The 57,671-nt window shown below is 56.7% G+C and carries 56 protein-coding genes and 1 tRNA gene (2 of these 57 only partly in view); 35 read left to right on the forward strand and 22 right to left on the reverse strand.

What is annotated here, in order from left to right; genetic code table 11:
• The 11 genes from D3871_RS06700 to D3871_RS06750 form a co-directional block, all read left to right on the forward strand.
• Positions 1-277 carry the 3' end of a branched-chain amino acid ABC transporter permease gene (locus D3871_RS06700; RefSeq protein ID WP_119768187.1) on the forward strand. It extends 629 nt beyond the left edge of the window, so only the last 277 of its 906 coding nucleotides appear in the window; the start codon falls outside the window, past its left edge; its stop codon occupies positions 275-277.
• Positions 277-1,302: a branched-chain amino acid ABC transporter permease gene (locus tag D3871_RS06705; RefSeq protein ID WP_119768188.1), complete on the forward strand. Its 1,026-nt coding sequence runs from the start codon at positions 277-279 to the stop codon at positions 1,300-1,302. The genes D3871_RS06700 and D3871_RS06705 overlap by 1 nt, the downstream gene beginning before the upstream one ends.
• Positions 1,299-2,042, forward strand: coding sequence for an ABC transporter ATP-binding protein (locus D3871_RS06710; RefSeq protein WP_119768189.1), 744 nt, complete (start codon positions 1,299-1,301; stop codon positions 2,040-2,042). The genes D3871_RS06705 and D3871_RS06710 overlap by 4 nt, the downstream gene beginning before the upstream one ends.
• 1 nt (position 2,043) lies before the next feature.
• Positions 2,044-2,742 carry an ABC transporter ATP-binding protein gene (locus tag D3871_RS06715; protein WP_119768190.1) on the forward strand — a complete coding sequence of 233 codons (699 nt, stop codon included), beginning with the start codon at positions 2,044-2,046 and terminating at the stop codon, positions 2,740-2,742.
• On the forward strand, positions 2,739-4,172 hold the full coding sequence (locus D3871_RS06720) for an aldehyde dehydrogenase family protein (RefSeq protein ID WP_119768191.1): 1,434 nt from the start codon (positions 2,739-2,741) through the stop codon (positions 4,170-4,172). Before D3871_RS06715 ends, D3871_RS06720 begins: the two co-directional genes overlap by 4 nt.
• Positions 4,173-4,182: 10 nt before the next feature.
• On the forward strand, positions 4,183-4,935 hold the full coding sequence (locus D3871_RS06725; protein ID WP_119768192.1) for an SDR family oxidoreductase: 753 nt from the start codon (positions 4,183-4,185) through the stop codon (positions 4,933-4,935).
• Positions 4,936-4,975: 40 nt separating this feature from the next.
• On the forward strand, positions 4,976-6,100 hold the full coding sequence (locus tag D3871_RS06730) for a zinc-dependent alcohol dehydrogenase family protein (protein WP_119768193.1): 1,125 nt from the start codon (positions 4,976-4,978) through the stop codon (positions 6,098-6,100).
• A gap of 53 nt (positions 6,101-6,153) precedes the next feature.
• Positions 6,154-7,683, forward strand: a complete 1,530-nt coding sequence (gene citF, locus D3871_RS06735) for a citrate lyase subunit alpha (protein WP_119769943.1) — start codon at positions 6,154-6,156, stop codon at positions 7,681-7,683.
• A gap of 150 nt (positions 7,684-7,833) precedes the next feature.
• Complete coding sequence (locus D3871_RS06740) at positions 7,834-8,211, forward strand: hypothetical protein (protein ID WP_119768194.1); 378 nt, start codon at positions 7,834-7,836, stop codon at positions 8,209-8,211.
• Positions 8,212-8,407: 196 nt separating this feature from the next.
• Complete coding sequence (locus D3871_RS06745; RefSeq protein WP_119768195.1) at positions 8,408-9,823, forward strand: MBOAT family O-acyltransferase; 1,416 nt, start codon at positions 8,408-8,410, stop codon at positions 9,821-9,823.
• 1 nt (position 9,824) lies between these two features.
• Complete coding sequence (locus tag D3871_RS06750; protein ID WP_119768196.1) at positions 9,825-11,018, forward strand: alginate O-acetyltransferase AlgX-related protein; 1,194 nt, start codon at positions 9,825-9,827, stop codon at positions 11,016-11,018.
• A 171-nt stretch (positions 11,019-11,189) separates the two neighbouring features.
• Here the strand turns inward: D3871_RS06750 and D3871_RS30165 are convergent, their stop codons facing one another.
• From D3871_RS30165 to D3871_RS06765, 4 genes are all read right to left on the reverse strand, one after another.
• Positions 11,190-11,333 (reverse strand): hypothetical protein, encoded by a 144-nt coding sequence (locus D3871_RS30165; protein ID WP_158597878.1) that lies wholly within the window; start codon positions 11,331-11,333, stop codon positions 11,190-11,192.
• Positions 11,334-11,709: 376 nt separating this feature from the next.
• Positions 11,710-13,917 carry a YgiQ family radical SAM protein gene (locus D3871_RS06755; protein WP_119768197.1) on the reverse strand — a complete coding sequence of 736 codons (2,208 nt, stop codon included), beginning with the start codon at positions 13,915-13,917 and terminating at the stop codon, positions 11,710-11,712.
• Positions 13,918-14,062: 145 nt separating this feature from the next.
• A complete protein-coding gene (locus D3871_RS06760; protein WP_233575537.1) occupies positions 14,063-14,518 on the reverse strand; it encodes a hypothetical protein in 456 nt (151 codons plus the stop codon).
• A 74-nt stretch (positions 14,519-14,592) separates the two neighbouring features.
• Positions 14,593-14,958: a hypothetical protein gene (locus D3871_RS06765; protein WP_119768199.1), complete on the reverse strand. Its 366-nt coding sequence runs from the start codon at positions 14,956-14,958 to the stop codon at positions 14,593-14,595.
• A gap of 244 nt (positions 14,959-15,202) precedes the next feature.
• Here D3871_RS06765 and D3871_RS06770 point away from each other — a divergent pair, with 244 nt between their 5' ends.
• A complete protein-coding gene (locus D3871_RS06770; protein ID WP_119768200.1) occupies positions 15,203-15,529 on the forward strand; it encodes a hypothetical protein in 327 nt (108 codons plus the stop codon).
• A 134-nt stretch (positions 15,530-15,663) separates the two neighbouring features.
• Here D3871_RS06770 and minE read toward each other — a convergent pair whose 3' ends face one another.
• From minE to kynB, 6 genes are all read right to left on the reverse strand, one after another.
• Positions 15,664-15,927 carry a cell division topological specificity factor MinE gene (minE, locus tag D3871_RS06775; RefSeq protein WP_119768201.1) on the reverse strand — a complete coding sequence of 88 codons (264 nt, stop codon included), beginning with the start codon at positions 15,925-15,927 and terminating at the stop codon, positions 15,664-15,666.
• 1 nt (position 15,928) lies between these two features.
• Complete coding sequence (gene minD, locus D3871_RS06780) at positions 15,929-16,744, reverse strand: septum site-determining protein MinD (protein WP_119768202.1); 816 nt, start codon at positions 16,742-16,744, stop codon at positions 15,929-15,931.
• A 25-nt stretch (positions 16,745-16,769) separates the two neighbouring features.
• A complete protein-coding gene (gene minC / locus D3871_RS06785; RefSeq protein WP_119768203.1) occupies positions 16,770-17,537 on the reverse strand; it encodes a septum site-determining protein MinC in 768 nt (255 codons plus the stop codon).
• 350 nt (positions 17,538-17,887) lie between these two features.
• The gene (kynA, locus tag D3871_RS06790; protein ID WP_119768204.1) at positions 17,888-18,727 is read right to left on the reverse strand and encodes a tryptophan 2,3-dioxygenase; all 840 of its coding nucleotides are present in this window, start codon (positions 18,725-18,727) and stop codon (positions 17,888-17,890) included.
• A 10-nt stretch (positions 18,728-18,737) separates the two neighbouring features.
• The gene (kynU, locus tag D3871_RS06795) at positions 18,738-19,988 is read right to left on the reverse strand and encodes a kynureninase (RefSeq protein WP_119768205.1); all 1,251 of its coding nucleotides are present in this window, start codon (positions 19,986-19,988) and stop codon (positions 18,738-18,740) included.
• Entirely contained in the window at positions 19,985-20,632 is a 648-nt protein-coding gene (gene kynB, locus D3871_RS06800) for an arylformamidase (RefSeq protein ID WP_119768206.1), read from the reverse strand. Before kynB ends, kynU begins: the two co-directional genes overlap by 4 nt.
• A gap of 130 nt (positions 20,633-20,762) precedes the next feature.
• Between kynB and D3871_RS06805 the strand changes: the two genes are divergently transcribed.
• From D3871_RS06805 to D3871_RS06815, 3 genes are all read left to right on the forward strand, one after another.
• Positions 20,763-21,236 carry an Lrp/AsnC family transcriptional regulator gene (locus D3871_RS06805; RefSeq protein ID WP_119768207.1) on the forward strand — a complete coding sequence of 158 codons (474 nt, stop codon included), beginning with the start codon at positions 20,763-20,765 and terminating at the stop codon, positions 21,234-21,236.
• A 221-nt stretch (positions 21,237-21,457) separates the two neighbouring features.
• Positions 21,458-22,204, forward strand: coding sequence for an acetoacetyl-CoA reductase (gene phbB, locus D3871_RS06810; protein ID WP_119768208.1), 747 nt, complete (start codon positions 21,458-21,460; stop codon positions 22,202-22,204).
• Between the two features lie 61 nt (positions 22,205-22,265).
• A complete protein-coding gene (locus tag D3871_RS06815; protein WP_119768209.1) occupies positions 22,266-23,060 on the forward strand; it encodes a phasin family protein in 795 nt (264 codons plus the stop codon).
• A 330-nt stretch (positions 23,061-23,390) separates the two neighbouring features.
• On the opposite strand, the gene D3871_RS06820 is transcribed toward D3871_RS06815, so the two are convergent.
• From D3871_RS06820 to D3871_RS06830, 3 genes are all read right to left on the reverse strand, one after another.
• Complete coding sequence (locus D3871_RS06820; RefSeq protein ID WP_119768210.1) at positions 23,391-24,203, reverse strand: Crp/Fnr family transcriptional regulator; 813 nt, start codon at positions 24,201-24,203, stop codon at positions 23,391-23,393.
• Positions 24,204-24,874: 671 nt separating this feature from the next.
• Positions 24,875-25,519, reverse strand: a complete 645-nt coding sequence (locus D3871_RS06825; RefSeq protein WP_119768211.1) for a response regulator — start codon at positions 25,517-25,519, stop codon at positions 24,875-24,877.
• Complete coding sequence (locus D3871_RS06830) at positions 25,516-26,682, reverse strand: PAS domain-containing sensor histidine kinase (RefSeq protein WP_158597879.1); 1,167 nt, start codon at positions 26,680-26,682, stop codon at positions 25,516-25,518. Before D3871_RS06830 ends, D3871_RS06825 begins: the two co-directional genes overlap by 4 nt.
• 485 nt (positions 26,683-27,167) lie before the next feature.
• On the opposite strand from D3871_RS06830, the gene D3871_RS06835 reads away from it, so the two are divergent.
• Positions 27,168-27,629 (forward strand): DUF2721 domain-containing protein, encoded by a 462-nt coding sequence (locus D3871_RS06835; protein WP_119769944.1) that lies wholly within the window; start codon positions 27,168-27,170, stop codon positions 27,627-27,629.
• Positions 27,630-27,988: 359 nt separating this feature from the next.
• Here the strand turns inward: D3871_RS06835 and D3871_RS06840 are convergent, their stop codons facing one another.
• From D3871_RS06840 to D3871_RS06850, 3 genes are all read right to left on the reverse strand, one after another.
• Positions 27,989-28,594, reverse strand: a complete 606-nt coding sequence (locus tag D3871_RS06840) for a DUF938 domain-containing protein (RefSeq protein WP_119768213.1) — start codon at positions 28,592-28,594, stop codon at positions 27,989-27,991.
• 128 nt (positions 28,595-28,722) lie between these two features.
• Positions 28,723-28,798, reverse strand: a tRNA-Asn gene (locus D3871_RS06845).
• 116 nt (positions 28,799-28,914) lie between these two features.
• Positions 28,915-30,129, reverse strand: a complete 1,215-nt coding sequence (locus D3871_RS06850) for an amino acid aminotransferase (protein ID WP_119768214.1) — start codon at positions 30,127-30,129, stop codon at positions 28,915-28,917.
• Between the two features lie 119 nt (positions 30,130-30,248).
• Between D3871_RS06850 and uvrB the strand changes: the two genes are divergently transcribed.
• The 12 genes from uvrB (at position 30,249) to iscX (ending at position 41,246) form a co-directional block, all read left to right on the forward strand.
• Positions 30,249-32,342 (forward strand): excinuclease ABC subunit UvrB, encoded by a 2,094-nt coding sequence (gene uvrB / locus D3871_RS06855; RefSeq protein WP_119768215.1) that lies wholly within the window; start codon positions 30,249-30,251, stop codon positions 32,340-32,342.
• 126 nt (positions 32,343-32,468) lie between these two features.
• On the forward strand, positions 32,469-33,260 hold the full coding sequence (locus D3871_RS06860; protein WP_119768216.1) for a uracil-DNA glycosylase family protein: 792 nt from the start codon (positions 32,469-32,471) through the stop codon (positions 33,258-33,260).
• A 219-nt stretch (positions 33,261-33,479) separates the two neighbouring features.
• Complete coding sequence (locus D3871_RS06865) at positions 33,480-33,992, forward strand: low molecular weight protein-tyrosine-phosphatase (protein WP_119768217.1); 513 nt, start codon at positions 33,480-33,482, stop codon at positions 33,990-33,992.
• 355 nt (positions 33,993-34,347) lie between these two features.
• Positions 34,348-35,271, forward strand: a complete 924-nt coding sequence (locus tag D3871_RS06870; protein ID WP_147376755.1) for a hypothetical protein — start codon at positions 34,348-34,350, stop codon at positions 35,269-35,271.
• Between the two features lie 260 nt (positions 35,272-35,531).
• Positions 35,532-36,005 carry a Fe-S cluster assembly transcriptional regulator IscR gene (gene iscR, locus D3871_RS06875; RefSeq protein ID WP_119768219.1) on the forward strand — a complete coding sequence of 158 codons (474 nt, stop codon included), beginning with the start codon at positions 35,532-35,534 and terminating at the stop codon, positions 36,003-36,005.
• Positions 36,006-36,022: 17 nt separating this feature from the next.
• Positions 36,023-37,276 (forward strand): IscS subfamily cysteine desulfurase, encoded by a 1,254-nt coding sequence (locus tag D3871_RS06880; RefSeq protein ID WP_119768220.1) that lies wholly within the window; start codon positions 36,023-36,025, stop codon positions 37,274-37,276.
• A gap of 27 nt (positions 37,277-37,303) precedes the next feature.
• The gene (iscU, locus tag D3871_RS06885) at positions 37,304-37,705 is read left to right on the forward strand and encodes a Fe-S cluster assembly scaffold IscU (protein WP_119768221.1); all 402 of its coding nucleotides are present in this window, start codon (positions 37,304-37,306) and stop codon (positions 37,703-37,705) included.
• 49 nt (positions 37,706-37,754) lie between these two features.
• Positions 37,755-38,078, forward strand: a complete 324-nt coding sequence (gene iscA, locus D3871_RS06890) for an iron-sulfur cluster assembly protein IscA (RefSeq protein ID WP_119768222.1) — start codon at positions 37,755-37,757, stop codon at positions 38,076-38,078.
• A gap of 83 nt (positions 38,079-38,161) precedes the next feature.
• Positions 38,162-38,677, forward strand: a complete 516-nt coding sequence (hscB, locus tag D3871_RS06895) for a Fe-S protein assembly co-chaperone HscB (protein ID WP_119768223.1) — start codon at positions 38,162-38,164, stop codon at positions 38,675-38,677.
• A gap of 38 nt (positions 38,678-38,715) precedes the next feature.
• Positions 38,716-40,581 (forward strand): Fe-S protein assembly chaperone HscA, encoded by a 1,866-nt coding sequence (gene hscA / locus D3871_RS06900; RefSeq protein ID WP_119768224.1) that lies wholly within the window; start codon positions 38,716-38,718, stop codon positions 40,579-40,581.
• 55 nt (positions 40,582-40,636) lie between these two features.
• Positions 40,637-40,975, forward strand: a complete 339-nt coding sequence (fdx, locus tag D3871_RS06905) for an ISC system 2Fe-2S type ferredoxin (RefSeq protein ID WP_119768225.1) — start codon at positions 40,637-40,639, stop codon at positions 40,973-40,975.
• Positions 40,976-41,051: 76 nt separating this feature from the next.
• Positions 41,052-41,246, forward strand: a complete 195-nt coding sequence (gene iscX, locus D3871_RS06910; RefSeq protein WP_119768226.1) for a Fe-S cluster assembly protein IscX — start codon at positions 41,052-41,054, stop codon at positions 41,244-41,246.
• Between the two features lie 80 nt (positions 41,247-41,326).
• On the opposite strand, the gene D3871_RS06915 is transcribed toward iscX, so the two are convergent.
• The 6 genes from D3871_RS06915 to D3871_RS06940 form a co-directional block, all read right to left on the reverse strand.
• Positions 41,327-42,805: a PAS domain-containing sensor histidine kinase gene (locus tag D3871_RS06915; RefSeq protein ID WP_158597880.1), complete on the reverse strand. Its 1,479-nt coding sequence runs from the start codon at positions 42,803-42,805 to the stop codon at positions 41,327-41,329.
• A 375-nt stretch (positions 42,806-43,180) separates the two neighbouring features.
• The gene (locus D3871_RS06920; protein ID WP_119768228.1) at positions 43,181-43,885 is read right to left on the reverse strand and encodes an outer membrane lipoprotein; all 705 of its coding nucleotides are present in this window, start codon (positions 43,883-43,885) and stop codon (positions 43,181-43,183) included.
• Positions 43,886-44,117: 232 nt separating this feature from the next.
• Complete coding sequence (gene lysS, locus D3871_RS06925; RefSeq protein ID WP_119768229.1) at positions 44,118-45,644, reverse strand: lysine--tRNA ligase; 1,527 nt, start codon at positions 45,642-45,644, stop codon at positions 44,118-44,120.
• 123 nt (positions 45,645-45,767) lie between these two features.
• A protein-coding gene (gene prfB / locus D3871_RS06930) for a peptide chain release factor 2 (protein ID WP_119768230.1) occupies positions 45,768-46,872 on the reverse strand; the annotation gives its coding sequence in 2 pieces (ribosomal slippage) (positions 45,768-46,790 and positions 46,792-46,872; 1,104 coding nt in all).
• Positions 46,873-47,027: 155 nt separating this feature from the next.
• Complete coding sequence (gene recJ, locus D3871_RS06935; RefSeq protein ID WP_119769945.1) at positions 47,028-48,722, reverse strand: single-stranded-DNA-specific exonuclease RecJ; 1,695 nt, start codon at positions 48,720-48,722, stop codon at positions 47,028-47,030.
• The gene (locus tag D3871_RS06940) at positions 48,719-49,783 is read right to left on the reverse strand and encodes a hypothetical protein (RefSeq protein WP_119768231.1); all 1,065 of its coding nucleotides are present in this window, start codon (positions 49,781-49,783) and stop codon (positions 48,719-48,721) included. The genes recJ and D3871_RS06940 overlap by 4 nt, the downstream gene beginning before the upstream one ends.
• Positions 49,784-49,922: 139 nt before the next feature.
• On the opposite strand from D3871_RS06940, the gene D3871_RS06945 reads away from it, so the two are divergent.
• The 7 genes from D3871_RS06945 to D3871_RS06975 all read left to right on the forward strand — a co-directional run.
• Positions 49,923-51,188 (forward strand): lipoprotein-releasing ABC transporter permease subunit, encoded by a 1,266-nt coding sequence (locus tag D3871_RS06945; protein ID WP_119768232.1) that lies wholly within the window; start codon positions 49,923-49,925, stop codon positions 51,186-51,188.
• An 87-nt stretch (positions 51,189-51,275) separates the two neighbouring features.
• A complete protein-coding gene (gene lolD / locus D3871_RS06950) occupies positions 51,276-51,962 on the forward strand; it encodes a lipoprotein-releasing ABC transporter ATP-binding protein LolD (RefSeq protein ID WP_119768233.1) in 687 nt (228 codons plus the stop codon).
• Positions 51,952-52,749: a TatD family hydrolase gene (locus D3871_RS06955; RefSeq protein WP_119768234.1), complete on the forward strand. Its 798-nt coding sequence runs from the start codon at positions 51,952-51,954 to the stop codon at positions 52,747-52,749. The genes lolD and D3871_RS06955 overlap by 11 nt, the downstream gene beginning before the upstream one ends.
• Before the next feature lie 4 nt (positions 52,750-52,753).
• Positions 52,754-55,186, forward strand: a complete 2,433-nt coding sequence (locus tag D3871_RS06960; RefSeq protein ID WP_119768235.1) for a DNA internalization-related competence protein ComEC/Rec2 — start codon at positions 52,754-52,756, stop codon at positions 55,184-55,186.
• Positions 55,187-55,301: 115 nt separating this feature from the next.
• On the forward strand, positions 55,302-56,126 hold the full coding sequence (locus tag D3871_RS06965) for an alpha/beta fold hydrolase (protein WP_119768236.1): 825 nt from the start codon (positions 55,302-55,304) through the stop codon (positions 56,124-56,126).
• Positions 56,113-57,066, forward strand: coding sequence for a lipid A deacylase LpxR family protein (locus D3871_RS06970; protein ID WP_119768237.1), 954 nt, complete (start codon positions 56,113-56,115; stop codon positions 57,064-57,066). The genes D3871_RS06965 and D3871_RS06970 overlap by 14 nt, the downstream gene beginning before the upstream one ends.
• Positions 57,067-57,200: 134 nt before the next feature.
• Positions 57,201-57,671, forward strand: the 5' end (the start) of a protein-coding gene (locus D3871_RS06975) for a CTP synthase (RefSeq protein ID WP_119768238.1). 1,191 nt of this gene lie beyond the right edge of the window; only the first 471 of its 1,662 coding nucleotides appear in the window; the start codon lies at positions 57,201-57,203; the stop codon falls past the right edge of the window.

Consider the following 57,671-nt stretch of genomic DNA (forward strand, 5'->3'; position numbering starts at 1 on the left):
GGGTGCGCTTGGCGGTGCGCTGGCAGTGCAGACGACATCCTGGGTTGCGGGCATAGGCGCGGAAATGATCGTGCTGTCCTTCGCCGTCGTCGCAACGGCGGGGCTGGGACAAATCGAAGGTGCGCTGATTGCCGCGATCATGATCGGGCTGGCACGCGCGTTTTCCGTGTATCTGCTGCCGGAGCTGGAAGTGCTGGTGCCTTACCTGATCATGACCCTGGTGCTGCTGTTCCGTCCGCAGGGACTGTTCTCCGTCGCAAAAGCAAGGAGAGTGTGATGTCGAAACCAGAAACTTCAATCAGCCTGGCCGCGCCTGACATCAAGGTTCCCCGGATCGAACGCAAGACCGGCGTCCCGTATACGAAGATCGCTGCCGCCTTGCTGGTGGTGTCGGCTTTGCTGATGCCGGTCGTATTGCCCTGGCTGAAGACACCTGTCATTTTTGCAGCCTGCTTCGGCATCGCCGCGCTTGGCGTGTCGATTCTGATCCGTGCCGGACAAGTGTCCTTCGGCCATGCGATGTTTGCCTGCGCCGCCGGTTATGCGGTGGCGTTCGCGGCGCGCTGGTGGAGCCAGCTCGATAGCGTGGTCCTGCTTGTCATCGGCACCGCATTCGGCGCCTTTTTCGGCCTCGTCGTCGGCTTGTTCGTGGTGCGTTACCGCGCCATCTTTTTCGGCATGCTCAATCTTGCCTTGTCGATGGTGCTGTTTGCCGTCCTCGGGAAATTTTTTCATCTCACCGGCGGGACCGACGGCTTGCGGCTTGCGCGTTCGAGTTTTCTCGGGATGCAGCTCGAGCGTGACGATTTCGAAACGGCGTTACTGATCAGCGCCGTCGTGCTGGCAGTGACGGTAGGCGTCCTGGTGCAGCGTTATCTGAGTTCGGTTGCAGGGCAGGCGTTGACCGCGATCAAGACCAACGAAACACGGCTGGAATATGTGGGCTTGTCCACTTATCGCATCCTTCTCGTCGGTTACGTTCTGTCGGCCGCTCTGTGCGGACTGTCGGGAGCAATGTTTGTCATTGCCCAGGGACTGGTGACGCCTGAAATGGGATATTGGATACGATCCGGCGAATTCATCTTTATCGCCATTCTCGGCGGCATCGCTCATCCGGTAGGAGCATTTCTCGGCGCGGCCATCTTCGAGTTTGTCAAACTGTTCGCCGCTGCCTATCTGACCGGTGCATGGCAAATGGTCCTGGGCATCGTGCTGATCGCCATGGTGTTCTTCGCGCCGATGGGCATCTCGGGCCTGATGGTCCGGCTGCAGGCCAAGCAATCCAAAGGAGAGAACCGATGAGCCAGGCCTTGTTGCAAACGGTTGATCTCAAGCTGTCCTTCGGCGCCATCGTCGTTGCAGACAATATCAACTTTCAATTGCATGAAGGAGAGCGCCTTGCCGTCATCGGCCAGAACGGCGCGGGCAAGACTACCTTCATCAATATCTGTACCGGTCTTATCCGGCCGCATAGCGGCAAGGTCAGCTTTGCCGGACAGGACATCACCCGGCTGGAGCCGCGCGTCATTGCCCGGCGCGGCATGGCACGTTCCTTCCAGTTGCCGCAATTGTTTCTCGAACATTCGGTGCGCGATTGCGTAAGGATTGCAGCCGCCGGCAAGATTGGCCGCCTGGGCTTATGGAAGCCGCTTGCTTCTTCGGTTCCGGAAAAGGATGTGGAGCATGTGCTCGAACTGGTCGGGCTGCGCGAGCGCGGGAATGAAGCATGCGAATCGCTGCCGGAAGGGCAGCGCAAGCTGCTCGACATTGCGATGGCGCTCGTGCTGCATCCCCGGCTGCTGATTCTGGACGAGCCGACCAGCGGCGTGTCGACCGATGAAAAGCATGGGCTGATGGCAACCATCATGGCCGCACTCGACGAACGCCGTATCACTGCCATCTTTGTCGAGCATGACGTGGATATCGTGACCCGGTATGCGACCCGTGTGGCGGCATGGATATCCGGGCGGATCGCGGCGGATGGCGTTCCGGACAAGGTGCTGAACGATCCTGAAATCCGCAAGAACGTGCTGGGAGAATGAGATGCTGAAGCTACACAGGATCAGTGCGAAGATCGCCGGGATCACGGTCTTGCGCAAGATCGAGACGGAGTTCCGTGCGGGCAGCCTGGTCGCCGTGGTCGGCCGCAATGGCGCCGGCAAGACGACGCTGTTGCGGTCCATCATGGGTCTGATTCAACTCGATGAAGGACGGATCGAATTCGGTGGCCGGGATCTGGCCCGAATACCGGACTACCGCCGCGCCTCGCTCGGTATCGGCTACGCGCCGGAAGAACGCATCATGTTTCCCACCTTTACCGTCGAGGAAAACCTGCGCCTGCCATGCGATGTGTTGGGCATGCCCGGGCGCGAAATCGACGCGCGCCTGGAACGCACGCTGGCGGTGGTGCCTCAGCTCAAGGACATGCTGCAGCGTTCTGGCGCGGCGTTGTCGGGCGGCCAGGGAAAAATGGCCGCGCTCGGCAGGGCGCTCATGGCGGGAAACAAGCTCGTCCTGCTGGACGAGCCTTTCCAGGGACTGGCTCCTGTTCTGGCAAACCAGTACGCCGAATCCCTGCGCCGGCTGCGCGACCTCAATCCCGAGCTGTGCGTGGTAGTCACCGAATCCAACGGCAGCCTGCTGCGCGACTTGCCGGATACGACGCTGACGCTGGAGCGCGGCGAACTCATTTCTTCTGCCGGCGTGGCAGGCCAACATTTACATGAGGAGCAATACAGATGACTACGTTGTTAATCGACGGCAAATGGATATCGGCGCAGGATGGTCAGACCATCGACGTTATCAATCCGTGTAACGGTGAGGCCTTTGCGCGGATTGACAGAGGGGGAGCCGCAGATATCGATCTCGCCGTGTCGGCGGCGCAGCGTGCGCTGGATGGCGCATGGGGCCGGCTGACGGCGACCGAGCGCGGCCGCATCCTGCTGCGTTTTGCCGGCCTGATTCTCGGTCATACCGAAGAACTGGCGCAGATCGAGGCGCGCGATACGGGCAAGCCGATCACGGTGGCACGAAACGATGTGGCCGCAGTGGCGCGCTACTTCGAGTTCTATGGCGCGGCCGCCGACAAGGTCCACGGCCAAACGATTCCCTACCTGAACGCCTACAACGTGAGTGTGGTGCGTGTGCCGCATGGCGTCACCGCGCACATCATCCCCTGGAATTATCCGGCACAGATGTTCGGACGCACGCTGGCGCCCGCTCTGGCGATGGGCAATGCCGCCGTGCTCAAGCCTTCGGAAGACGCTTGCCTGAGCGCCCTGAAACTCGGCGAACTGGCGATCGAAGCCGGGTTTCCGCCCGGGGCGCTGAATATCGTCACCGGCTATGGCCATGAAGCGGGCGCCGCCCTGACGGCCCATCCGGGCATCCATTTCGCGACGTTCACGGGGTCGCCTGAAGTCGGCGTCATGGTGCAGGAGGCCACCGCCCGTAACCATGTGCCATGCGTGCTGGAACTGGGCGGCAAATCGCCACAAGTCGTGTTCAGTGATGCAGACCTCGACAAGGCGGTGCCGGTCATCGTCAAGGCAATCGTGCAGAACGCCGGCCAGACTTGCTCGGCGGGCAGCAGGCTGCTGGTGCAGCAGGACATCTACGACAAGTTCGTCGGCATGGTCGCCGCTGCCTTCAGGCAAGTCCGGGTCGGAACGCCTGAGATGGATCTGGACTGCGGCCCGATCGTCAACAGCAAGCAGTACCAAAGAGTAAGCAGTTTTATCGAGGAAGCGAAAGCGTCCGGCGTGTCCCTGCTGGCGGAGGGCAGTCTTGCTCCAGGTCTTTCGTCCGCCGGCTATTTCATCAAGCCCGCCCTGTTCGGGAGTGTGCCGCGCGATCACAAGCTGGCTTGCAGGGAAGTGTTCGGGCCGGTGCTGTCGGCCATGTCCTTCGTCGATGAAGAAGACGCGGTCCGTCTGGCCAATGCCACTGAATACGGCCTGGCGGCCGGCGTATGGACCGAGAACGGAGGCCGCCAGGCGCGCATGGCCAAGCGGCTATTGAGCGGGCAGGTGTTCATCAATTGCTACGGCGCGGGCGGCGGAGTCGAGTTGCCTTTCGGCGGCGTCAAGAAAAGCGGCCACGGCCGTGAAAAGGGCTTCCTGGCCCTGGAAGAAATGAGTACGACAAAAACCATCGTCCAATATCATAACTAAGGAGCAACCCATGTCCCGGCTCAGCAACAAGGTAACGATCGTCACAGGCGCCGCAGGCGGATTCGGCGCGGGAATCGCACGCGCGTTTATCGAAGAAGGCGCCAAGCTTGTCATCGCCGATATCAATCTGGAAATGGCGCAGGCACTGGCAAAGGAACTGGGGCCAAACGCGAGCGCGGTCGCCTGCGATGTGACCAGCGGCGAGCAGGTAAAAGCGGCGGTGCGCCATTGCGTCGAAAAATTCGGCGCGCCGGATATCGTCGTCAACAATGCAGGCACCACCCACCGTAACCAGCCCATGCTGGAAGTGGACGAGAAGACCTTCGATCGCGTCTATGCAGTCAACGTCAAATCCATTTACCACATGGCACATGCAGTCGTCCCGCTGATGCGTGAACGCAAGTATGGCGTGATCCTTAACATCGGTTCGGTGGCTGGCATCCGTCCCCGTCCCGGACTATCCTGGTACAACGGTTCGAAAGGCGCGGTGAATACCTTGTCCAAGGCCATGGCGGTCGAGCTTGCGCCGGATGGCATTCGCGTCAATGCCATTTGCCCGGTCATGGGTGCGACGGCATTGCTGAGCGACTTCATGGGTGTGCCCGACACGCCGGAAAACCGGGCGCGCTTCATTTCCACCATTCCGCTTGGCCGCATGTGCGAGCCGTCCGATGTCGCCAGCGCTGCGGTATTTCTCGCCAGCGATGCCGCCGAGTTCCTGACGGGGGTGGAACTGCCGGTGGACGGCGGCCGCACGATCTGATGGCTTGCACCGATAAGTCTTTGCGCGAAAGGAGTTCACCATGAAAATCAGCGCCGCAGTCTTGCATCGTTCGGGCGCGAGCCTGCCTTTTACCGAAAGCCGGCCGCTGCAGATCGAAGAGCTCAGCCTTGACCGTCCCGGACCCGGCGAGGTCTTGATCAAGATGCGCGCCGCCGGACTGTGCCATTCGGATCTGTCGGTGATCAATGGCGACCGGCCACGGCCAGTGCCGATGGCGCTGGGGCATGAAGCGTCGGGCGAGGTGGTTGAAACGGGGGCAGGTGTCGACGACTTGAAACCGGGAGAGCTGGTCGTACTGGTGTTCGTGCCCAGCTGCGGACATTGCCTGCCTTGCATGGAAGGCCGTCCGGCATTGTGCGAGCCAGGGGCGGCGGCCAATACGAGCGGCGTCCTCTTGTCAGGCGAACGCCGCCTTCATCAGGGTGCCGTCGACATACACCATCACGTCGGCGTTTCCGCCTTCGCCACCCATGCGGTTGTCTCGCGCCGCTCCTGCGTGAAGATCGATGCCGCGATCGATCCCGTCGAGGCGGCGCTGTTCGGCTGTGCGGTGCTTACCGGCGTCGGAGCGGTCATCAATACCGCCCGTGTGCAGGCTGGCTCCACCACCGCCGTGCTCGGACTGGGCGGCGTCGGACTGTGTGCAATGCTGGGTGCAATCGCTTCCGGCGCGCGCGAAGTCATTGCCGTCGATCTGAATGAGCGCAAGCTCGACACGGCGAAAGCGCTCGGTGCGACAGCGACCATCAATGCGCGCGACCCCGACGCGGTGGAAAAGGTAAAGGCGCTCACCAAGGGAGGCGTCGACTATGCCTTCGAGATGGCGGGGTCGGTGCAGGCCATGGAGACTGCTTACCGCATGACACGGCGCGGCGGAACGACGGTGACCGCCGGCTTGCCGAATCCCGCTAATACATGGGCACTGCAGCAGGTGAGCCTGGTGGCGGAGGAACGGACTGTCAAAGGCAGCTACATTGGTTCCTGTGTGCCGGGGCGCGACATCCCGCGCTATATAGGCCTGTATCTCTCGGGAAAACTGCCTATCAACAAGCTGATGGGAGAGCGTTTGCAACTGAGCGATATCAATCGCGGTTTCGATCGTCTTGCCAGCGGCGAGAGCCTGCGCGACGTTATCGTTTTTTGAGTGAAGCACGGCAGCGCAATCCGCGCGCCTACGATCGTGAAGCGAGGCATCTGATGGACAAAGGCCGATTGCCGGCTCGGCTGGACGGCTACGGTTTGATCAAGCCTTTCGGCGGCGGGATTTCCGATCTGATCAAAAGAAAAGCCGGATTCTCATTGCCGTCCGGCGACGGGCGACCCGGGACCAAGTTGTTGCCGACGCTACGGGCAGCGATTGAGGCTTCAGGCTTGAAGGATGGCGGCGTCATTTCATTCCATCATCATCTGCGCAACGGGGATTTCGTCATCAATCTGGTGCTGGCCGAGATTGCAAGGATGGGACTGCGGGACATCACGGTGGCAGCAAGTTCGCTGTTCCCAGTGCATGCGCCCTTGGTGGACTACGTTCGGGAAGGGATCGTGACCGGCATCCGGGCAGCATATATCACCGGCCCGGTGGCCGAAGCCGTTTCAGGCGGCTTGCTTGGGCGTCCCGCCATCATGCAGACGCATGGCGGACGTGCGCGGTCGATCGAGTGCGGCGAACTGACAATAGACCTTGCCTTCATCGCCGCACCGGCGGCCGACAAGTGCGGAAACCTCAACGGCGTCGATGGCCGGTCCGCGTGCGGCACGCTCGGTTACGCCATGGTGGATGCAGCATACGCGCGGTATGTGGTGGCCATCACGGACAATCTCGTCCCATATCCTGCGTCGCCGATCGACATCAGCCAGGAGTGCGTTGATTTTATCGTGCAAGTCGATGCCATCGGCGACCCCAAGGGCATTGTGTCAGGCACGACACGCGCAACGACAGACCCGGTCGGTCTCAGGATAGCGCATGCGGCTGCGCAGGTTATCGCGGCATCGGGACTGCTGGTCGATGGCTTTTCCTTCCAGACCGGTGCGGGCGGCATATCGCTGGCGGTTGCCGCTGAAGTAAGAAAGCTGATGCAGGAGCGGCACATTCAGGGCAGCTTTGCCTCGGGTGGCATCACCGGATATATGGTGGATATGCTGGAAGAAGGCTTGTTCCGTGGATTGCTGGATGTGCAGTGTTTCGATCTCAAGGCAGTCGAGTCGTACCGGCGCAACCCGTCGCATCAATGCATGTCCGCGTCCATGTATGCCAGCCCCCGGACGCGAGGAGCCGTGGTCGATCAGCTGGATGTCATGATACTCGGCGCCACGGAAGTCGATCTCGGCTTTAACGTGAATGTCATCACCGGCTCGGACGGCGTCATCATGGGCGGATCGGGCGGCCATGCCGATGCTGCGGCGGGCGCAAAGCTCGCGCTGGTCACGTCGAAGCTCAACGCCGGCGGCTATGCAAAGATCGTCGACAAGGTAACGACTGTTACCACCCCGGGGGAAACCGTCGATGTCGTGGTGACCGAGGAGGGTATGGCGGTCAACCCGGCAAGGGCGGAATTGCGCGAGCGGCTCCAGTCTCAGGGGATTCGGCTGGTACCGATTGAACAGCTGGAAGAAATCGCCAGAAATCGTGCAAGCCTGGCGAAGGAAGAGCGGCAGGATGAAGGCCGCATTGTTGCGGTCGTGGAATACCGCGATGGCTCGGTCATCGATGTCGTGCGGCGCGTGTGAGCGATCGCCCGTATTGTGTTCGCAATCAAATCAACTATCCAAGGCGAAGTGCGCTTCATCGTTTCTTTTGCATTGCAATAACTGTTGCAGAATGCCTTCGTGAACGAGCGCAGTAAAAACCTGACTAAGTAGCAGGAGGGACGGGCACTCATGAACGGTGACGATCAAACACGCGTCAAGCGGCTGCTTTTTTTTCTTCAATACATCTGGCGGCTGGCCATTCCGTTCTGGTTGTTCCGTGATGCCGGGTGCGGTACGGTCGAACAGCGGATTGCGAATTATCGGTATAACCGATCGCAGCGCAAGGTCCTGCCTTTCTTCATGTGGAAATGGGTTGGTATCGCGGTCTGTCTCATGCAACTGACGCGCGTGCTATCGGACGTCATGTCGACGGTAAGTGCGCACAGTACCAACTACCTATGCGCCGCCTTCTTCTGCATGAGTGCAGGGATCGGGTTTGCATTCGCTTGCATTGTGATCACCGTGTTAACAGTAAGTTATCTTTACCTGACCTACGTCAAGCGTTGACTGCGCACCAATAGTTCAGCACTTTTTGCAGTTAAATGTTGCGTGTCCATTTATTTGGCTGTCAATGTGGCAATCAACAAACTGCGTCAATCGACTTTATTTCCTGGAATCAATTATTTGAATTGATATTTAGCAAGGTCCGGCCCATTTTTTTAGCGGAATATGGCGGCTGTATCAAGAATGGCCACAGGGCGATATGGTATTCAGTTCCGCAACTTTCCTTTTTTATTTCTTCCCCGTATTCCTGATTCTCTACTATGTCCTGCCATGGAAGAATCCGGTGTTGTTGGTCGCCAGCCTCGTCTTCTATGCATGGGGTGAGCCGCGCTTCGTTCCATTGTTGATGTTTTCTGCAGTGCTGAATTATGGCGTCGGTTATGCCATGTCCCGCTTTGCCGCACAAAAGAAAGCGCTGCTATGGTTCGGCATCGCGGCCAATCTGATCTTCCTGATGTACTACAAGTACATCGGTTTCTTTGTGTCGGTGCTGAATGAAGCAGTCTCGTTGTTCTCTTCGCCGATCAAGCTGCCGGAAGTCATTCTGCCTTTGGGGATTTCCTTCTTCACCTTTCAAGGCGTTTCCTACCTGATCGATGTCTATCGCGGCGATGTCGGTGCGCAAAAAAGCTTCTGGAATTTCGCAATGTACAAGGCGATGTTCCCGCAGCTGATTGCCGGCCCTATCGTCCGTTACAAGCAGATTGCCCACGAGGTGGACCATCGCGACATCACGAATGCGCGCGTGCTGGCCGGACTGCAGCAGTTCATCATCGGTCTCGCGCAAAAGGTATTGATTGCAAACACCGTTGCGCTGCCGGCGGACAGCATCTTCGCCGTTCCGCCCGATCAACTGTCGACGACCAGCGCCTGGATAGGCATTGCCTGTTACTCGATACAGATCCTGTACGACTTTGCCGGCTATTCCAACATGGCCATCGGTATCGGTCACATGATCGGTTTCAGTTATCCGCCCAACTTCAATCGTCCGTATTCATCGACATCGGTCACGGAATTCTGGCGTCGCTGGCATATCAGTCTGTCGTCCTGGTTTCGCGACTATCTTTACATCCCGCTGGGCGGAAACAGGATCTCGGCGGCAAGAACCTATGTCAATCTCGCGATGGTATTCCTGCTGTGCGGCTTGTGGCATGGCGCGGCATGGACATTCATCATCTGGGGCGCATGGCATGGCGTGCTGCTGGTGATCGAGCGCATGGGGCTGGGGCGACTGCTGGAAAGAATGCCTCAGACAATAGCGCAGATCTACACACTGCTGGTGGTAATGATCGGATGGGTATTCTTCCGCGCGAACGATGTGCCGTATGCATTGCGCTTCCTGGAGGTGATGTTTGGCAAAGCCTCCGCGGATGCGACACACCCGTGGCAAATGGATTTTGGTCCTGCCGCTGCGGTGGCATTGCTGGCAGGCGTATTGATTGCGACCTGGCGCTTCCCCGAAGAAAAGGTGAAAGGCCGGGACGTGCGGCCGCGCATGCGCACCGTTATGTCATCCATGCCGTTGCGCGTGGCCGGTGCAGTGTCGGCATTCGTCCTGTGTGTGGCGAGCCTTGCCGCCGGTACCTATAACCCATTTATTTATTTCCGCTTCTGACATGTCGGCATTCGCAAACAGGTTTGCCGGTAATGCGGCAAAGATCATCATAGTGGCACTGCTGTCGATCCCTGCAGTGCTGGCGTTGTGGCAGCCGGCGCAAGGCGTTGGCGAGAATCGTTATCTCGCTGCTTTTCCTGCAAAGCCGCATGATTGGGAGACTGTCGTCCGGTTTCCGGCGCGGCTGGATTTATGGATTAACGACCATTTCGGTTTTCGCGACGTATTGGTCCAGCTGAATAACCGGCTGCGTTATACGCTGTTCAAGCAGTTTCCGACGTTGCAGGTGATCGAAGGGCAGGGCGGTCGGATTTTTCTGGCGACGCATTCCACTGCCCACGCGCCTTATGCGGCCATCACACAGGCATGCGGCTATCGGTACGAGCATGCCGATGGCATCGCAAAGCAGGTGAGCGCCTTTGATGCAGGATTCAGGAAACTTGGTGTCGATGCCAGGTTGCTGGTGGCGCCCAGTTCTCCTGTGATGTATGAAAGCGAGTTGCCGGTCTGGCTGCGCCAGCGCTGCGATCCGGCGATGGCGCCCGTGCCGCGTGTGATGATGTCGCCGTTTCTCGCGCCGGAGGCGCGTCAGCGTATCTACTATCCGATTGCTGAAGCAAAACAGATTGGCCAGACCACGCCCGTTATTCCGAAAACATGGTTTCACTGGAGCGGCACTGGGCCGAGGCTGATCGCAGCCGCAAGCGTGCGTCATTTCTGGGATACAAACGCCAGTTCGGCAACTGACCTGAAAACTTCCGAGCAGTTGAAACCTTCGGATATTTCACACCTTTTCCCCGGTGTCGAACTGGAAAGCAAGGTAGAAGTCGCCGACTTCAAGGTTTCCGGCATTGAGCAGTGTGCAGGACCAGCCTGCCATCATCCCGCCTTGCAGAGCGTCATGGCCAAGCTTGGCGATATTTCGCTTTATCGGAATGCCTCCGCGCCGGACCGGAGGCTTGTCATGTTGTCCGACTCGTTCGGGCAACATATCGCCGGCTGGTATTCGCCGTTTTATCGCGAGGTAGTACATCTGTCGACCAATAATCTGGCCATGCTTGACGATGTCGAGATCAAAGCCATACATGCGCACTTTCTGCAGCCCGCGGAAAGCCAGCACCTGTTGTTTCTATATCACGACGGTTCGTTACTTAGCGGCCGGCTTGAGGTCGATTTGAAAAAGCTCGGCGTTTGACAAGACAGGATGCGAAATGCACGGTATTAGCGTCGCGCGAATGACAGCCGCCATCGACAAAGTCAATGGATGGAAATTGTCGAGGGGCAGAGTGAAAAATTAAAGTCCCACTTGTGGTCGAAACACTTGCCGGCATGTCGGCGTAGTCGGCGTGTGCGACGCCATAGTATTTCAACCGAACCAGCGTAGCGCCAGATAGGTCATCCCGATCATGACGGCCGACGAACAGGTGATGCAGAGGACAGCCTGCAATTTGTTGTAGTTGAAACCGGAGTCAGTATTGCAGACCAATGCATCCTGTCGTGTGTTTCTCATATTGTCCTCGATTGATGAATGGCAATCGCTTGCTTGAAGTCATTGTATCGAAGGTGTGCCTTGAATCAATAGTCTGACAGGCAACTTTCACAGGTTTCTTTTGCGAATCCGCAAACGGCGTTGCGTAAAGTCAATTGATCGCTGCATTCCGATAAAAGCCGGATTAATGGGCAACTGCAGAAAACCGAATTGCAGAAACCAATAAAAAAGCCCGCAGACCTTGCGGTTGCGGGCTAAATCCAATTCAAGAAGAGTTGGAGGAGACACAATCACTATAGACGAGACTGGGATAATCCTCCGCTTTATTCTGGCAATACCTGATATATGAAATTTTTATATCACTGCGTGAAGGCGGGTGAAGGCGGTAGCGGCCAGCTTATTTTGCCTTCCGGGCCGCTTTCACGGCTGAAGTTTTATACGATGGCCGTGCTCCGAATTTTCCCGCTTTGGCATCAAAAGCTTTCCTTGAAGGCGTGCCGGAGCCGATCTGCTTGCGGGCTTGTCCCGGTTGGGTGGATGCGCCGAACGCAGGCGGGGTATAACGCGGCACCAGATGCCGGTCGCTATTGCCGATCAGATCCGACCTGCCCATGCGTTGCAATGCCTCGCGCAGGATGGGCCAGTTGTCCGGATCGTGGTAGCGGAGGAAAGCCTTGTGCAGACGGCGGATTTTTCCGGCGCGTACTGTCTCAACCGCCTCGGAATCGGCGGACACCTTGTGCAGCGGATTCTTGCGGCCGTGGTACATCGCCGTCGCCATTGCCATCGGGGTTGGCAGGAAAGTCTGTACCTGATCGAGCTGGAAATTGTTTTTCTTCAGCCAGATTGCAAGATTCAGCATGTCTTCATCGGTCGTGCCCGGATGGGCAGCGATGAAGTAGGGGATCAGATATTGTTCCTTGCCAGCTTCGCGCGAGAAGCGTTCGAACATTTCCTTGAAGGCATAGTACGAACCCATGCCCGGCTTCATCATCTTTGAAAGCGGCCCGTCTTCGGAATGTTCGGGGGCAATCTTCAGCAAACCGCCAACATGGTGGGTTACCAGTTCCTTCACATATTCCGGCGATTTGACCGCCAGGTCGTAGCGCAAGCCCGAGCTGACGAGGATCTTCTTGATGCCAGGAATGGCGCGCGCCTTGCGGTACAGCTGGATCAGCTTGCTGTGATCGGTATTCAGGTTCACGCAGATGCTTGGATAGACGCAGGACAGCCGGCGGCAGGATTCTTCGATCTTCTTGTCCTTGCAGGCAAGACGGTACATGTTCGCGGTCGGTCCGCCCAGATCGGAAATGGTTCCGGTAAAGCCCTTGGTCTTGTCGCGGATGAGTTCGATTTCGCGCAGGATCGACGGTTCCGAGCGGCTCTGGATGATGCGTCCCTCATGCTCGGTGATCGAGCAAAAGGTGCATCCGCCGAAACAGCCGCGCATGATGTTGACCGAGAAGCGAATCATTTCCCACGCGGGTATGTGTGCCTTGCCATACGCCGGATGCGGCGACCGTGCATAGGGCATGTCATAGACGCCATCCATCTCATCCATGGCAAGCGGCAGCGGCGGCGGATTCAGCCAGACATCGCGCTCCCCATGAGCCTGCACCAGTGCGCGGGCATTGCCGGGATTCGATTCCAGGTGCAGTACGCGCGAAGCGTGCGCATAAAGAATCGGATCGTCCTTGACCGCGTCGTAGGAAGGCAGGCGTACTACCGTCTTGCTGCGCTGTTCCCTCAGTGCCGCCTGCCGCTCTTCGCGACTCAGGATCACGACCGGGCGTTCGACAACCGCAGTCTCGGCCGTGCCGCAGCTTGCCGGCTCCTTCTGCTTCATTTCATAGGGATCGGGATGCGCTTCGACGCGGCCCGGCGTGTCGTAGCGGGTCGAATTCGCTTCGGTCCAGCCGTCTGCCGGCTTCCAGCCGCTCGGCGCCATGAAAGCGGTGCCGCGCAGATCGCGAATCGACTTGATCGGTTCGCCAGCGGCGATGCGGTGCGTTAGTTCGACCAGTGCGCGCTCGGCATTACCGTACAAAAGGATATCGGCCTTCGAGTCGGGCAGCACGGAACGCCGGACCTTGTCCGACCAGTAATCGTAATGGGCGATACGGCGCAGGCTTGCCTCGATGCTGCCGACGACGACATTGGCATCCGGATACGCTTCACGAGCGCGCTGGGCGTAGACCACGAGGGCGCGATCCGGACGCTTGTTGGGATCGCCGTCGGCGGTATAGGCGTCTTCGGAACGAATTTTCCTGTCGGATGTATATCGATTGATCATCGAATCCATATTGCCGGCAGTGACCCCGAAATACAGATTCGGACGGCCCAATGCACGGAATGCTTCCGCCGAATGCCAGTCCGGCTGGCTGATGATGCCGACCCGGAAACCCTGCTTTTCCAGCAAGCGTCCCACCAGCGCCATCCCGAAGCTGGGATGGTCGATATAGGCGTCGCCGGTCACGAGAATGACGTCGCAGGAATCCCATCCCAGCGCCTCCATTTCCGCACGCGACATGGGGAGGAAGGGGGCCGGCGTCGTGTAATCGGCGCGGTGGCGCGGATAGGAAAACAGGTTTTTAGGTGCGTTCATGTTGGGGCGGATTGTACCGGAATTGCACTGGGCACGGCTCTCTGACCGGCCTGGCTTGCTGACTCGGAGAGCCAAGGACCTATGACCGGTTGGGTGGCAAAGAGTTGCCTCGTAGCGCGCGAGATTCAAGCGAGTCTACAAATTGCTAACGCACAATGCGGCCCGGAGGCGGTGGGGAGGGATACGCAGTTGTCCGTTCGGGGAAATCACGGAAAAAATACCCCATGAGGCCTCCGCGGCCGGAAGGAATCCGGTGTCCTTTTGCATACATGCATTGCTGGTAACCGATGTCATACCGCTGCTGTAGGCTGCCCGCGCTGTAGGCGGCATGACCGGTACCCGCCAGGCCGCCCAATGCAAGACCGCCGCCGGCACCGGCCGCGGCGCCTCTTCCTCCATCGATGGCGGCGCCTGCCACGGCACCGAGCAGGGTGCCGACGATCGCCGAGCGAGCGCCGCTGTCGAGACCCGCGCTGTCCGGGTTGCCGCCACCGCTCTGCTCATAAGCGAATTGCCGGCAAACATCATTATCTGCCCGGAACTGCTCAAAGCTTTTGTCTGTTCCCGGCAATACCATCACACTGGGCTGGTTCGGAGGCATGACAGTACAGGCCGTTACGCCGAGTACTGTGCAAAGACACGCCAAGCACCGCACTGCACGCGAAGACATGATGCTCACCTCAGGTCGGGCGGTTGGGGCGTAACCAACTCCCAGCCGGTCGGGCATTCCCGGACATAGGGGTAATACGCTTCGGCGCTACGGCAGTAATACCACCATGAGCTCGCCTGCTGTTCGCGCGCATTCTTCTCCATATAGGCTTGCGGCACCGATGGGACCGTGATTACAGGTGGATAAGTGTAGATGCCGGGATAGCGATATTGCCATGCTCCGGTGACAGGAACGCCGAGCACGATGTCGACACTTGCCCGATGATGGCCATGCCAGTGACCATATGCATGTCGCCCATGCGCCCAGGCGAGTTCGGTAAACAGCAAGCCGACAAGCAAAACAATCAGGAACCGCGGTTTGAGCACCTTCATGGCCGCCCCCTTCAATCAAATTCCAAGCAGGCGCGCGGTCGCGCCAGAAGTTTGGACATGAATGCGCAGCCTCAGTTCTTGTTTGATACATGTTTGCCATCCCCGCTAGAGGCAGACTATGGTTATCTATTTGTTATCTCTTTTCTCAATGAGGCAGAGCATGTTCGATCAGGAACTCGTTTGTTAGCCGTTTATCAAATTCTTCCCGTTGCCATTGGCTTCGACTTTCAAAAGGAGACAGGAAATGATGCAAGCAAACGAATTGCAGCAACGCTTCAGTCACGTGGAAAGCATGGTTCACGAAGCAGCGCAGCGCTGTGAATCGACCCAAAGCGTGCCGATGGACTTGAAAGATTGCATGCAACAGTTGGATCAGCGTATGGAGCAGGCAAGGGGAATGATGCGTTCGCAGGACGAACAGCAGATCGTCCAGTGTGTGGATGATCTGGAGCAGCTTGGCGACCGCGCCAAGAATGCATGCGAAAAAGCCCCGTCCGTCGACAGCGAGTTGAGAAGTGTCGTGATGCAGGCCCATCGCGAGCTGTCGGACTTGAAGCACCAATTGCATTAAACGCATCGAACATGGGCCATCCGGCGGCAGGCCCTTGTCTTTCCGGCAATGCAAAACGACGCGTGTGGCAGTAGCTACGCGCGTCGTTCCTTTCAGTCGTCCACCCCGCATAGAGGCGAAATCGAGGGTGCTGCTTATTTACCCGGGACCGCGTCGGGCAGCACCACATTGACATCCAGGACTTCCAGGTTGCCCTGACGGTCAAGCGAAATCTTGATGTCGTCGGCGTTCACCTTCGCATACTTTGAAATCACTTCAATCAGTTCCTTGTGCAAGGCTGGCAAGAAGTCCGGACCATCGCGACCATTACGTTCGCGGGCGATGATCACCTGCAGGCGCTCCTTGGCTGCGCTGGCGGTTTTGGGTTTGGTGTTGAACAGGAATGAGAGTAGTGCCATATCACTTACCCTTGAACAGTCTCTGGAACAGGCCAGGTTTTTCGTAGGCGGTAAAGCGCATCGGCACTTCATGGCCGAGGAATCGCGCAACGACGTCCTGATAGGCTTCCGATACGTCGCTACCTGTCATGTGAATAGCGGGATTGCCTTGGTTCGACGCGTGCAGCACCGATTCGGATTCGGGAATGATGCCGATCAGCGGAATGCGCAGGATTTCCTGCACATCGGTGTAGGACAGCATTTCGCCGGCTTCGACGCGCTTGGGCACGTAGCGGGTGATCAGCAGATGCTCCTTTACCGGTTCGCCGCCGTTGAGAGCGCGTCTGGACTTGGCCTGGATGATGCCCAGGATGCGGTCCGAGTCGCGGACCGACGATACTTCCGGATTGGTGACGATGACTGCTTCGTCGGCGAAGGTCAGCGCCATTACCGCACCGTGCTCGATACCCGCCGGAGAGTCGCAGACGATGTATTCGAAATCCATCTTGGCCAGATTATTAAGCACACGCTCGACGCCGGCTTCGCTCAGGGCGTCCTTGTCGCGGGTTTGCGATGCAGGTAGCACGAACAGGTTGTCGCAATGCTTGTCCTTGATCAGGGCCTGGTTCAGCGTGGCTTCATTGTTGATAACGTTGATCAGGTCATATACCACGCGGCGTTCGCAACCCATGATCAGGTCAAGATTGCGCAGGCCGACGTCAAAGTCGATTACGGCAGTCTTGTGCCCGCGCAAGGCAAGTCCCGACGCGAAGCTGGCGCTGGAGGTGGTCTTGCCGACGCCTCCTTTACCGGACGTTACAACGATGATTTTGGCCACAAAAAACTCCTTAAAAGACAAATAACTAGGCGCGAATGGACAGGATATCTATCCGGTCGCCCTGAAGACGGACCTGCGCCGGTTGCTTCGCCAGATCCTTCGGTAACCCGCCATCGAATGTGCGGTAAATGCCGGCGATGGAAACCAGTTCGGCTTCCATGCTCAGCGTGAAAATTCGTGCTTCCGCATTGCCGCTTGCGCCTGCCAGCGCGCGTCCGCGCAACGGAGCATAGACATGGATGCTGCCGTCGGCGATCAATTCGGCGCCATTGTTGACGATGGCGTTGACGATCAGGTCACAGCCGCGGGCATAAATGCGCTGGCCGGCCCGGACCGGGGTATCGATGATCATGGCGGAGGTGATCGCCTGCGCTGCAGCGGGCGGTACGACTGCCGGAGCCGCAGGTGCGGGTAAAGGGGCTGGTGCTGGTGCGGCAGCCGCTTCTTCTGGCAGCGCGTCCTGACGCGACGGCGCGAGGGTGTCGATCGTCATGCCATGCGCCACGATTTGCGCTTCCTGTTCAGGCGGTGCGCCGCGAACCGCCACCGGGTTCAGGCTGTAGCCGCTAAAGAGGGCAGTCAGTGCCGACCAGTCGATCACGGTGTCGGTGAAATCGATCGACGACACATCGATGACCATCAGGTCGTTGTCGAAATAATCCGAAGCGCCACCGGTCGCCTGCTTCAATGCCGCATCCAGCGTAGCAAGGTCGGCCGTGCGCAGGATGGCGGATACCGCCACGACGGTTGAAATCTTGATCTCTATCGGCTTGTTGTTCTGTTTCGTTGACATAAACGCTAATCGGTTTGTCGAAGATGCGAAGCTGCGTGAGCAAAATGGTATGCGCGGTCCGCCAAATCCGCCAAATGAAACGGGCCGCATTGAAAGCGGCCCGAACGTCCTGAATCGGTTTTTGGCAATGTGTGTTCAACAGTCCGGATTCCGCAGGACCCGGCGTACGATCCGTACCGCCCTACCATGCAACCCGCCCGGCTTTACACACATTCCTGAAACCCGCTCAGGGGAAGCGGAATTCCTTGCAGCGCATTGAACAATTGCTCACCACTCGCTCCGTGCTTTGCGGCGTATTATACCTGTTGCCGCCGCGCTATCCTGCTGATTCTGCATACTTTTTCTTTTCGTTACAGGGCAGTGCGCAAGGCAAATAGTTCCGGAAAAAGCACGATTTCGAGCATTTTTTTCAGATAGCTTGCACCGGCCGTGCCGCCGGTCCCGGTCTTGAAACCGATGATGCGCTCGACCGTGGTGACATGGCGGAAGCGCCAGAACCGGAATGCCGTCTCCAGGTCGACCAGTTTCTCTGCCAGCTCATAGAGGGCCCAGTGCTTCGACGGTTCGCGATAGACCTCGAGCCATGCCTGCTTGACCGATTCATTGGCGACCGTCGGCAGCGTGCGGTCGACGGCAAGCCGATCTGCGTCGATGTGCAAGCCCTGCCGTGACAGCAGCATGACGGCTTCGTCGTAGATTGACGGAGCATGCAGTGTCGCCATGAGCCGCTGATGATTTTCAGGCGCGGCAGTATGGACGGACAGCAGTGCCGCATTCTTGTTGCCAAGGACGAATTCAATCTCGCGGTACTGATAGGACTGGAACCCGGATGACTGTCCAAGATAGGGACGTATGGCGGAATACTCCGGTGGCGTCATCGTTGCCAGCACATCCCATGCATGCACCAGCTGGTCCATGATCCGGGCAACGCGTGCAAGCATCTTGAAGGCCGGCGGCAGATCATCCTGTTGCATGCGCAATAGTGCGGCATGCAATTCATGCAGCATCAGTTTCATCCAGAGTTCACTGGTCTGGTGCTGGATGATGAACAGCATTTCATTGTGGTCGGGCGAGCGCGGATGCTGTGCTGACAGCACCTCGTCCAGCGCAAGATAGTCGCCGTAACTCATCGACTTGGTAAAGTCCATCTGGGCGCCGTGCCAGGAAGCCGGTTTGTCGTTTTCGTTCATGATTGCCGCCTTAGGTGACCGCGTCGCGTAATGCGTCCGCGTCGTATTTTTCATGGTCGAGAATGTCGACGAGGGCATCGACCGCATCCCAGACATCGACGAAGCTTGTGTAGAGCGGCGTGAAACCGAAGCGCATCACGTGGGGTTCGCGGTAGTCTCCGATCACGCCGCGGGCGATCAATGCCTGCATCACCGAATAGCCTTGAGGGTGTGCGTAGCTCACCTGACTGCCGCGCCGGGCATGTTCGCGCGGCGTCACCAGTTCGAGCGGGTGATGCCCGCAGCGGGCTTCCACCAGCGCGATGAACAGGTCGGTCAGCGCCAGCGACTTGGCGCGCAGGGTTTGCATCGAGGTCTGCGCAAAGACTTCAAGCCCGCATTCGACCATGGCCAGCGAGGCAATCGGCTGGGTGCCGCACAATGCGCGACGAATTCCTCCTGTCGGTTCAAACAGCGGCTGCATCGCAAACGGCGTTGCGTGCGACCACCAGCCCGACAGGGGTTGACGGAATTCCACCTGATGCCGCTCGGGCACCCAGATGAAGGCCGGTGCGCCCGGACCGCCATTGAGGTACTTGTAGGTGCAGCCCACGGCGTAGTCGGCCCCATCCGCATTCAGGTCCACCGGAACGGCGCCGGCAGAATGCGCAAGGTCCCACAACATCAATGCTCCGCGCGCATGAGCGAGCGCGCTGATGCGGCGCATGTCATGCATGTAGCCGGTGCGATAGTTGACGTGCGTGAGCATCACTACCGCCGTGGATTCGTCCACTGCGGTATCAAGCTGTTCCGGCGAATCGATCAGGCGGACTTCATAGCCGCGCTCCAGCCATGACGCAATTCCCTGTGCAATATAGACGTCGGTGGGGAAGTTGGCGCGCTCAGTGACGATGACACGCCGTCCCGCATTTTTTTCACTATGCGCCTGACGGTGCAAGGCGGCGGCCAGAGCCTTGAAAAGATTGATCGAGGTTGAGTCGGTCACCACGACTTCGTTGTTCAGTGCGCCGATTAGCGGCGCCAGTCTATCGCCCAGACGTGAGGGCAGGTCAAACCAGCCGGCCTTGTTCCAACTCCGGATCAGGTCGTTTCCCCATTCATCGGCGATGACTTGCTGGGCTCGCGCGAGCGCGGCTTTGGGCCGTGCGCCGAGCGAGTTGCCGTCAAGGTAAATGACGCCTTCCGGCAGGGCGAACTGCGTGCGCAGCGGCGCGAGTGCATCGGCGGTATCCCGTTCCTGGCAATGGCTACGCGTGATCATTGCGCACCTCCCTGCAGGCTGCGCAAAACAGCGCGTACCGGGCTTGCATCCATGCCCGCCAGCTTCAGCGGCAAGGCAATGAGCTCATAGTCACCGGCCGGCACGCCGTCGAGAACAATGCCTTCCAGGATGGCCATTCCATGCGCGCGTACGGCGTGATGCGCATCCAAGGTTTTTGATTCCTGCGGATCGAGCGAAGGGGTATCGATACCGACCAGTGCCACCCCTGCTCGCGCAAGAAGTGCGATGGTGGCGGGCGCGACGCATGCGAAAGCGTCGTCCCAACGGTCTTTCGGCGCATTGGCATAGGTGCGGAAAAGCACGCGAGGCGGTACTCCGGCAAGTGCGGATTCGATGTGATGTGGTTCGACGCATGCGACACCGGTGCAATCGATCACGCGGCAGACACCAAGGTAGGGGTGCAGCGGAACTGCATCAATCGATGCCCCGGCTGCGTCGTAGTGGGACGGGGCGTCGCAATGCGCACCGGTGTGGGTCGACATCGTCAACCGGCTGACATGCACTGGGCAGCCGCCTTCGATTTTCCAGGTCGGTTCGGCAGAAAAAGGCGTATCGCCAGGCCACACAGGAATGGCGGGCGAAAGAAGGGGACTGATGTCCCAAATGAGCGTGGTGTCTCGCATGAAATATCCTTTGATCGAATATTCGAATTTTATAGCGGGATGAGAACAATATTTCAGCAATGTGAATGGGTATATTCATTAAATATGCAATAAAATTGCAATTTTAAAGAACTATTTCACGAAAAATTCTATGGCTCTCGATGCGACCGATTTCAAGCTCCTAAACTTGCTGCAGCAGGACGGCCGCATGAGCAATCTTGAACTTGCTGAAAAAGTGTTTCTGTCGCCGTCATCCTGCCTGCGCAGGGTTCGCATGCTTGAAGAAAGCGGAATGATCAGCCACTACAGCGCGGTACTCAATCCCGCCGCTTTAGGCCTCGAAGTAGATGCTTTTGTGCAGGTAACGATGCGGCGCGATGTCGAGCATTGGCATGAGCACTTCACTGCCTCGATCGCCGCGTGGCCGGAAGTGATCGGTTCTTACATCATTACCGGCGAGGCCAATTATCTGCTGCGCGTAAGGGCGCGCAGCCTCAAGCATTTTTCCATGTTCGTACTGGAGAAGCTTTACAAGACCGCAGGCGTGCTTGACATCAAATCGAATATTGTCCTGCAAACGCTGAAGGATACGCAGGCAATCGCGCCTGAACTTCTTCACGATTAGCATTCTGGATTTATCTCGCATCCTGCGCCTGTTTGATATCGGTTTTTTCTACCGAACTAAATTTGCTGCGGCTACTCGAATTTTTCTCGGCAACGTACGCTCGAACGGATTGATGGCAGGAGGCTCCCTGTTGTGCATCGGCTTTCCCTGTCATCGCTCTCTGTCTTAAGGCGTCTGGTCCGAGGCCATGAAACCATGTTTATACGATAGGAGGAGACGCCATGGATTCAAGAAGAGTAGCCATTGTTACAGGTGGTATGGGTGGACTTGGGGAAGCGATCTGCAAGAAACTGCATCATGCAGGTTTTCGTGTCGTAGCGACGCACTCACCCAGCAATACGGAAGCGGCCGGGTGGATGGCCGCGCACAAGGCGGAGGGATTTGACTTTAGCACCGCACGTATTGATGTCGCGGAGTTTTCTTCCTGTGAAGCCGGCATTATGCAGATACTGAGGGATCTGGGCCGCATCGACGTCCTCGTCAATAATGCAGGAATTACCCGTGACATGACGTTGAGAAAGATGACCCCGGATGATTGGATGGCCGTACGCAAGACCAATCTCGACAGTGTATTCAATATGACCAAGCTTGCGATCCACGGAATGCTGGAAAACCAGTGGGGCCGGATCGTGAATATCTCTTCCGTAAACGGACAGAAAGGCGCCTTCGGTCAAACCAATTATGCGGCTGCAAAGGCTGCCATGCATGGGTTCACCAAGGCGCTTGCACTTGAAGTGGCGAGCAAGGGAATCACGGTCAATACCGTGTCGCCCGGCTATCTGAAAACCAAAATGGTCACGCAGATTCCGGAAGACGTTCTAAAAGAAAAGATACTGCCGCAAATCCCCATGGGCCGTCTTGGTGAACCGGATGAAGTGGCAGGACTGGTCGCCTATCTTTGCTCGGAAGACGCTGCTTTCCTGACCGGAGCCAACATCTCGATTAATGGTGGTCAACATATGCAATGAACTCAAGCTCGCAAGCGCTTGATGCGTCTCAAGCGTGGTGCGATGGTAGTGCAGGCCTCTGATGAAACAGCCGAAAATAATAGCCTTCGATGCTGTTCTCTACTATTACAGATTTCAAAACCCACCTTACGAGGGGAAAGCCATGCAAAACGTATTCAGCCCGCTCGCGAGCGTTTGTCAGACGCAACTAGAGGCGTCACGACAACTCGCCGATACGATTTTCGCGGGAACACAGAAGATCGATCACATCATGCTTGAAGCCACGCATCAAGCCTTTACCGACCAGCTCGAATTTGTCCAGGAACTGACCACCGCGCGCGATCCAGGTTCGCTTGGGACCGCTTTTCAGTCGCGATTGATGGCTCGCAATTCCGGTAAGGCGACCGAATATCAGCGCCAGTTGTTAGGTATTGTCGTCGAGATGCAAAGCGAAATTGGCAGGAACATGCAGAATTACGTCGAGCAAATTCGTAATCGTGCCGTCGATGGCATGAAAACACCGACAGAAATTAACGAGGCAGCCAGGGATCAACCCACCACGGATGGCTCACCTATTAATCCGCTCGCAGGCATGTTTTCGGTTTGGGAAAATGCGTTCAAGGACGCAGCCACACTCGCGCGCCGTAATATGAGCATGGCCGGCTCCATGGCACAAGACGCTGCAAAAGCAGCGAGCGACGCCGCAGCGAGCAATGCCAATGTGATCGCCGGCGTGAGCGAGACGTCTGCTGCGGCCGCAGCCAATTCAACCGACGCGACAGCGGATGTCATTTCGTCCGCAACAGACGATGCAGGCGGCAGCGTATCATCCGACAAGAAAGGCTACCCGTCAGGAAGCTCCGGCAAGAAAAAATAAGCTGCTAGTGTAGTGTTTCACGTAGATTGAGACTGATAAAAGTGATGGATTTCGCGGCGAATCGAGGCGCACACCGCAGCAATAGCGAGCTATTGCGAGGATGTGCAACGAAGAGTCGGCGTGAAAGACGCACTTTTATGTCTCAAGAAGAGTGAAACACTACACTAAACTTTGCCACTGGACCGGTCTGCATGACGGTCTTGGCGGATGTCTTGGGTAGATCGCACCTCTACGTTGCACCACTGAATGAACGTGATAAAGCCCGCGCAAAGCGGGCTTTATTGCTCTATGAATGCATTTAAAGGCGCCAATGGCGCCTTCCGTGCCATATCACGCTGAAGCGAGTTCACCCCAATCCGTGTCGGGCTGGTCATTTTGTTGAGTGGCTTGCTTGGACTTCTTCGCTGCAATCTGCTTTGCACGCGAACTGGAAGGCGGCAAGCGACGCAGGGTACGCAACGCTTCCGGATCCTTGATGCCAATCGAACGCTGATCAACGGTGATTAATCCGATTTCGTTGAAGGCCGACAAGGTGCGACTGACGGTTTCCAGGGTCAGGCCGAGATAACTGCCGATTTCATGACGGGTCATCCGCAGGTTGAACAATTTGCTCGAATAGCCCATGTCTGCGTAACGCTCGGACAGGTTGACGAGGAAGCGCGCCACGCGGGCTTCCGCACTCAATGCGCCCAGCATGCTGACCATCGCCTGCTCGCGTACCAGTTCGCGGCTCATCACGCTGTACATCGCATGCTCGAATTCGACATGAGCACGCCCCAGAGCAGTGAGCTTCTTGAACGGCAGCAGGATGAGATCGCAATTGGACAAGGCCACCGCCTCGGACGCATACCGTTTGGTGTGGATGCCGTCAACACCGAAGAGGTCGCCCTTCATTGGAAAGCTCAACACCTGCTCATTGCCGAACTCATCGATCAGAACGGTTTTCAGAAAGCCCGAGTGTACGATATAGAGCGTATCGAAAGGCTGGCCAATGGTATGAATGCGTTGGCCTGTTTTGAATTGAACATGCTGGAACAGCAGTTCTTCGTCTGTATGAATGGCGGCGGAAGGAATGCGGAGTACTTCGCATAATTCCTTCAGATTGGACCACAGCTTGCCCTGTCGCTGCCAACCGGCTTCCATCGACGGAGAGTGAAGTGTCGATAGGGAAGAGTCGGTACGATTCTCAGACGCTTGCGTTGACAACATGGTCATCTCCTAATTCAGATCATTCAGTAAGGTTCATGCGGAGGCGTAGACCCCGCATGACTGTCAAAGCTTCCCCGGTTTGATTATTGGAAATTTTCCTGTGCGCACCAGGTTGTCCAGAATCATTAGCGGCTTATCAGCCTGTCATGCTTCGTATGATTGCCCAGTATCGCAATCGCAACAGGCAATTACTATCGGTGGGGGCTGAATTGAAATGTAGGAGAGTCGCGCTTTGCGTAGGAATATCCCTACAGAAGATCGGGAGGTTTGCCGATGGTTGAGCGTGACTTATTGCGAAATATGTTGAGAAGCCGCAAAAAAATCCTGCATTCGCATGGTGTGGAAGCAAATGCAGCAGCCGTTTGATGGGAATCTATAGGAGAAGTATTACACGTGCGCGGGGCTATCCGGATCTCTCACGGAAGATAAAGCAAAGCAACAAGAATCAGATAGAGAAGATTATGTCGACGACCGGCGTAGAAAAACTGACATGCTTATTATGATCCGTCCTGAGTATCTCGTGACGCTTACTCTTACTGCTTGTTGTCGCTCGTGCCTGGCTTATTCCAATCCTGTTATGGGTTGGGATTGGAATAAGGCATTTTCTAGTTGCGAAGAGGGCCCAGCAGACGATGTTGCACGGCATACTGCACCATTTCCGCGAGCGAGTTCATGCTCATCTTGGTCAGGATACGCGTTTTATGCGTGCTGACGGTTTTTGCACTCAGATGCAAAAAATCTGCAATTTCAGTGATCGACTTTCCACTGACGAGGAGTGTGAATACTTCAAATTCCCGGTTCGACAGTTGCTTGTGTGGCAGATCTTCGTTTGCCGGCATGACATCCATCGCCAATTGCTCCGCGACTTCCAGGCTGATATACGGGCGTCCAGAAGCCACTTTTCGAATGGCACTGACAAGCTGGGTGCCGGCACTCTCTTTGGTCAGGTAGCCGCGTGCACCGGCGCGGATCGCGCGTACGGCATACTGTTCTTCTTCATGCATGGTCAGGATAAGGATAGGAAGCTTCGGAACTTCATCCTTGATCTGGCGAATCAATTCGACACCGCTGCGGCCTGGCATCGACAGATCAAGCATCAGCAGGTCGAAGCCGCCCTTGCGAACATGCGCGAGAGCCTCGAAACCATCGACTGCCTCGCCAACAACTTCGATATCATCCGCTCCATCTAATATGCGCTTAAGTCCTTCGCGCATGATGGTATGGTCGTCGGCAATAACAATGCGAATCATAGGCGGCTTGTGGGCGTTGAAGAGGTCTGGTCTTTCGGAAATATCGGCTCAACAGGGATTGAAGCATAGATTGCCACACCATGCGGTTCGGCGCTTCGAATGGTGATTGTACCCCCCAAGACGAAGATTCGTTCCTGCATCGCAATCAGACCATAACAACCCGCTTTGTTTTCAACCCCGGGTTCCATGCCGATACCATCGTCCTCAATCATAACATCGAGTTGATTCCTCGTATGCGTAAAGGAAATTCGTGCATGCGATGCATGCGAGTGCCGCTCGATATTCGACAGTCCTTCTTGGATCACCCGGAAAATGACGGACGCGATCGGATCCTCCAGTTTCTTGTTGAGACCTTTATTTTCAATACTGCAGAGGATGCCGCTTCGCTTCTGAAAGTTTTCCGCCATCCATTCGACTGCGGGCAGCAGGCCAAAATCGTCCAATAAGGGAGGGCGGAGGGCTGATGCCATGCTCTTTGTCATTGTAATAACGTTGTCCAGCAATCCCTGCATCTGGGCAACGCGAGCGGGCAAGCTAGCGTTGGTTTGCGCAAGGCTGTTTTCCAGCCAGTCGAGATCCAGCTTCAAAACGCTCAAGCGTTGACCGATATCATCGTACAATTTTTTCGAAAATCGACGTTTCTCGACCTCGGTCGCTTGCTGGGTCGACGCTGCCCATTTGCGCAATTCGGATGGTCTGCTGGGCCGTTGTTTCGGCTCGCCCGCCGAATGCTGGGCAGAGGGATCTTGAACAATGAGAGCCAGGAACAATTCTCCGTGCACAGTGACTCTTGATATGCTGGCATGAAGCGTCATCGAATTGCCGCCGGCATGCAATCCCTTCAGCTCCACCTTGGCACGCCGCCCGGTAATGCGGGCTGTCGCCAGACGGTCCATGCGGCGGCGTTGCTCGTTGACAAGGCGCGCCGGCATCAATATGTCGAGAGAGCGGTCAAGGAGGCTTTCTGCGGAATGGCCAAAGATGCGCTCCACCTTCTGGTTCACCAACACAATCTGCCGCATCGAGTCGACAATGATGACCCCATCCAGTGCAGACTGGATCACGGACCGCAGCGAAGAGCCCACTTTATTCGTAGGAAACCGAGCAAGTGTCGTGATGATGTTCGTTAGCTTTCCCGTACTTGGTTCCAAATAAGTTGTCATCACAATTTCTCTAGTGCCTGATGGCTGATTGTCAGGTTTTGAGGTTCGTGCACGAAAGTCCGCCACACGCCGTATAGCAGGAAGCCGGGAAGGGTGGTACGACCGAACCTGCGCATCATGGAGATCTGCGCCCGGACCCTTGCCAATGACTCGTGTCGCTCTGGAAGACATACTGCTTGATCATATCGGCGAGATGTGCCGGTAATGTTGATAAAACCAATATCATTGCGTCGAGACTTCAGACATATCTCAGATCAGACAATGGTCAGCTACAAGTAGCAGCGTGAAATTAATCACCGTTGAGAAATCACAATCGCGCGGTTGCTGTATGGAAAGCGGCGCAACCCATTGGTTCCACCTCGTACGACGCCATTTGCGCTTGCTCAATCAGCGTTGGCGCCGGCAAATACCGAACTGGTAGACTACGGCAAGTAAGCATCGCATTCCTTGAATTCAAGCAGGTTTCCCACAAGACGAACATGATGATCGATATTCAGTTAAGCGAGATCAGCCATATCATCCAGCTGGCTATTGCACCTGTATTTCTACTGACCGGCGTGGGCACCAAGCTTTCAGTGTTGACCAACCGTCTTGCGCGCATTATTGATCGCTCGCGTGTACTGGAAGACCGAATCAATGCCACCTCTGGCGCCAACCATTCGGATGCCTATGCCGAACTGGATACCTTGTACCGGCGTTCGTATCTCATCAATCGTGCGATTACCTTGAGCACTTCATGCGGCCTGCTTGTATGTATCGTGGTCGCGACGCTTTTTATAGGTGATGCATTGAATCTCGGGCTTGCTGGATTCATTGCTTTTTGTTTCGTTTTGGGGATGTTTTGCCTGATCGGAAGTTTTGTTTATCTGCTGCGGGAAATTTTTGTGGCGACCAGTACAGTTGCAATGCGTAACTCGCGTGCGCTTCACAAGCCTCCAGGACGTTGACCGCTACCTATATGAGCCAAGAATGCTGCAGCGACCCCCTGGCTTCAGCTATCAATGGATTTGCCTGTCGTATCACTCAATGCTCAGCGGATTTTCAATTGGCGCGAATCTCATCAGAGTATTGGTCCAGCAGGTTGGACCGCATATGCGTCACTTTTGCATACTCGATAAGCGCGCAGCCGCAGCTGCTTGCCTTGCCCGAATCCGTTTCTATGCGAACACACTGACCAAAGCAGGATTGGTTTAACGCAAATCATTGCGTTATGGAATTGATTATAGAATGTCTCTGTTGATGAATGAAGACAACCGTCGGCTAAGCGACTTCAACAACCCGATGTCAGCGCTGAGTTTCGGCGGACTCACACGGCAACTGCTGCCTTTCTCCAGATAAGAAGGCGATTATTTGCCGGCATTGCATGATCCGCCGTCGCGATCAGTCCATTTGCCAGTGCAAGGTCGTTTATCTTTTCGATATCCCGGATGCCGCGATGTGCGGCTTGGCTCCGTAACTGTGCATCAAACTGTGCATTGCTGCTGCTGGTAAAGCGACCGTCGTAATTGAAAGGTCCATAGATGCACAGCAGTCCTGCTTCAGGCAATAGCCGTCCAATACGCGAGAACATGCTCTGAACCTCGTCCCAGGACATGATATGGCAGGTATTGGCGGTGAACACCACATCAAATCCCGAAACCGGCCATTCGTCGCCGGCAGCATCGACCAACAGTGGCGGAAGTACGTTGGAAAGTCCGGATTCGCTGATCCAGGCGCGAATGCTCGGATGATTTTCGCTCAGGTCGCTAGTCTGCCAGATCAGATGCGGCAAGGCGGCTCCGAAGTACACTGCGTGCTGGCCAGTGCCGCTGCCGATTTCAAGCACTTGGCTTACATCGGTCAGGACATTGCGAAGTACTGCAAGAATAGGATCGCGGTTGCGTTCGCAAGCGGCTGAGTATAGTTTGGTCATCGCGGGCAGGTTGGATTCAAGGAGGGTTCTTGAAGCAATATAAAGTTAGACTAATCTTTGTGCCTTGCGCGCTTTCGGAATTTGAAAAGAAAAAGGCCCACGTGATCACGTGGGCCTTTCGAATTTTTTGGCTCCCCGACCTGGACTCGAACCAGGGACCTGCGGATTAACAGTCCGTCGCTCTACCGACTGAGCTATCAGGGAACAGAGCCGCTATTATAGGCCGATCTTTCCGTAAATGTCAAAACTTTGCGGCATGGCTATGGAGTCAAACGAAGGAGGCAGTGTTTGGCCGGCCTTCGTTCTACCGACGGATTCGATTAGAGAACTTTTGCAATCGCGTCAACGACTGCGTCGATATTGCGCGAATTCAGCGCTGCAACACAGATACGGCCAGTGTCGACTGCATAAATCGAAAACTCGTCGCGCAAGCGGCCAACCTGTTCCTTTGTCAGGCCTGAATACGAAAACATGCCCCGTTGCTTGATAACGAAATCGAAGTCCTTGCCGGGAGCTTTTTCCTTTAGTTTCTTTACAAGCTCTTGACGCATTTCGCGAATGCGCACGCGCATGCCGGCCAATTCGTCTTCCCACAGCTTGCGCAATTCGGGATTTGCAAGCGAAGTTGCAACGACCTGGCCGCCATGAATCGGCGGGTTGGAATAGTTTGTCCGAACGACGCGCTTGAGTTGCGACAGAACGCGCGCGGCTTCCTCTGCACTGACAGCGGCGATGCTCAAGGCGCCGACACGCTCGCCATACAACGAGAACGACTTGGAAAAAGAGTTGGAGACGAACAAGGGGCCGCCGGCCTCTGCAAAACGGCGCACGACCTTGCCGTCTTCCTCGATGCCATCGCCAAAGCCTTGGTAAGCCATGTCGAGGAAAGGAATCAGGCCGCGTTGCGAAACGACATTGATGACATCGGTCCACTGTTCTTCGGTCAGATCCGCGCCGGTCGGATTGTGGCAGCATGCATGCAGCAGCACGATGGAGCCTGCGGGCATTTCCTTCAGCGCATTGAGCATGCCGGTAAAGTTCACGCCACGTGTAGCTGCATCGTAGTACGGATAGTTGTTGACGACAAAACCGGCCGACTCGAACAGCGCACGGTGATTTTCCCAGCTCGGATCACTGATCCAGACTTGCGAGTCGGGCGAAAAGCGCTTGAGGAAATCAGCGCCAATCTTGAGTGCGCCAGTGCCGCCCAAGGCTTGTACGGTAACCGCGCGTTTCTCTTGAACTACCGCACTGTCAGCACCAAATACGAGTTCTTGCACCGCTTTGTCATACGCCGCCAGACCGTCGATCGGCAGGTAGCTGCGGGGAGTCGGCTTTTCCATCAGTTGTGCTTCTGCCTTGCGTACGCAATCGAGCAGAGGCACCTTGCCGTTATCATCGTAATAGACGCCGACGCCAAGGTTGACCTTGTTCGGATTCTTGTCGGCGTTAAAGGCTTCTGTAATGCCCAGGATAGGATCGCGCGGCGCCATTTCGATGGCGGTGAAGAGAGAGGCGGGATGGGATTGGCTCATCGTGATAACATGAAAAGTTGGCTGCGGATACAAGCAGATGCAGCAGGGTTATAGTCAGTTTCGGGCTCGTGGCCTCAAACCAAGGTGTAACTTATTATTCTACCAAAGGTCGAATACAGATGGCAGATTTATCCCAGGTTTCCAGCCCCATAGACGAGTCGAAAATCGTCACTTTCCCGAATTCGCCCTATCGTTTGTACCAGCCTTTTTCACCGGCTGGCGACCAGCCGGCTGCTATAGACAAGCTGGTGGAAGGCGTCGACGACGGGTTGTCTTTTCAGACACTGCTTGGCGTTACCGGTTCTGGCAAGACCTATACGATGGCAAATGTGATTGCCCGCCTCGGGCGTCCCGCCATCGTCTTTGCGCCGAACAAGACATTGGCAGCGCAACTCTATAGCGAGTTCCGCGAGTTCTTTCCTCAGAATGCCGTGGAATACTTCGTCAGCTACTACGATTACTACCAGCCTGAAGCCTACGTGCCGCAGCGCGACCTGTTCATCGAGAAAGACTCCTCGATCAACGAGCATATCGAACAGATGCGCCTGTCGTGCACCAAGTCGCTCATGGAGCGGCGCGACGTTGTCATCGTTGCTACAGTGTCCGCGATTTACGGTATCGGTAATCCGAACGAGTATCACAAGATGATCCTTACCTTGCGTGCCAAGGACAAGGTAAGTCAGCGCGATGTGATTGCCCGCTTGATTCAAATGCAATATACGCGCAACGAAGTCGATTTCGGCCGCGGAACGTTCCGGGTTCGGGGCGACACCATCGACGTGTTTCCGGCCGAGCATGCGGAGTTGGCAGTGCGCATCGAGACCTTCGACGATGAGATCGACAGTCTGCAGCTGTTCGATCCGCTGACCGGGCGCGTGCGGCAAAAAATTCCGCGTTTCACCGTATATCCGGGATCGCATTACGTGACGCCGCGTTCCACGGTGTTGCGGGCGATAGAAAGCATCAAGGAAGAACTGCGCGAGCGACTTGAATTCTTTAGAAAGGAAAACAAGCTGATCGAAGAGCAGCGCATCGAGCAGCGTACCCGTTTCGATCTTGAAATGATGCAGGAAATCGGCTTCACCAAGGGCATCGAAAATTATTCCCGCCATCTGAGCGGTGCCATGCCGGGGGAGCCGCCGCCGACGCTGGTCGACTACCTGCCGCAGGATGCCTTGATGTTCCTGGACGAGTCGCACGTTCTTCTTGGGCAGTTGAACGGGATGTACAACGGCGACCGCGCGCGCAAGGTCAATCTTGTCGATTATGGATTCCGGTTGCCTTCTGCACTCGACAACCGTCCGCTGAAGTTTGCCGAGTTCGAAAGCAAGATGCGGCAAACGGTGTTCGTCTCTGCCACGCCGGCCGAATACGAGGGCACGCACTCTGATCAGGTAGTGGAACAGGTTGTCCGTCCCACCGGGCTGGTCGATCCGCAGATAGTTGTGCGGCCCGCCAGCACTCAGGTCGATGACCTGATGTCGGAAATTGCGGATCGGGTGAAGAAGAATGAGCGTGTCTTGGTCACCACGCTGACCAAGCGTATGGCCGAACAGTTAACTGAATTCCTGGGAGACAACGGCATAAAGGTACGATATCTGCACAGCGACATCGATACCGTTGAGCGCGTCGAGATTATTCGTGATCTGCGTTTGGGGACGTTTGATGTTCTGGTCGGTATCAACCTGTTGCGGGAAGGGCTGGACATACCCGAAGTGTCGCTAGTCGCCATTCTCGATGCCGATAAGGAAGGCTTCCTTCGTTCCGAGCGAAGCCTGATCCAGACTATTGGCCGTGCGGCCCGTAACCTGAACGGTACTGCAATTCTCTACGGCGACAAGGTGACCGATTCGATGCGTCGTGCAATCGACGAAACAGAACGGCGCCGTAACAAGCAAGTGGCTTTCAACAAGGCCAACAACATCACTCCGGCTGGCGTGAAGAAAGAAATTCGCGACCTGATCGACGGCGTCTACAGTCCGCAGGAAGCGCGAAGCGAGCTGCTGGTTGCGCAGGAGCAGGCGAAATACGAGTCCATGAGCGAGAAGCAGGTCAGCAAGGAAATCAAGCGGCTTGAGAAGCTGATGGTGGACCACGCAAAGAACCTTGAATTCGAAAAAGCCGCACAGGTTCGCGACCAATTGCATTTGCTGAAGGAACAGCTGTTCGGCGCACCCGGCATGGATAACGTTATTCCGCTTGCTGGCAAGTAAAAGACTGGCATTGGCGCCATGCTCGCCATCGCGATCATGGCGACCTGCTGAAATCGTTATTGCATTATCGTCTTTGATTGCCATTGTGACGGTTACAATCCGGGCTTTAACTTCTTTTACAAGCCGATGCCGAATTCGCTCTCACCGTCCATCGTCGATGCCCTTTCACTGGCACACCAATCCTGGCATGAAATTATTCTCAGAGGCTTGAATGCAGTCGCGGCAGCTGATCCCGGGTACTTGCCGGCATTAGCCAACACCAATTTCCTGCCGACGGAAGGACGGATCTTTGCCGCGTTCACCAAACCGCTCGATGAAGTGCGCTACGTCCTGGTCGGAGAAGGGCCCTATCCGCGTGAAGAGAGCGCAACGGGCGTGTGCTTCATGGATGGTGCGGTGGAATCTCTCTGGTCGGAAAAGGGTTTGTCCAAGCAGGTCAACCGTGCCACCTCGCTACGGAATTTCATGAAAATGCTGCTCGTCGCCGACGGTTTGTTAAAGCCCGACAATACCTCCGGCGATGCCCTGGCTCATATTTCGTTGAAGGCGCGCGCCATCGGCTCTACGTTCATTCAGACACTGACCGAATTGCAGGGAAATCTGACGCGCCACGGTTTCCTGTTGCTGAATGCTAGCCTAGTGTTCCGTCCGGACGTGCCACCGGTAAAAGATGCCAGGGCATGGAAACCGTTTCTGGAAACCGTGATGGAAGCGCTGGCGGATCATGCCGAAAGTAAGGGCAAGGCAGCGCCAATGCTTGTGTTGTGGGGAAAAATCGCCGAGCAGCTAAGTGGGCTGAAAGCCACCTCGCGGTTTCCGAGCGCTGCGTCGGAACACCCATACAACCTGTCGTTTATCGGCAATCAGACTATGCAACAACTGTTCGCTCCGATGCGGCTTCTGCAGCAGCAGAAATAACGGCACTCGTTCAGCTTCGGTGTCAGCGGCGCGCCTTATGCTCAGCCTTATGCTCAAGGTCGGTTTATTCAGCCTGTATCTTTGATCAATAGGCGTGGCGCGGCGATTTGTCGAAAATCATGATGTCCTGCCGCCGATTTGCGAATATAGGCTCGTGCCGGGCACGCCCAAGTCAACTTCGATCTGCTCAGGGTGGCTCGCTGATACCACGGAGTCTCTATGGAAACCACCCGGATCCTTTTCGTTTGCATGGGTAATATTTGCCGCTCGCCAACAGCAGAAGGCGTAATGCGAAGGATGGTCACGGATTCCAATCTCCATCAATACATTTTGATCGATTCTGCCGGTACGCACGGCTATCACGTCGGCGAGGCGCCGGATCCACGTGCACAGGCGGCCGCGCGCAAGCGTGGCTATGACCTGAGTGCATTACGAGCCCGCAAAATTGAAATGGCGGATTTCACGCGTTTCGACATGATTCTTGGCATGGACTTCAATAACCTTGAAGTGCTGCAGGCCCTTTGCCCGCCGGAAAATCAGCACAAGCCTGGCTTGCTCATGGTCCATGCCGAAAACAGAGCAGCGTCAATCGTTCATGATCCTTATTATCGCAGTGCGAAGGACTTCGATCTGGTGCTCGACTATATCGAAGACGCTTGTCGCGGCCTTCTCAATCGCCTTGTGGGCGGCAGCTCTATGCGAGCGCGTGAAGATCTCGCATCCGGACGCTAACGGTTAAATTTTCAAATGCTTGAGTCCTGGCCGTCAGTTGGCATTTCAAGCCGGCTGACAGCCGGCTTGTGCCGGTATTAGTCGTAAATGTTCAGACGTGTAAAACAGGCATGACAAGATTTGTAAAACATACGGAAAAAGAGCAAACCACCTCGCCTATATGACAAAAATCGTCATAAATTGGGTGAATTTCAGCGTCTTTTCAGATTTATTTCCATTAGGGGTTTTGGTATAAAAATTGCGGGGGCATGTTCGGTACTTGACGTGGCAGAGTGAAACTATGAACACCTTGACGAATGCGCTTGTAACGGTAGCCGGAATGACGATATGTCCGCTATTAGTCCATGCTATGGAAATGCAGGAGACATCCCAGGCGGCAGCGATGGAAGTCGCCATGGTCCAAGACGTGGACATTGCACCTTTGCTGGCGAGCGATGATGCGGATTTGCAGCGCGATGTCTTGACCTCTCTGTTTTCCTATCCGTATCCGGGTGCTTTTCGAGGGACCACCTACGCTGCGGCCTCGCGTGGACCTGGGCTTGCATTCGTATCCGTGACGTCGCTACCGTCCTCGACCATGCTGATGTATGAATATCCCGCGCTCGAATCGAATAACGCTATGCAGAGCGAAAACTGGCTGGATGCCGGCCGCAATCCTGTGAACCAGGTAACGGTGGGTTATGCCTGGCGCGGCGTGACTATAGAAAGTTCTACTCTGGCACAGCATGCTCGGGACGGCAATCGACCGGGCCGGCCGGATTCGCCGCGCTTCGATATGCGGTCGGCACGCCTTTCGTATAGTCCGGCGCCGAACTGGGTATTTCGGTTCAGTCGGGGTTCGGTAAGCACACTGGACCAGTTTGTTCCTAACGATGAAGTACGGCGTACCGCTCTGGCCGCAACATACACGCTGCCGTTCCGGGAAGGCGACTGGCAGACTACTCTGGCATGGGGACGTAATGCGCGCAAGCATAGGGAAAGCACAATGGGCTACCTGTTGGAATCAACATTGAGATTCAGCGGTACGCATGCACTGTTTGGCCGTATCGAACAGGTAGGCAGTGATGGATTGACACGTGAAGATGAATCGCTCCAGCGGCAACTGTTCAAGATGAATCGCGTTTCGCTTGGCTATTTCTATGACTTACGAACTACCGGGACAATGCACCTTGATGTGGGCGCCTTGATAAGCCGGCACATGGTTCCCTCCGCCATGGAAGCATCCTATGGAAAAGATCCCACCGCTTACATGATGTTCGTTCGGGTCCGTACCCGTTGACTGTGACAGCCAGTCAACACGGCAACATGCCGATAGGAAATATGAAATAATGCCAGCCGTACATGCTGCGCAACGGCATTTGTGGGCCCAGCTCGGCTGAAAGTCCTCCCTGGGTAATACCTGACAAAAATACTCAACTTTGGTATACTTGACTAAATTCTTCGGGATTCAAGAGTATTGATTCCCGAAGAGCAAGAGCGTCGAACCTGTTGTTAATGTGCGGGTAAGACGATCAAAGCCTTGTACTGGAGCTGAAGTATATGCGTCTGACAACCAAAGGCCGCTTTGCGGTCACTGCCATGATTGACCTTGCGTTGCGCGAGGAAAATGGGCCTGTCACGCTGTCGGCTATCAGCCAACGGCAGGAAATTTCCCTTTCGTATCTTGAGCAGTTGTTCGGCAAGTTGCGGCGTCACGCAATCGTGGAGTCGGTACGCGGCCCTGGTGGTGGCTATACCCTCGCGCGCAAGGCAGAAGACGTTACGGTGGCCGACATCATTATCGCGGTGGACGAGCCCATCGATGCAACGCAGTGCGGCGGCAAGGAAAATTGCCATAGCCCGGGGCATGAACACGGCAGCCGCTGCATGACACATGACCTGTGGGCGACGCTGAACGCCAAAATGGTCGAATACCTGGATTCGGTGTCGCTGAAAGATCTGGTCGATCAGCAGCGACAGAAGAGTGCTGAACATAACGTGGTGCAAATGCCCCGCCCACACGTAGCCGCTTGATTTGGAGTTATTCCCGTATGAACGCCCCTTTGGAAAAAAGCCTGGTCGATACCATCAAGGCCCCGCATTTCCCGATTTACATGGACTATTCGGCCACGACGCCGATTGATCCGCGTGTCGCCGACAAGATGATTCCCTATCTGCGCGAGCAGTTCGGCAATCCGGCGTCACGTAGCCATATGTACGGCTGGACAGCGGAAAAGGCTGTGGAAGATGCTCGTGCTGATGTCGCGGCCTTGGTCAATGCCGATCCACGCGAAATCGTCTGGACATCGGGTGCCACTGAAGGCAACAACCTTGCTCTGAAGGGGGCGGCGCAGTTTTACAGGACTAAGGGCAAGCACATCATTACCGTAAAGACAGAGCATAAGGCTGTTCTCGATACGGTACGCGAACTCGAACGTCAGGGCTTCGACGCGACCTACCTGCAGCCGCAGGACAACGGCCTGATCACCCTGGAGCAATTGCAGGAAGCGATCCGCCCTGACACGATTCTGATCTCGGTGATGCTGGTCAACAATGAAATCGGCGTGATTCAGCCGATTCAGGAAATCGGTGAACTGTGCCGCTCCAAGGGCATCATCTTCCATTGCGATGCAGCACAGGCAACAGGCAAAATGGCAATCGATCTGGAAAAATGGAAGGTCGACCTGATGACCTTTACCGCGCACAAGACCTATGGCCCCAAGGGCATCGGCGCTCTCTATGTCCGTCGCAAGCCGCGGATCCGGCTCGAGGCCCAGATGCATGGCGGCGGTCACGAGCGTGGCCTGCGGTCCGGCACATTGCCGACCCACCAGATCGTGGGCATGGGCGAGGCATTTCGTATCGCCAAGGAAGAGATGGACGCCGAAATCGCGCGCGTACAAGCATTGCGCGACCGCTTGGCAAAGGGACTTACCGAGATGGAAGAGGTTTATATCAACGGCGACATGGAACACCGTGTTCCCCATAACCTCAATGTCAGCTTCAATTATGTCGAGGGCGAATCGCTGATCATGGCGATCAAGGATATCGCTGTTTCTTCCGGTTCCGCTTGTACTTCGGCCAGTCTGGAACCATCTTATGTCTTGAGGGCGCTTGGCCGCAGCGATGAGTTGGCGCACAGCTCGATCCGCTTCACCATCGGTCGATTCACGACCGAGGAAGACATCGACTTCACGATCAACCTGATCAAGACCAAGGTGGCCAAGCTGCGTGAACTCTCGCCGCTGTGGGATATGTACAAGGACGGGATTGACCTGAGCACGATCCAGTGGGCTGCACACTGACTTCCACAAGATACAAGGAGCATTAATATGTCTTATTCTGCAAAAGTTCTCGACCATTACGAAAACCCGCGCAACGTCGGCGCCTTTGAAAAGGGCGACGATACCGTCGGTACCGGCATGGTGGGTGCCCCGGCTTGCGGCGACGTAATGAAATTGCAAATCAAGGTTGGCGCCGGCGGCGTCATCGAAGATGCCAAATTCAAGACCTATGGCTGTGGTTCGGCAATCGCGTCTTCTTCGTTGGTGACCGAATGGGTCAAAGGCAAGACACTGGACGAGGCGATGTCCATCAAGAATACCCAGATCGCCGAGGAACTCGCTTTGCCGCCCGTGAAGATCCACTGCTCGATTCTCGCTGAAGATGCGATCAAGGCAGCCGTACATGATTACAAGGCCAAGCACGGCGCCGAAGCCAAGGAAGCTGCCTGATTTGATATCCGGTACTGCCGGGGAACAACTGGAAAGAAACTGATTTGCTATGGCAATCACATTGACCGAAAAAGCTGCAAAGCACATCAACCGTTATATCGAACGCCGGGGCAAGGGCATCGGCTTGCGCTTCGGCGTGCGTACGACCGGCTGCTCCGGGCTGGCGTACAAGCTTGAATATGTTGATGAGACCACGCCTGAAGACAATGTGTTTGAATCTCATGGCGTCAAGGTATTTGTTGATCCCAAGAGCTTGCCGTATATCGATGGAACCGAACTGGATTTCGCCCGGGAAGGATTGAACGAAGGCTTCAAGTTTCATAATCCGAACGTGAAGGACGAATGCGGTTGCGGCGAAAGCTTCCGTATTTGAGTTGATCGAGTACTGCGCCGTAACGGGCGGGTAATCGCACGTCAAGCCTGTTGATGTCTGAACAGGCTTTTCTTTGAATGACCATGAAAAATCACTTCGAGCTGTTCCATCTGCCGCAAAAGTTCGCCATCGACATGGCGGCATTGGATTCGGCTTTTCACGAAGTGCAGAACCGCGTGCACCCGGACAAGTTCATCAACGCAGGCGACACTGAAAAGCGCGTTGCGATGCAATGGGCAACGCGTGCCAACGAGGCGTATCGGACGCTGAGAAATCCATTCAAGCGCGCGGCCTATCTGTGTGAACTGAACGGGGTCGACCTCCAAATCCAATCGAATACCGCAATGCCACGCGACTTCCTGATGCAGCAGATGGAATGGCGTGACGAGCTCGAAGAGGCAAAGGCAGACAGGGACCTTGCGGCGCTGGAAGGGCTCGAATCAGACCTGCGAGCCGCTCGTAAGAAAAAATTATCCGACATCGCAGCTCTGCTCGATGCAGACGATTTCGTGGCAGCCGCACAAGGAGTGCGTCAGCTGATGTTTCTTGAAAAGTTCGGCGAAGAAGTGGAAGCCGTCTTTGAAAAAATCGAGGGCTGAAGTTTCGTTCACGCAGCCGACAATACAGATCACATTCTATGGCTCTCCTACAGATATCCGAACCCGGCATGTCGACCGCGCCACATCAGCACAGGCTGGCGGTAGGCATCGACCTTGGTACCACCAATTCGCTGGTGGCGACCGTGCGAAGCAGCATTCCCGAGGTGCTCACCGACGAGGATGGGCATCCTCTGTTGCCGTCCATCGTGCGTTATCTGCCGACCGGCAATGCGCATATCGGCTATAAAGCCCAGGCCGCGCAGACCACCGATCCCAAGAACACCATCGTTTCTGTCAAGCGCTTCATGGGCCGCGGCCTGAAGGACATTGCCTACGTCGAGAACCAGCCTTACGATTTTGTCGACGCACCGGGTATGGTCCAACTGAAGACGGTCGCCGGCGTCAAAAGCCCGGTCGAAGTATCGGCCGAAATTCTCGCCTCGCTGCGCCAGCGCGCCGAGGACGCATTGGGCGACGAACTGGTCGGAGCAGTGATTACCGTGCCGGCCTATTTCGATGATGCGCAGCGCCAGGCTACCAAGGATGCAGCCAAACTGGCTGGGCTGAACGTGTTGCGCCTGCTGAATGAGCCGACCGCGGCAGCCATCGCGTATGGCCTGGATAACGCTTCGGAAGGCATTTATGCGGTATACGATCTCGGCGGCGGAACCTTCGATATTTCGATTCTGAAGCTGACGAAGGGCGTGTTTGAAGTCCTGGCAACCGGCGGCGATTCGGCGCTGGGCGGCGATGATTTCGATCACCGGATCCTATGCTGGATCACCGAACAGGAAAACCTTGCGCCGCTGTCCGACAAGGATACGCGTATCCTGATGGTCAAGGCCAGGGAAGCCAAAGAGTTGCTGTCCACGCAGTCGGAAACCCATATCGATGCAGTGCTCAATTCCGACGAAGAAGTGCGCCTTACCATCAATGCGGCCACGTTCGCGCAGATCACGCAGCACCTCGTCGGCAAGACCATTACGCCGTGCAGGAAGGCGCTGCGGGATGCGGGACTGAGCGCGGACGATGTGGATGGTGTTGTCCTCGTCGGCGGTGCTACCCGCATGCCGCATGTGCGCAAGGCGGTCGGAGATTTCTTCCAGACCATGCCACTGGCAAATCTGGATCCGGACAAGGTGGTTGCATTGGGTGCAGCCATTCAAGCCAATCTGCTTGCGGGTAATCGTGCGCCGGGTGATGACTGGCTGCTTTTGGACGTGATTCCGCTGTCGCTCGGTATCGAAACGATGGGCGGTCTGGTCGAAAAAGTCATTCCGCGAAATTCCACTATCCCTTGCGCGCGCGCGCAGGAGTTCACCACGTTCAAGGATGGTCAGACAGCGATGGCTATTCATGTCGTGCAAGGTGAGCGCGAACTAGTCAGCGATTGCCGATCTCTGGCACGCTTCGAGCTGCGTGGCATACCGCCGATGGCGGCTGGAGCAGCCCGCATCCTGGTAACTTATCAAGTCGATGCGGACGGCCTGCTTTCCGTTTCGGCGCGTGAACAGCGTTCCGGTGTCGAGGCATCAATCGAAGTCAAGCCATCGTATGGGCTGGGGGACGACGATGTCGCGAGGATGCTGCAAGAGTCGTACAACTCGGCCGATGCGGATATGAAATTACGTGCCCTGCGCGAAGAACAGGTCGAAGCCGAACGTATACTCCTGGCCACGCAATCGGCACTTGATGCCGACGCCAGCCTGTTGTCCGAAGAGGAGCGCGAGCAAATTGCCGGCCTGATGGAAGAGGTCCGCAAGATGTCCCACAGCGACGACCATGCAGCGATAAAGGCCTCCGTCGATGCGCTTGCCCAAGGCACCGAGGAGTTTGCGGCGCGCCGGATGGACCGCAGCGTACGCGTTGCACTTTCCGGCAAGAAGCTGGACCAGATTGCCTGAATGGCGGACCACAGTCCGTCGCCCGGCTTGACACTAACATCACGAGGTAAGCGAAGTGCCCCAAATTGTTGTTCTTCCCCATGCCACACATTGCCCGGAAGGGGCTGTCATTGAGGCGCCCGCCGGCACATCGATCTGCGATGCCCTGCTTGAGCATGACATCGAAATAGAACATGCATGCGAAAAATCCTGCGCCTGCACGACCTGCCACGTTGTAGTGCGCGAAGGATTTGCGTCGCTCAACGAACTCGAAGAAAAGGAAGAAGATTTGCTGGATCGCGCCTGGGGCCTGGAGGCAACTTCGCGGTTGTCGTGTCAGGCGGTCCTTGCCGACAAGGACGTCGTTGTTGAAATACCTAAGTACACGATCAATCACGCAAGCGAGAATCATTAAAGCGGTTTGCGGAAGGTGATACGGCGCTGAAGCAAGCGCCTCGCCAATCCGGAAATTGTCCCAAGAGGAGGCCGATATGAAATGGATAGATACCGTTCGCATTGCTGAAGAATTGCATGACAAGTATCCGGACATCGATCCGACGACTATACGTTTTACCGACTTGCATCAGTGGGTGTGTGCCCTGGATGGATTCGAAGATGATCCCAAGCGGTCGGGCGAGAAAATTCTTGAAGCAATACAAATGGCATGGATCGCCGAAGCGCAATAGGGCTTCAGCGTTTGGGGCTTCAGCGTTTCGTCGGTCATTGTAGTCAAGTATTTTTGCGGGCGACCGGCGTGGCGGATCTTTCAGCACTGCTCCTGTAGCGGCAGGGAAATCGTCAGCACGGTTCCCTTGTCGGGTTGGCTATCGATGGTCAATTCGCCGCCAAGCGCGTTAATCCGTTCTTCTATGCCTACGAGCCCGAATGAGTTGGCTTTTCTACGGCAGTCCGGATAGATGCCGATACCGTTGTCGGCAATCTTCATGCACAGCTTGTATTCCTGTCGATACAGCGCGATTTTCACGTAGGAAGCCTGCGCATGGCGGATCACGTTGTTGAGCGATTCCTGCAGAATGCGGAAGAGCGCAGTAGCCCGGTCGTCTTCAAGCGTGACTTCGTCTTCCATTGTCAATTCGCATGCTATGCCGCTGCGCCGTTGAAAATCCTGTACCTGCCACTCGATGGCGGCGGTCAGCCCCAAGTCCAGAACGGTGGGGCGCAGATTGTTGATCGCAGCGCGCACTGCTTTCATCGTTGCATCGATATGACTAAGGGCAATACTTACCCGCTCATTGAGCTTGGGATGAGCACGCCCTGTGCGGGTATGCAGCATCGAAACATCAATCCGCAATGCAAGCAGATTTTGACCAAGATCATCGTGGATTTCCCGCGCGATACGCTTGCGTTCGTCTTCCCGCACACGCTCTTGATAAGACACAAGATGGCGTAGCATCTGGCGGGAGTGGCGTAGCTGCTCTTCGGCGTTCTTGCGTTCGGAAATGTCGGTGCAACTGCCGATATAACCAAGAAAGCGGCCTGACGGCGACGTGCGCGGCACACCATGTGCCAGCATGTAGTGATAGTGCCCGATGCTGCTGCGCAAGCGGTATTCGACAGAAAAGGGGCTACGTTCGGCAAACGCTGCCGACTGACTAGCGAGATAGTGCGCAACGTCTTCGTCGTGGATACCTTCGATCCAGCCCTGGTTCAGTTCCTGCTCAAGGGTCCGCCCCGTGAAATCGAGCCACATCTTGTTGAACCAGAGGTATTGCTGGTCCGGTCCGGTGGTCCAGATGAGGACCGGCGCGGAGTCAGCCATCAGGTGAAAACGTTCCTCGCTTTCGATCAGGATACGTTCGGCCTGCTTGCGTGCGCTGATGTCGCATACGACCATCCGGCATGTTTGCGTTGCTGAGTCGACATTTGCCTCAATATGCGCATGAAATGGCTGTTTCATGGCATTCAGCAGGCTTAGTTCGCAAATCTTCTTTTCCTCGCTGCTGAAGACATCCTCCAGAAACGAGGAAAAATCGGCCTGCAGATGAGGCTCAATGTAGTCGCTGAGATTGCTGCCGACTAAGCTTGCACGTGGAATGACCAGCAAGCCAGCTCCGGTAAGATTGACGTCGCGAATGAGTCCCTGGCGATCGATGCAAAAATAGCCGACCGGAGCAAAGTCATAAAGGTCGGCATAACGGTTTGTCAGGCGATTGGTGTCCAGCACTGAATTGACAGGCAAGTAGGAAAGCTCTTGCTGTTGCACAGTTGGATCATGCGTAAACATGAATGTCGTGCGCGATACTGTATTCTCGGACGGCTGCTCATCTGCGCGTCGACGGAGTTGCTTTGGCCGAATCATCGATTTTTCGTTACCGTGTCCCACAAGCGATATTCCCTGAAAATGCAGAGAGTTTGTAGTGCTAAAAGAACAAGTATGGTGCTGGGGGCAATCTATGGCAAGGATTGTTACAGCGTCGTATTTCCTTACAAACTCTTCTAATGTTAGAAAGAAAGATTTGTCATGTTACGTACGAGTCAGGACTGGTATAAGACATGAAATTTCATCAAACACAGGGCAAGGAATCTGCAAAAAAGAAAAGGCGGCATACGCCACCTTTTTAATCACATGCCGTGAAATGGCTTGCGTGAGCTGCGTGAGTTACGCACGAGCGGTAAGCTGACCGTCGACCACACGTACGCGATCACCCGTGTTCCAACCCGGCTGCTGGGCAAACGGAAATGTGCGGGTCTGCCCGTCTTCCATGCGTACGCGCACCTGATAGCTTGTCGTGGAACGTGTCCGTTTTTCCACTTCGTTGCCTGCATACCCGCCTCCGACCGCGCCTGCGACAGTCGCCAGCTTGCGGCCGTTGCCGCCGCCGACCTGATTGCCTAATACGCCTCCCAATACTGCGCCGGCGACCATGCCGACACCGCTAGGCTGGGCCGCTTGCTGAATCGCTTGTACGGACTCTACACGTCCACAGCTGTAGCAGACTGCCGGTGCTTGAGCCACTGCAGGCAAGTTACTGTTGTAAGTTGGACGGGGCTGCGCAGGTGCATGTGCAACGCGGGGTGTGGATGCGCGCTTTTCAGCCGGCGCAGGTTTCGCGTTCGCCGACTTGGATTCGGCCTGCTCATCCTTCGTTTCCACCAGAGCGGCGGGAGAGGATGCAACGGCTGCCGAGCCAACCGAAGTGGCGACCGGAGAGGCTTCCGCCGCAGCGGCTGGTGTCGAGCTGCTATGCGATGTTGGAATCAGCCCTGTCATCGCGGCAACGCCGGTAAGGCTGACCAGCATGACGGAAATCGCCGCGCCAGCGACCAGTGGGTGAACTCGGCTCGATGTATTGTTGTTTTCCATATGACCTCCTGTGTCGGACAACGTCAATGCAAGTGCATGAACCGATTATCGGAGGTAAGAACTTTGGCGACTAGGTCATTATTGTGTCAGCTGTAAGGCTTTGTAACCCGGTTTGCTGAGTGTCAAACCGCTGCGGCGCAGGTCATCAGTAGGCAGGGCCGCACATCAATACGAAAAACAAAACAGGGCCGCTCGGGCCCTGTTCTTCATGCTATTCAAGCACTACGCATCGTCAATCTTCGCGGCGCAGGTGAGGGAAGAGAATCACGTCACGAATGTTGGGCGAGTCGGTAATGAGCATCATCAGGCGATCGATGCCGATGCCGCAACCGCCGGCCGGAGGCATTCCGTATTCCAGTGCACGGATATAGTCGGCGTCGTAAAACATCGCTTCCTCATCGCCGGCATCCTTCGCTGCGACCTGGGCCTGGAAACGCGCAGCCTGGTCTTCCGGATCGTTCAGTTCCGAGAAGCCGTTTGCAATCTCGCGGCCGGTAATGAACAGTTCGAAGCGTTCGGTAATGCCTGCAACTGTATCGGATGCGCGCGCCAGCGGCGACACCTCGACCGGATAGTCGATGATATAGGTCGGCTCCCACAACTGCGCTTCCGCAGTCTCTTCGAACAGCGCCAGTTGCAGTGCGCCCAGTCCAGCAGTGGCAAACGGTGCCACACCGAATTTTTTCAGTTCGGCTTTCAGGAAAGCTGCATCGTTTAACTGTTCATTGGTGTACTGCGGTGCGAACTTGTTGATCGCTCCGACGATGGTCAGGCGGTGGAAGGGCTTGCTCAGATCCAGTTCGCGGCCCTGATAGGTCAGCTGTGCGGTACCGTGCGCATCGATCGCGGCTTGGCGAATCACCGCTTCGGTAAAGTCCATCAGCCATTTGTAGTCGACATACGCCGCATAGAATTCCATCATCGTGAATTCGGGATTATGACGCGGCGACACACCCTCGTTGCGAAAGTTGCGATTGACTTCGAACACCCGATCGAAGCCGCCCACCACCAGACGCTTCAGATACAGCTCGGGCGCGATACGCAGGAACATCTGCATGTCGAGCGCATTGTGGTGCGTGGTGAAGGGTTTGGCCGCAGCCCCGCCGGGAATCGGATGCAGCATCGGCGTTTCGACTTCCATGAATTCATGTTCGGACATGAAGCGACGGATCGACGACATGGCGGCCGTGCGCGCCTTGAAGGTGCGGCGGGTTTCCTCACTGGTAATCAGGTCGACGTAACGCTGCCGGTATTTGGTTTCCTGGTCCGACAGGCCATGGAACTTGTCCGGCAGCGGACGCAGCGATTTTGTCAGCAGACGCAAGCCGGTAACCTTGATCGAGAGCTCCCCGGTCTTGGTCTTGAACAGCGTGCCCTCGGCGCCAAGGATGTCGCCCATATCCCAATGCTTGAAAGTGGCGTGCAATGCTTCGCCGGCGTTGTCATTGGTGATGTAAAGCTGGATACGGCCGTCGGCATTGCGGCCGGATCCGTCCTGCAGCGTGGCGAACGAAGCCTTGCCCATCACGCGCTTGAGCATCATGCGGCCGGCAACCGTCACCTTGACCGGGTCGGCTTCAAGCTGTTCGTTATCGAGTTCGCCATAGCGGGCATGCAGATCCCACGCCTTGTGTTCGGGGCGAAAATCGTTGGGGAAGGCGATGCCTTGTTCGCGCAGCGCGGCCAGCTTGGAGCGGCGTTCCGCAATGATCGAATTTTCGTCTTGCGCCGGAGCGGCGTTTTCTATTTGCTTGTTCATTTCAGTAATGCGTGAGTGACTGCGAGATATAGGGAAGCGGCATAGGGGACGGCAGGCTTTTCGGAGCATCAGGCCACTGCGCGGCCGGTTTCCGGCCGCGCGCCAAATGCGTCGTATCAGCCTTTACACACCCTGTTTCAGCGAGGCGGCAATGAAGTCGTCGAGGTCGCCGTCAAGCACGGCTTTCGTATTGCCAACTTCGTGGTTGGTACGCAAATCCTTGATGCGCGACTGGTCGAGCACATAGGAACGGATCTGATGGCCCCAGCCGATATCGGTTTTGGAGTCTTCCATTTTCTGCTGCTCGCTCATGCGCTTGCGCAATTCCAGTTCATACAGCCGCGACTTCAGCATGGCCCAGGCTTCGGCACGGTTGCGGTGCTGGCTGCGGTCGTTCTGGCACTGCACGACGATGCCGGAAGGTCCGTGCGTCAGACGCACCGCCGAGTCGGTCTTGTTGATGTGCTGTCCGCCGGCACCAGATGCGCGGAAGGTATCCACGCGCACGTCGGCCGGATTGACGTCGATTTCGATGGATTCGTCGACTTCGGGGTAGACGAATACGCTGGAAAAGGAAGTGTGTCGGCCATTGGCGGAGTCGAACGGCGACTTGCGAACCAGGCGGTGCACGCCGCTTTCGGAACGCAGGAAACCATAGGCATACTCGCCTTCGACCTTGATGGTCGCGGTCTTGATGCCGGCGACTTCACCTTCGGATTCTTCCAGAATTTCAGTCTTGAAACCCTTGCGTTCGCAGTAACGCAAATACTGGCGCAACAGCATCGACGCCCAGTCCTGCGCTTCGGTGCCGCCTGCGCCGGCCTGGATATCGATAAAGCAGTTGTTGGGGTCCATCGGATTGGAAAACATCCGGCGGAATTCCATGCCTTCAACCAGTTTCCTGAGTTCATCGGCATCGTGTTCGATCGCCATCAGCGTATCTTCGTCCTGCTCTTCGCGTGCCATATCGAACAGGTCGCGCGCATCGGCCAGGTCGGCATCGATCTTGGTGAGTGTGAGGACGATCGCTTCCAGCGATTTCTTTTCCTTGCCGAGATCCTGGGCACGCTTGGGGTCGTTCCAGACGTTCGGGTCTTCCAGTTCGGCGTTGACTTGTTCGAGTTTCTCTGACTTTACATCGACGTCAAAGATACCTCCGAAGTTCGGCTGCGCGGTTTGTCAGGTCCGCAAGCAGCGAGGAGAGGGAATTGAGGCGTTCGGCTTCCATGATATTTTCTTTGCAATCAAACCTTAGATTATACCCGAGCAGCCTGTCGCTCAGGCGCATTGGTGGCCTGAGATCGCAGCGAAAACAGGAGCATAAGGAGTAGCTCGAATGGCCTGCCGTCGGCTGTTGCCGAAAAGGCAAGCGATCAAGCGGTGTCAGGCCGGCTGCGCATGTTCAACCAGCAATTGCACCCGCACCGCGCCGTTGAATTCGTTGGCATCGAGCCGATAGGCCACCACGGCGCGTTCCGGCAATTCCTCGATGTGGCCGAACCAGATGGCGTCGTAGCGGCGCCCCGACTTTTCCAGGCTCAGTTTCAAATGCTTTTCCTTCAGGACGCGTTGGTTGAGTACACGGAATTCGTCGCAGAACACCGGCGGCGCGAATCCCTGGCCCCATACCTGGCCGGCGAGCAGTTCAATGAAATTCGGCGTGAAATACGCTTCTTCCAGCGGTCCGTCGGTTTCGACGATGCGTTCCAGCTGGCTGTCTGTCAGCCACTCGCGGCCGACCGCTTCAAAGGCGTCGGCAAAGGCGTCGAACGCCTCGGCCCGAATCGTCAATCCCGCCGCCATTGCATGCCCGCCAAACTTCTGTATCACCGACGGTGCATGCTTGGAAACAAGATCAAGCGCGTCGCGCAGATGGAAGCCGGCAATCGAGCGGCCCGACCCCTTGATCAAGCCTTCTCCACCAGGGGCGAAGGTGATGGTCGGCCGATAGAACTTGTCCTTGAGCCGGGACGCGACAATCCCGATGACGCCCTGATGCCAGGAGTCGTCGAATACGCTGATGGTCGTGCGTGTGCGCGGTTCGAACGAATCGAGCAAGGTCAAGGCGGTATCCTGCATATCCGATTCGATTTCTCGCCGCTCCCGATTGATCGCGTCGAGCTGTTGGGCAATCGCCCAGGCACGGCCCTCATCGTCCGTGGTCAGGCATTCGATACCGAGCGACATGTCTGCGAGACGTCCTGCGGCATTCAGGCGCGGACCGAGCGCAAAGCCGAGATCGAACGGCGTTGCACTCCGCGCTTCGCGTCCCGCAGCCCGGAACAGCGCAGCCACGCCGGCTTGCATGCGACCCGAGCGCATGCGCTTGAGTCCCTGTGCCACCAGGATGCGGTTGTTGCCGTCGAGTTTGACCACATCGGCCACCGTGCCCAGCGCAACCAGGTCGAGCAGTGCATCGAGCTTGGGCTGATTCTGCGCATCGAATCTGCCGCGCTTGCGCATTTCCGCGCGCAAGGCGAGCAGGACGTAAAACATGACTCCCACCCCGGCCAGGTTCTTGCTCGGAAATCCGCAGGCGGGCTGGTTGGGATTCACGATCACGCGTGCGTCGGGCAGGGTGTCGCCGGGCAAGTGGTGATCGGTGACGACAACGTCGATGCCGCGGCGCTTGGCCTCCGCCACGCCATCGATACTGGCAATGCCGTTGTCCACCGTGACGATGATATCCGGCGCTTTTTCCCTTACCGTCAGTTCGACAATTTCCGGTGTCAGGCCGTAGCCGTATTCGAAGCGGTTCGGCACGATGAAATCGACCTGCGCGCCGAGCGAACGCAGGCCACGCAGGCCGACCGCGCATGCGGTTGCGCCGTCGCAGTCGTAGTCGGCGACGATAACGAGTTTTTTTCCATCGGCAATCGCGTCGGCGAGGTAACTTGCGGCAGCGTCCACATGAAGCAGGCCGGACGGATTGATCAGCGAGGTCAGGTCGCTTGACAGTTCCCGGACGTCAGCCAGGCCACGGGCAGCGTACAAGCGTGCAAGCACGGGGTGGACGCCTTGCTGGCGCAGCATTTCGGCGGTGCGGAACGAATAGCTCCGCGTGGCGATGCGGGTCATTGACATAGTGTTGCGAGTGAAGGCTTGACCCAGAATTTCCGCAAGGATGTTCGGGTAGTGGTGAATCGGGAAAGGCGGATGTCGTTGGTAATCACCAGGCTCAGTGACGCCAGCGACCCCGATTTGAGAGCGGCCAACAATGGCGCGCACCAGTCGGTTTCGATGCGACGCACGCCGTTGATCCAGCCGGCCCAATCGCTTGAAAGGGCAGCCTCCTGCAAGTCGTCGAGGAGTATCAGTCCGCGCTCGGGCAGCCTGTCCAGCAGTGCGCCGGCAGAGGCGGCCGTCCTCGTTCCGGCGTTGTCGGGCATAAGTGCCGGCATCCAGTCGTTCAGGTTACAGGCAAAGTCATACGGCGGCGCACTTCGTTTCATGTCTGCTGCGGCAGCACCCCAGAGCCAGAGAGAATTGACCGGCTTGAGCCGTCGCTCCTCTCTTTGCGCATTCAGAGGATGATCGTGCCAATGCATCTGCACCTCATTCTGCACCTTGCGCCAGTCGCGTTCGCCGGCGCCCTTTGGCATCCAGATATCGATGTTGTGACCGCTTACGGCATCCGGCGACGAAGTTTGCAGGCCATCCCAGGCGTCGGCGCGCAGGAACCAGTAGCGAGCATTGCCAAAACGCAAATCATGGCCGGCATCGCTAAATAGAGGTTTTGCGATTTCAAACAGTACGCGCGCCTCCGGTTCCGTTAGCATAAGCTGGCGCGGATTGGTCAATACGAGATGGTCGCGCGCAAAATGAATATGTACCGGCTCCACGATGAACCACAGGCCTTCGTCGACTGACTGACCAAGCGCCCGCATGAGTTCGGTGCTGACCGGCGGGCTGCCGCTGTCCTGCAGTCGACCGTCAAGGCCAAAGCGGCGCGCCAGCCAGGTTTCGTGGGGCAGGGTACGGTAAAAGTCGGCGAAGTTTTCGCGCCGGGCGGCCACGTCTTCGGATTTTGCACGTGCGGTGAGCGTGGCAAGGGCCGGGGCATTCAACTCGCGGAACAGGTCCGGAGCAAGCTCTTCCGGCGGCAGACCGAAAGGGATCAGGATATCAAGATGACTCATCGTGTGATTGTAGGGCAAATATATGGCAAACTTCGGCTTCGCCGGATGTTGCCAAACTTCTATGCAAGGTTAAGCAGAACAAATTGGCGCTTCATCCGTCGCTCAGACGATCCGGCGACTTATTCCATGGAGTTTTCTTTTGAGTATTGTTAACAAACTACCGTTCGAATGGTTGGTCGGCATGCGATATACGCGCGCCGGTCGGCGCAGCGGCCGTAACAGTTTTATTTCATTCATATCATTGATTTCGATGGCGGGGATTGCCCTCGGTGTCGCCGCCCTGATCGTCGTGCTGTCCGTGATGAACGGATTCCAGAAGGAAGTGCGCGACCGGATGCTGTCGGTGCTGTCCCATATCGAAGTGTACGATGCCTCCGGTAGTTTGCCGGACTGGCACGTCACCGCGAAAGAGGCGATGCAGGTCAAGGAAGTCAAGGGCGCCGCGCCTTATGTGGCGGCGCAGGCCATGATGACGCGGGACGATACCGTGCGCGGGGTGATCATTCGCGGTGTCCTTCCGGAGGAAGAACCCAAGGTATCCGATGTGGCCTCGCAGGTGCGCGATGGCAGTTTCAATAATCTGAAATCCGGAGAGTTCAATATCGTTCTCGGACGCGAACTCGCACGTGGACTGCATGTCGAGGTCGGCGACAAGGTCACGATGATCGCCCCGCAGGGCCAGATCACGCCGGCCGGCGTCCTGCCTCGCCTCAAGCAGTTTACGGTCGGCGGCATCTTCGAAGCCGGACACCATGAATACGATTCCGGCCTCGCCTTTATCCATATCGACGACGCAATGCGCATGTTCAAGCTGGAGGCGCCTTCCGGCTTGCGCCTGCGCGTGGAAGACATGCAGCGTGCGCCTGAGGTGGCGCTGACGCTGTCCCGCATCCTGAACGGCAACCTGCTGATACTGGACTGGTCGAAACAAAACCGCACATGGTTCGCCGCCGTGCAGACCGAAAAGCGGATGATGTTCATCATCCTTACCCTGATCATCGCGGTGGCAGCTTTCAATCTCGTATCGACGCTGGTCATGACGGTCACCGACAAGCAAGCCGATATCGCCATCCTGCGCACGCTTGGCGCATCGCCGGCTTCGATTCTGAAGATCTTCATGATCCAGGGAGCGCTGGTTGGATTGCTCGGTACCGCGATTGGAGTCGGCCTAGGCGTGCTGGTGTCGATGAATATCGATGTCATCGTCCCCTTTATCGAGCGCATGCTCGGCGTGCAATTCCTGTCCAAGGAAATCTACCTGATTACATCTCTGCCTTCCGATCTGCGCTGGCCGGATGTCTGGAGGATAGGCGGTGTTGCGGTAATTCTCGCCTTCCTGGCGACGCTGTACCCGAGCTGGCGCGCCGCCAATGTGCGACCCGCCGAAGCGCTGCGCTATGAATAAGCACAAGCCCATGTATGCAGGCAACACGCTTTGCATGCCGGAAAGCCGCGTTGCAGCGGTATTTGCCAACACGTCGCTGGAATGAGGATGGATCAAACAGTCTTGTCTTGTCGCGGTCTCGCGAAAACTTTTACCCAGGGAAAATACTCCGTCAGCGTCTTGAACGGCATTGACTTCAGCGTCTCGCGCGGTGAACGGGTGGCCATCGTCGGTGCATCGGGTTCCGGCAAATCGACGCTGCTGCATTTGCTCGGCGGGCTGGACACGCCATCGGCTGGAAGCGTCAGCCTGCTTGGCAAGGACTTTGCCGGCCTGAACGAAAAAACGCGCGGCGACCTGCGCAACAATTCCCTCGGTTTCGTTTATCAGTTCCATCATCTGCTGCCGGAATTTTCTGCGCTCGACAATGTCGGCATGCCGCTGATGATCCGTCGCAAGAGCAGGGCCGAAGCGCGCGACGCGGCGCTGCAGGTATTGACGCGCGTTGGCCTGGAAAAGCGCGTGTCCCATGTGCCCGGTGAACTGTCCGGCGGCGAGCGTCAGCGCGTGGCACTCGCCCGCGCGCTGGTAACCCAACCTTCCTGCGTGCTGGCCGATGAGCCGACCGGCAATCTTGACCGTGTCACCGCGCACAAGACTTTCGATCTGATGCTGGAACTCTCGCGTACGCTCGGCACCGCCTTCGTCATCGTGACGCACGATATCGAACTGGCGCGTCATTGCGATCGTGTGCTGCGTTTGTCGGAAGACGGTTTGCATCCCTATGTGGATTGATACGCACTGCCATCTGGATGCAAGCGAATTCGCCGGCGAGCATGTCGACGTCGCGGTGCGGGCGGGACAGCAGGGCGTATCGATGATTGTGATCCCGGCGGTAGCAACAAGCAATTTTGCGACGGTAAAAACGCTCGCCCATGGGGCCGGCAACTGCTGCTATGCACTCGGCATCCATCCGATCTTCGTGCCCGCCGCGGAAGAGAACGACTTGGACCTGTTGCGCACAACAGTGAGCGAAGCAATGACCGATCCGCGGTTTGTGGCGATTGGTGAAATAGGACTGGACTTTTTTATTCCAGGTCTCGGCACCGGTGAATTGCGCGAGAAGCAGGAACGGTTCTACAGCGGACAGTTAAAGATAGCGCGGGATTTCGGCCTGCCGGTGCTGCTGCATGTACGACGCTCACAGGACATGATCCTGAAATACCTGCGCCGGATCGATGTTGCGGGTGGCATTGCCCATGCCTATAACGGAAGCTTCCAGCAGGCGGAAGAATTCATCAGGCGCGGCTTCATGCTCGGCTTCGGCGGAGCGATGACTTTTACCAGAGCATTGCAAATCCGCAGGCTCGCTACCGAATTGCCCGAAACTGCGCTGGTGCTGGAAACCGATGCGCCGGATATCTCGCCCGCATGGGTGCACCCGGGACGCAATAGTCCGGAGCAGTTGCCACAAATCGGACAGGTGCTGGCGGAACTGCGCGGCATGTCCGAATCCGATATTGCGTATCAGACGTCGGCCAATGCACGGTCGGTTCTGCCACGTCTGACAGTACTCGTTTGACCGCATGCGCAGTGTAATCCTCGGCCTGGTGGCCGGTGCCGCGCTCTTGCAGGTTCAGGCAACACTCCTGTCCAACCCTGTGCTATTGGTGTTGCTGCTTGTGTCTGCGATAGCCTTGTCGGCTGCGCGCCGGCTCGCCATATCTACCGCACGTATAACCACATTCGCCGCATGCGGCGCGGTAATCGGCTTTGCCTGGGCCGGCTTGTATGCTCAGTATTATCTGATGCACGAACTGCCAGGCGCATGGGAAGGTCGCGACCTTACCGTGGTTGGCACCGTTGACAGCCTTCCGTACAGCTTCGAACAGGGTGTGCGTTTCAATTTTTCCGTTGAACGGGTCGTTGAGCCTGTTGAAGCGCGCGACGTGATTCCGCCGCGACTTGCCTTGTCGTGGTACTCGGCATTTCGGATGGACGAGTTGCAGAAAGTCGGGAGCGTACGCCCCGGCGAGCGCTGGCAATTGACGGTGCGTTTGCGTCGGCCGCACGGAAACGCAAACCCGCATGGATTCGATTATGAGGTGTGGTTGCTGGAGCAGAACTTGCGTGCCACCGGGTATGTGCGTCCGGACCAGAACGCCTCCTTGAAAAACATGCGTATCGATACATTCGTCGCGACACCCGGAAACGCTGTCGAGCGTTGCCGCGCCTGGCTGCGTGAGCGCATTCATGACGCCTTGCCGGATAAGGAATATGCCGGAGTCATTGTTGCGCTGGTGATCGGGGATCAGCGCGCAGTTAGCCAGTCGGACTGGCAGGTGTTCAACCGCAGCGGCATCGGACACCTGATTTCCATATCCGGTCTTCATATCACCATGATCGCCGGATTGTTTTCCGCCATGGTATTCGGGCTTTGGCGACGTTCGTTTTTTACCAATGCGCAGTTACCGCTGCTTCTGCCTGCGCATAAAGCCGCCGCACTCGCCGGTGCCGGGATCGCCTTGCTGTATGTGTTGCTTGCCGGGTTCGGTATTCCTGCTCAGCGTACGCTGTACATGCTGTCGGTGGTGGCGCTCGCGCTTTGGTTTGGTCGAGCTACCAGCGTGTCGCATGTGCTTTGTTTGGCCCTGGGTGTCGTCGTCATGATCGATCCCTGGGCGGTGCTGTGGCCTGGATTCTGGCTGTCGTTCGGCGCGGTCGGGATTCTGCTTTTTGCAACGACAGGCCGAGCACAAGGCCATGCCCGTGCTGCCGAGTCATATGGCACGCGCGGCTTTCTTTCATTGAAAGCTGCGGTTCATACCCAGTACGCGATCACAATTGGACTGGTGCCGTTGACCCTGCTTCTGTTCGGTCAGGTTTCACTGATCAGCCCGATCGCTAACGCAATCGCCATTCCATTGATCAGCTTTGTCGTCACGCCACTGTCGCTGATCGGTAGCATGCTGCCTTCGCCCTTGTCGGCTTGGGTGCTCGGACTGGCGCATTTTCTTGTGGAGTCGCTGGCGCATCTGCTGAGCTGGCTCAGCGCATCCAGGATCGCCGTGTGGACTAGTCCGTTGCCGTCATGGTGGGCGTTTTTGGCGGCATTGCTCGGTACGCTATGGATGCTCGCACCGCCTGGCTGGCCGGTGCGCTGGCTCGGCGTCCTTGGTTTGGTGCCGGTGCTGCTTTTGGTTCCGACCCGCCCGGAAGAAGGTGAGGCCTGGGTCACGGCCTTTGACGTGGGGCAGGGCATGGCACTGCTCATCGAGACTCCGCAACGTCGCCTGCTTTACGATACGGGGCCATCTTTTTCTCCCGAGTCCGACGGCGGCAACCGCGTCATCCTTCCCTATCTGAAAGCCCGAGGCATCGACCGTCTGGATGCACTGGTCGTTTCGCACAGTGACAACGACCACTCCGGCGGAGCCTTGTCCGTGCTGCGCGATGTCAAGGTGGAAAAGTTGCTGTCGTCGCTGCCGTTGGATCATCCGATTGCACTGCAGGCGGTCACGCACGAGCGATGCGCAGCAGGGCAAGGATGGCAATGGGACGGTGTCAGATTCGATATGCTGCATCCGTCTTCGGAAAGCTATGAGAGCACCAAATGGAAGCCTAACGCCAGGAGCTGTACCTTGAGATTGGCAATCGGATCGCAGTCGATGCTTTTGCCCGGCGATATCGAAGCCGCACAGGAAGCAGCATTGGCTGCCGAGCGAGGCGATGCCCTTCGTTCCACCGTGTTGCTCGCGCCGCATCACGGCAGCGGCACATCCTCGACGCGGCAGTTTCTCGATGCGGTTCAGCCCAAGATCGCCTTGTTTCAGGTTGGTTATCGCAACCGCTACCGGCATCCGAAAAAAGAAGTGTATGAGCGCTATGGAGAGCTGAACATCCAGCGTGTTCGTACAGACGAAGCCGGCGCGCTTACCCTGAAATTCAATGGTCGCGATGAACCCCCTGTATTGCACGAGTATCGCAGTGAACATGCGCGTTACTGGTATGGGCGCTAACCGTAGACTCGAACCGGCGGCAATGTGGTACTGCACTCGTCCGTAATAATCACATTACAATCCCGGTGAGCCTGATAACTGATCAGAGCGTTGCCCCGATTTCCTGATTCTTCACATGACCCGACCTATTCTTCATTTCGCGCACGCCAATAGCTTTCCGACCGGGACTTACCGCGTCTTTTTCGAACACCTGAAGAAGCACTACCAGGTGGACGCACTGGATATGCATGCACATAATCCAGCCTATCCGGTCACGAATGGCTGGAGCGCATTGACGCGGGAATTGCTGGACGATTTGCAGGCGCGGCACCGCGAGCCGGTCGTGCTGGTCGGGCATTCGATGGGCGGCATGCTTAGCCTGTTGGCCGCAAAGGCGCGCCCTGACCTGGTGCGGTGCGTCGTCCTGCTGGATTCTCCCGTGGTTGCCGGCTGGCGCGCCTTCCTTCTACGTTGGGCAAAGCAGGTCGGTGCCGACAAGAAGTTTTCGCCGGCAAAATTTTCCGAGAAGCGGCGCAATCACTGGCCGGATGCCGAAGCGGCATATACGCATTACGCGGCAAAGCCCATGTTCGCGATTTGGCCCGAACAAGTCTTGCGCGACTACCTGCAACACGGCCTGAAACCCGCTTCCGATCAGGAAGGCGTGACACTTCGCTTCACACGAGAAACCGAGACAGCGGTCTATCGCAGTTTGCCGCATCATATCGGTTCGCTGGTGGGGCGCAACTTTCCTGTGCCTGTCGGCTTTGTCGGCGGAATCGATTCGATCGAATGCCGCCAGGCTGGCCTGGTCGCGACGAAAAGACTGGTCGGCAAGCACTATACGCAAATTCCGGGTGGTCACCTGTTCCCGATGGAGTCGCCGGATAGAGCGGCGGCGGCAACCCATGAAATGATCAAGTCCCTTCTTTCGAATCGAGCCGCGCATGCGCACAAATAATCCCGCGCCATTCCTGGGCAAGCTGATTATCGCTGCCGGCTTGTCGATATGCGCTGTCGTTGCGCGCGCCAATCCGGTTTCGGATTTTTTTTCGGGCTTTGCTCAGGCGCGTGAAAGCGGAAAAATCTCGCATATTGTAGGCATTGATAACGATACGCTGCTGCTGAACCGAAACGACGGTTTCTATACCAGCGGCAAGAATTACGCGCAAATTCATACTGTCCGCCAGGTCGGGCAAACAACGGTATTCGGCTGGCGCATCGCGCAGGATCTGTACACCGCATCGGATATCAAGCTTCCACCCGCCCAGGTTGGAGCACCCGACCATCCCTATGCAGGGTGGCTGCACGGCGGGGTATTCAAGGAAGTGCATCGCGAGGACGGTACGTATTCCAAGACCGGAATGGATATCGGCTGCCTGGGCCCCTGTGCCGGCGGCCGATGGACGCAGACTAATTTTCACCGTGTCATCGATCAGCCGCTGCCGCAAGGCTGGTCGCGCCAGGTTAGAAATGAAATCGGCGTGGTGTTCCACGGCGAACTGGCGCCGGTCAGCTGGCGTGCCGAGGCGTTCGATCTGACACCTGCGCTGCACGGCCGCTTCGGCAATATCTTTACGGATATCGGTGCGGGATTCACCGCCCGGGCCGGTCGGCTGAATCTTTTACCCCGGCAGCCTGCACTGTACGGATATTTGCACGCCGACCTCAAGATAGTGGGATACAACGCTACGCTGCAGGGTGGCTATTTTTCCAGAAACAATCCACATACCGTCGATCCGAAACGCCTGGTCGGAGAAGCGGAAATCGGCTTTGCCTGGAACGACGGAACATATGGCGCCCGCGTCGGACTGGTCCGCAAAGGCAATGAAATCCGCGGATTATCGAATTCTGCCGGGGCGCAGAACTATTTGCACATGCAATTTTCCTACACGCCTTGAACATACCCTGATCTTGGAATCCCTGGACAGATATCCAGTAGAGAAAGACAAAAACCGGCAAAGTCGAGAATCGGCAAACCGGTTTGGGGTATAATTTGAATTTCCCGCACGTGCCGTTCGGCACATCTCCAGCAATGACCAAGTTTGTATTCGTTACTGGCGGCGTTGTTTCATCCCTCGGTAAAGGGATTGCAGCCGCTTCTCTCGCTGCGATCCTTGAATCGCGCGGCCTCAAAGTCACTCTTATCAAGCTCGACCCGTATATCAACGTGGATCCGGGTACGATGAGTCCATTCCAGCACGGCGAAGTGTTTGTCACCGACGACGGCGCCGAAACGGATCTTGACCTCGGGCATTACGAGCGTTTCATCACCGCGAAGATGAAGAAGCACAACAACTTCACCACCGGCCAAATCTACGAATCCGTAATCCGCAAGGAACGTCGCGGCGAATACCTCGGCAAGACCGTACAGGTAATCCCGCACATCACGAACGAAATTCAGGATTACATTCATCGCGGCGCCGAAGGATTTGACGTGGCGCTGGTCGAGATCGGCGGCACCGTCGGCGATATCGAATCCCTGCCTTTCCTTGAGGCGTCCCGT

It is taken from the genome of Noviherbaspirillum saxi, from assembly GCF_003591035.1.
Lineage (GTDB): Bacteria > Pseudomonadota > Gammaproteobacteria > Burkholderiales > Burkholderiaceae_D > Noviherbaspirillum > Noviherbaspirillum saxi.

Bases quoted from the DNA above. Each gene is read 5' to 3' on its own strand.
- D3871_RS06705 (WP_119768188.1), top strand. From the start codon at position 277: ATGTCGAAACCAGAAACTTCAATCAGCCTGGCCGCGCCTGACATCAAG.
- D3871_RS06710 (WP_119768189.1), top strand. From the start codon at position 1,299: ATGAGCCAGGCCTTGTTGCAAACGGTTGATCTCAAGCTGTCCTTCGGC.
- D3871_RS06715 (WP_119768190.1), top strand. From the start codon at position 2,044: ATGCTGAAGCTACACAGGATCAGTGCGAAGATCGCCGGGATCACGGTC.
- D3871_RS06720 (WP_119768191.1), top strand. From the start codon at position 2,739: ATGACTACGTTGTTAATCGACGGCAAATGGATATCGGCGCAGGATGGT.
- D3871_RS06725 (WP_119768192.1), top strand. From the start codon at position 4,183: ATGTCCCGGCTCAGCAACAAGGTAACGATCGTCACAGGCGCCGCAGGC.
- D3871_RS06730 (WP_119768193.1), top strand. From the start codon at position 4,976: ATGAAAATCAGCGCCGCAGTCTTGCATCGTTCGGGCGCGAGCCTGCCT.
- citF (WP_119769943.1), top strand. From the start codon at position 6,154: ATGGACAAAGGCCGATTGCCGGCTCGGCTGGACGGCTACGGTTTGATC.
- D3871_RS06740 (WP_119768194.1), top strand. From the start codon at position 7,834: ATGAACGGTGACGATCAAACACGCGTCAAGCGGCTGCTTTTTTTTCTT.
- D3871_RS06745 (WP_119768195.1), top strand. From the start codon at position 8,408: ATGGTATTCAGTTCCGCAACTTTCCTTTTTTATTTCTTCCCCGTATTC.
- D3871_RS06750 (WP_119768196.1), top strand. From the start codon at position 9,825: ATGTCGGCATTCGCAAACAGGTTTGCCGGTAATGCGGCAAAGATCATC.
- D3871_RS30165 (WP_158597878.1), bottom strand. From the start codon at position 11,333: ATGAGAAACACACGACAGGATGCATTGGTCTGCAATACTGACTCCGGT.
- D3871_RS06755 (WP_119768197.1), bottom strand. From the start codon at position 13,917: ATGAACGCACCTAAAAACCTGTTTTCCTATCCGCGCCACCGCGCCGAT.
- D3871_RS06760 (WP_233575537.1), bottom strand. From the start codon at position 14,518: ATGCCTCCGAACCAGCCCAGTGTGATGGTATTGCCGGGAACAGACAAA.
- D3871_RS06765 (WP_119768199.1), bottom strand. From the start codon at position 14,958: ATGAAGGTGCTCAAACCGCGGTTCCTGATTGTTTTGCTTGTCGGCTTG.
- D3871_RS06770 (WP_119768200.1), top strand. From the start codon at position 15,203: ATGATGCAAGCAAACGAATTGCAGCAACGCTTCAGTCACGTGGAAAGC.
- minE (WP_119768201.1), bottom strand. From the start codon at position 15,927: ATGGCACTACTCTCATTCCTGTTCAACACCAAACCCAAAACCGCCAGC.
- minC (WP_119768203.1), bottom strand. From the start codon at position 17,537: ATGTCAACGAAACAGAACAACAAGCCGATAGAGATCAAGATTTCAACC.
- kynA (WP_119768204.1), bottom strand. From the start codon at position 18,727: ATGAACGAAAACGACAAACCGGCTTCCTGGCACGGCGCCCAGATGGAC.
- kynU (WP_119768205.1), bottom strand. From the start codon at position 19,988: ATGATCACGCGTAGCCATTGCCAGGAACGGGATACCGCCGATGCACTC.
- kynB (WP_119768206.1), bottom strand. From the start codon at position 20,632: ATGCGAGACACCACGCTCATTTGGGACATCAGTCCCCTTCTTTCGCCC.
- D3871_RS06805 (WP_119768207.1), top strand. From the start codon at position 20,763: ATGGCTCTCGATGCGACCGATTTCAAGCTCCTAAACTTGCTGCAGCAG.
- phbB (WP_119768208.1), top strand. From the start codon at position 21,458: ATGGATTCAAGAAGAGTAGCCATTGTTACAGGTGGTATGGGTGGACTT.
- D3871_RS06815 (WP_119768209.1), top strand. From the start codon at position 22,266: ATGAAACAGCCGAAAATAATAGCCTTCGATGCTGTTCTCTACTATTAC.
- D3871_RS06820 (WP_119768210.1), bottom strand. From the start codon at position 24,203: ATGGAAGCCGGTTGGCAGCGACAGGGCAAGCTGTGGTCCAATCTGAAG.
- D3871_RS06825 (WP_119768211.1), bottom strand. From the start codon at position 25,519: ATGATTCGCATTGTTATTGCCGACGACCATACCATCATGCGCGAAGGA.
- D3871_RS06830 (WP_158597879.1), bottom strand. From the start codon at position 26,682: ATGACAACTTATTTGGAACCAAGTACGGGAAAGCTAACGAACATCATC.
- D3871_RS06840 (WP_119768213.1), bottom strand. From the start codon at position 28,594: ATGACCAAACTATACTCAGCCGCTTGCGAACGCAACCGCGATCCTATT.
- D3871_RS06850 (WP_119768214.1), bottom strand. From the start codon at position 30,129: ATGAGCCAATCCCATCCCGCCTCTCTCTTCACCGCCATCGAAATGGCG.
- uvrB (WP_119768215.1), top strand. From the start codon at position 30,249: ATGGCAGATTTATCCCAGGTTTCCAGCCCCATAGACGAGTCGAAAATC.
- D3871_RS06860 (WP_119768216.1), top strand. From the start codon at position 32,469: ATGCCGAATTCGCTCTCACCGTCCATCGTCGATGCCCTTTCACTGGCA.
- D3871_RS06865 (WP_119768217.1), top strand. From the start codon at position 33,480: ATGGAAACCACCCGGATCCTTTTCGTTTGCATGGGTAATATTTGCCGC.
- D3871_RS06870 (WP_147376755.1), top strand. From the start codon at position 34,348: ATGCAGGAGACATCCCAGGCGGCAGCGATGGAAGTCGCCATGGTCCAA.
- iscR (WP_119768219.1), top strand. From the start codon at position 35,532: ATGCGTCTGACAACCAAAGGCCGCTTTGCGGTCACTGCCATGATTGAC.
- D3871_RS06880 (WP_119768220.1), top strand. From the start codon at position 36,023: ATGAACGCCCCTTTGGAAAAAAGCCTGGTCGATACCATCAAGGCCCCG.
- iscU (WP_119768221.1), top strand. From the start codon at position 37,304: ATGTCTTATTCTGCAAAAGTTCTCGACCATTACGAAAACCCGCGCAAC.
- iscA (WP_119768222.1), top strand. From the start codon at position 37,755: ATGGCAATCACATTGACCGAAAAAGCTGCAAAGCACATCAACCGTTAT.
- hscB (WP_119768223.1), top strand. From the start codon at position 38,162: ATGAAAAATCACTTCGAGCTGTTCCATCTGCCGCAAAAGTTCGCCATC.
- hscA (WP_119768224.1), top strand. From the start codon at position 38,716: ATGGCTCTCCTACAGATATCCGAACCCGGCATGTCGACCGCGCCACAT.
- iscX (WP_119768226.1), top strand. From the start codon at position 41,052: ATGAAATGGATAGATACCGTTCGCATTGCTGAAGAATTGCATGACAAG.
- D3871_RS06915 (WP_158597880.1), bottom strand. From the start codon at position 42,805: ATGTTTACGCATGATCCAACTGTGCAACAGCAAGAGCTTTCCTACTTG.
- D3871_RS06920 (WP_119768228.1), bottom strand. From the start codon at position 43,885: ATGGAAAACAACAATACATCGAGCCGAGTTCACCCACTGGTCGCTGGC.
- lysS (WP_119768229.1), bottom strand. From the start codon at position 45,644: ATGAACAAGCAAATAGAAAACGCCGCTCCGGCGCAAGACGAAAATTCG.
- recJ (WP_119769945.1), bottom strand. From the start codon at position 48,722: ATGACCCGCATCGCCACGCGGAGCTATTCGTTCCGCACCGCCGAAATG.
- D3871_RS06940 (WP_119768231.1), bottom strand. From the start codon at position 49,783: ATGAGTCATCTTGATATCCTGATCCCTTTCGGTCTGCCGCCGGAAGAG.
- lolD (WP_119768233.1), top strand. From the start codon at position 51,276: ATGGATCAAACAGTCTTGTCTTGTCGCGGTCTCGCGAAAACTTTTACC.
- D3871_RS06955 (WP_119768234.1), top strand. From the start codon at position 51,952: ATGTGGATTGATACGCACTGCCATCTGGATGCAAGCGAATTCGCCGGC.
- D3871_RS06960 (WP_119768235.1), top strand. From the start codon at position 52,754: ATGCGCAGTGTAATCCTCGGCCTGGTGGCCGGTGCCGCGCTCTTGCAG.
- D3871_RS06965 (WP_119768236.1), top strand. From the start codon at position 55,302: ATGACCCGACCTATTCTTCATTTCGCGCACGCCAATAGCTTTCCGACC.
- D3871_RS06970 (WP_119768237.1), top strand. From the start codon at position 56,113: ATGCGCACAAATAATCCCGCGCCATTCCTGGGCAAGCTGATTATCGCT.